The organism is Paraburkholderia sp. Cpub6 (assembly GCF_014201065.1).
Classification (GTDB): Bacteria; Pseudomonadota; Gammaproteobacteria; order Burkholderiales; family Burkholderiaceae; genus Paraburkholderia; species Paraburkholderia tuberum.
The window spans coordinates 1-56,838 of record NZ_JACHDM010000011.1 but is presented as its reverse complement, the minus strand read 5'-3'; the positions used below and the strand labels follow the sequence as shown (position 1 = coordinate 56,838).

Annotated in this window: 54 protein-coding genes and 1 pseudogene (1 of these 55 only partly in view); 22 read left to right on the top strand and 33 right to left on the bottom strand. The window is 62.1% G+C overall.

Features of this window, described 5'->3' with window-relative positions:
• From HDG33_RS19590 to HDG33_RS19520, 15 genes are all read right to left on the bottom strand, one after another.
• On the bottom strand, positions 1 to 1,193 hold the 5' portion of the coding sequence (locus HDG33_RS19590; protein WP_184032499.1) for a cytochrome P450. Its footprint begins 37 nt before the window's first position; 1,193 of the gene's 1,230 nt are visible here — the first part of the coding sequence; it begins with the start codon at positions 1,191 to 1,193; its stop codon lies beyond the left edge, outside the window.
• A 71-nt stretch (positions 1,194 to 1,264) separates the two neighbouring features.
• Positions 1,265 to 2,398 carry an acyl-CoA dehydrogenase family protein gene (locus tag HDG33_RS19585; RefSeq protein WP_184032214.1) on the bottom strand — a complete coding sequence of 378 codons (1,134 nt, stop codon included), beginning with the start codon at positions 2,396 to 2,398 and terminating at the stop codon, positions 1,265 to 1,267.
• 9 nt (positions 2,399 to 2,407) lie between these two features.
• Complete coding sequence (locus HDG33_RS19580) at positions 2,408 to 3,616, bottom strand: acyl-CoA dehydrogenase family protein (RefSeq protein WP_184032213.1); 1,209 nt, start codon at positions 3,614 to 3,616, stop codon at positions 2,408 to 2,410.
• A gap of 138 nt (positions 3,617 to 3,754) precedes the next feature.
• Positions 3,755 to 4,624: a MaoC/PaaZ C-terminal domain-containing protein gene (locus HDG33_RS19575; protein ID WP_184032212.1), complete on the bottom strand. Its 870-nt coding sequence runs from the start codon at positions 4,622 to 4,624 to the stop codon at positions 3,755 to 3,757.
• 22 nt (positions 4,625 to 4,646) lie between these two features.
• Positions 4,647 to 5,453 carry an enoyl-CoA hydratase gene (locus HDG33_RS19570; RefSeq protein ID WP_184032211.1) on the bottom strand — a complete coding sequence of 269 codons (807 nt, stop codon included), beginning with the start codon at positions 5,451 to 5,453 and terminating at the stop codon, positions 4,647 to 4,649.
• Between the two features lie 17 nt (positions 5,454 to 5,470).
• A complete protein-coding gene (locus tag HDG33_RS19565) occupies positions 5,471 to 6,637 on the bottom strand; it encodes an acyl-CoA dehydrogenase family protein (RefSeq protein WP_184032210.1) in 1,167 nt (388 codons plus the stop codon).
• 34 nt (positions 6,638 to 6,671) lie between these two features.
• On the bottom strand, positions 6,672 to 7,826 hold the full coding sequence (locus HDG33_RS19560; RefSeq protein ID WP_184032209.1) for an acyl-CoA dehydrogenase family protein: 1,155 nt from the start codon (positions 7,824 to 7,826) through the stop codon (positions 6,672 to 6,674).
• Between the two features lie 31 nt (positions 7,827 to 7,857).
• Positions 7,858 to 9,057, bottom strand: a complete 1,200-nt coding sequence (locus tag HDG33_RS19555) for an acyl-CoA dehydrogenase family protein (RefSeq protein ID WP_184032208.1) — start codon at positions 9,055 to 9,057, stop codon at positions 7,858 to 7,860.
• 43 nt (positions 9,058 to 9,100) lie between these two features.
• Positions 9,101 to 10,243, bottom strand: a complete 1,143-nt coding sequence (locus HDG33_RS19550; RefSeq protein ID WP_184032207.1) for a CaiB/BaiF CoA-transferase family protein — start codon at positions 10,241 to 10,243, stop codon at positions 9,101 to 9,103.
• Positions 10,244 to 10,246: 3 nt separating this feature from the next.
• Complete coding sequence (locus HDG33_RS19545; protein WP_184032206.1) at positions 10,247 to 11,101, bottom strand: SDR family oxidoreductase; 855 nt, start codon at positions 11,099 to 11,101, stop codon at positions 10,247 to 10,249.
• 44 nt (positions 11,102 to 11,145) lie between these two features.
• Positions 11,146 to 11,961 (bottom strand): enoyl-CoA hydratase/isomerase family protein, encoded by an 816-nt coding sequence (locus HDG33_RS19540; RefSeq protein ID WP_184032205.1) that lies wholly within the window; start codon positions 11,959 to 11,961, stop codon positions 11,146 to 11,148.
• 17 nt (positions 11,962 to 11,978) lie between these two features.
• Positions 11,979 to 12,785, bottom strand: a complete 807-nt coding sequence (locus HDG33_RS19535; RefSeq protein ID WP_184032204.1) for an enoyl-CoA hydratase/isomerase family protein — start codon at positions 12,783 to 12,785, stop codon at positions 11,979 to 11,981.
• Positions 12,786 to 12,796: 11 nt separating this feature from the next.
• A complete protein-coding gene (locus HDG33_RS19530; protein WP_184032203.1) occupies positions 12,797 to 13,597 on the bottom strand; it encodes an enoyl-CoA hydratase/isomerase family protein in 801 nt (266 codons plus the stop codon).
• A 105-nt stretch (positions 13,598 to 13,702) separates the two neighbouring features.
• Positions 13,703 to 14,854 carry a thiolase gene (locus HDG33_RS19525; RefSeq protein ID WP_184032202.1) on the bottom strand — a complete coding sequence of 384 codons (1,152 nt, stop codon included), beginning with the start codon at positions 14,852 to 14,854 and terminating at the stop codon, positions 13,703 to 13,705.
• 59 nt (positions 14,855 to 14,913) lie between these two features.
• On the bottom strand, positions 14,914 to 15,279 hold the full coding sequence (locus tag HDG33_RS19520; RefSeq protein ID WP_018425526.1) for a Zn-ribbon domain-containing OB-fold protein: 366 nt from the start codon (positions 15,277 to 15,279) through the stop codon (positions 14,914 to 14,916).
• Positions 15,280 to 15,668: 389 nt separating this feature from the next.
• On the opposite strand from HDG33_RS19520, the gene HDG33_RS19515 reads away from it, so the two are divergent.
• From HDG33_RS19515 to HDG33_RS19495, 5 genes are read left to right on the top strand one after another with little or no spacing between them, the layout of a single operon-like run.
• A complete protein-coding gene (locus HDG33_RS19515) occupies positions 15,669 to 16,832 on the top strand; it encodes an acyl-CoA dehydrogenase family protein (RefSeq protein WP_184032201.1) in 1,164 nt (387 codons plus the stop codon).
• 49 nt (positions 16,833 to 16,881) lie between these two features.
• Positions 16,882 to 17,358, top strand: a complete 477-nt coding sequence (locus tag HDG33_RS19510; protein ID WP_184032200.1) for a MaoC/PaaZ C-terminal domain-containing protein — start codon at positions 16,882 to 16,884, stop codon at positions 17,356 to 17,358.
• A gap of 2 nt (positions 17,359 to 17,360) precedes the next feature.
• Positions 17,361 to 18,614, top strand: coding sequence for a CaiB/BaiF CoA-transferase family protein (locus HDG33_RS19505; protein WP_184032199.1), 1,254 nt, complete (start codon positions 17,361 to 17,363; stop codon positions 18,612 to 18,614).
• Positions 18,615 to 18,652: 38 nt separating this feature from the next.
• Positions 18,653 to 19,417 (top strand): glucose 1-dehydrogenase, encoded by a 765-nt coding sequence (locus HDG33_RS19500; RefSeq protein ID WP_018425530.1) that lies wholly within the window; start codon positions 18,653 to 18,655, stop codon positions 19,415 to 19,417.
• Between the two features lie 43 nt (positions 19,418 to 19,460).
• Positions 19,461 to 20,237 carry an enoyl-CoA hydratase-related protein gene (locus tag HDG33_RS19495; RefSeq protein ID WP_184032198.1) on the top strand — a complete coding sequence of 259 codons (777 nt, stop codon included), beginning with the start codon at positions 19,461 to 19,463 and terminating at the stop codon, positions 20,235 to 20,237.
• 67 nt (positions 20,238 to 20,304) lie between these two features.
• Here HDG33_RS19495 and HDG33_RS19490 read toward each other — a convergent pair whose 3' ends face one another.
• The gene (locus HDG33_RS19490; RefSeq protein ID WP_184032197.1) at positions 20,305 to 21,414 is read right to left on the bottom strand and encodes a hypothetical protein; all 1,110 of its coding nucleotides are present in this window, start codon (positions 21,412 to 21,414) and stop codon (positions 20,305 to 20,307) included.
• Between the two features lie 224 nt (positions 21,415 to 21,638).
• Here HDG33_RS19490 and HDG33_RS19485 point away from each other — a divergent pair, with 224 nt between their 5' ends.
• The gene (locus tag HDG33_RS19485; protein WP_184032196.1) at positions 21,639 to 22,574 is read left to right on the top strand and encodes a FadR/GntR family transcriptional regulator; all 936 of its coding nucleotides are present in this window, start codon (positions 21,639 to 21,641) and stop codon (positions 22,572 to 22,574) included.
• A gap of 149 nt (positions 22,575 to 22,723) precedes the next feature.
• Here HDG33_RS19485 and HDG33_RS19480 read toward each other — a convergent pair whose 3' ends face one another.
• The 5 genes from HDG33_RS19480 to HDG33_RS19460 all read right to left on the bottom strand — a co-directional run bounded on the left by HDG33_RS19480 (position 22,724) and on the right by HDG33_RS19460 (position 28,446).
• Positions 22,724 to 23,218, bottom strand: coding sequence for an SDR family NAD(P)-dependent oxidoreductase (locus HDG33_RS19480; RefSeq protein WP_184032195.1), 495 nt, complete (start codon positions 23,216 to 23,218; stop codon positions 22,724 to 22,726).
• 69 nt (positions 23,219 to 23,287) lie between these two features.
• Positions 23,288 to 24,025 carry an enoyl-CoA hydratase gene (locus HDG33_RS19475; protein ID WP_184032194.1) on the bottom strand — a complete coding sequence of 246 codons (738 nt, stop codon included), beginning with the start codon at positions 24,023 to 24,025 and terminating at the stop codon, positions 23,288 to 23,290.
• A gap of 19 nt (positions 24,026 to 24,044) precedes the next feature.
• Complete coding sequence (locus HDG33_RS19470) at positions 24,045 to 25,205, bottom strand: acyl-CoA dehydrogenase family protein (protein WP_184032193.1); 1,161 nt, start codon at positions 25,203 to 25,205, stop codon at positions 24,045 to 24,047.
• 78 nt (positions 25,206 to 25,283) lie between these two features.
• Positions 25,284 to 26,495 carry an acyl-CoA dehydrogenase family protein gene (locus HDG33_RS19465; RefSeq protein ID WP_184032192.1) on the bottom strand — a complete coding sequence of 404 codons (1,212 nt, stop codon included), beginning with the start codon at positions 26,493 to 26,495 and terminating at the stop codon, positions 25,284 to 25,286.
• A gap of 19 nt (positions 26,496 to 26,514) precedes the next feature.
• A complete protein-coding gene (locus HDG33_RS19460) occupies positions 26,515 to 28,446 on the bottom strand; it encodes an AMP-binding protein (protein WP_260330507.1) in 1,932 nt (643 codons plus the stop codon).
• A 354-nt stretch (positions 28,447 to 28,800) separates the two neighbouring features.
• Between HDG33_RS19460 and bktB the strand changes: the two genes are divergently transcribed.
• Entirely contained in the window at positions 28,801 to 29,982 is a 1,182-nt protein-coding gene (bktB, locus tag HDG33_RS19455; protein ID WP_184032191.1) for a beta-ketothiolase BktB, read from the top strand.
• Between the two features lie 40 nt (positions 29,983 to 30,022).
• The gene (locus HDG33_RS19450) at positions 30,023 to 31,678 is read left to right on the top strand and encodes an MBL fold metallo-hydrolase (protein ID WP_184032190.1); all 1,656 of its coding nucleotides are present in this window, start codon (positions 30,023 to 30,025) and stop codon (positions 31,676 to 31,678) included.
• A gap of 87 nt (positions 31,679 to 31,765) precedes the next feature.
• On the opposite strand, the gene HDG33_RS19445 is transcribed toward HDG33_RS19450, so the two are convergent.
• Positions 31,766 to 32,743, bottom strand: coding sequence for a nitronate monooxygenase family protein (locus HDG33_RS19445; RefSeq protein WP_184032189.1), 978 nt, complete (start codon positions 32,741 to 32,743; stop codon positions 31,766 to 31,768).
• A 193-nt stretch (positions 32,744 to 32,936) separates the two neighbouring features.
• On the opposite strand from HDG33_RS19445, the gene folE reads away from it, so the two are divergent.
• Positions 32,937 to 33,572 carry a GTP cyclohydrolase I FolE gene (folE, locus tag HDG33_RS19440; RefSeq protein ID WP_184032188.1) on the top strand — a complete coding sequence of 212 codons (636 nt, stop codon included), beginning with the start codon at positions 32,937 to 32,939 and terminating at the stop codon, positions 33,570 to 33,572.
• Between the two features lie 91 nt (positions 33,573 to 33,663).
• Here folE and HDG33_RS19435 read toward each other — a convergent pair whose 3' ends face one another.
• From HDG33_RS19435 to HDG33_RS19415, 5 genes are all read right to left on the bottom strand, one after another.
• Positions 33,664 to 34,206 carry a nuclear transport factor 2 family protein gene (locus HDG33_RS19435; RefSeq protein WP_184032187.1) on the bottom strand — a complete coding sequence of 181 codons (543 nt, stop codon included), beginning with the start codon at positions 34,204 to 34,206 and terminating at the stop codon, positions 33,664 to 33,666.
• 11 nt (positions 34,207 to 34,217) lie between these two features.
• Positions 34,218 to 34,532: a hypothetical protein gene (locus HDG33_RS19430; protein ID WP_184032186.1), complete on the bottom strand. Its 315-nt coding sequence runs from the start codon at positions 34,530 to 34,532 to the stop codon at positions 34,218 to 34,220.
• Positions 34,529 to 34,726, bottom strand: coding sequence for a hypothetical protein (locus HDG33_RS19425; protein ID WP_090808729.1), 198 nt, complete (start codon positions 34,724 to 34,726; stop codon positions 34,529 to 34,531). The genes HDG33_RS19430 and HDG33_RS19425 overlap by 4 nt, the downstream gene beginning before the upstream one ends.
• 282 nt (positions 34,727 to 35,008) lie before the next feature.
• The gene (locus HDG33_RS19420) at positions 35,009 to 35,794 is read right to left on the bottom strand and encodes an SDR family NAD(P)-dependent oxidoreductase (protein WP_184032185.1); all 786 of its coding nucleotides are present in this window, start codon (positions 35,792 to 35,794) and stop codon (positions 35,009 to 35,011) included.
• A gap of 151 nt (positions 35,795 to 35,945) precedes the next feature.
• Positions 35,946 to 36,845, bottom strand: coding sequence for a LysR family transcriptional regulator (locus tag HDG33_RS19415; protein ID WP_184032496.1), 900 nt, complete (start codon positions 36,843 to 36,845; stop codon positions 35,946 to 35,948).
• Positions 36,846 to 37,074: 229 nt separating this feature from the next.
• On the opposite strand from HDG33_RS19415, the gene HDG33_RS19410 reads away from it, so the two are divergent.
• The 5 genes from HDG33_RS19410 (at position 37,075) to HDG33_RS19390 (ending at position 42,182) form a co-directional block, all read left to right on the top strand.
• Positions 37,075 to 37,503 (top strand): carboxymuconolactone decarboxylase family protein, encoded by a 429-nt coding sequence (locus HDG33_RS19410; protein ID WP_008917662.1) that lies wholly within the window; start codon positions 37,075 to 37,077, stop codon positions 37,501 to 37,503.
• Positions 37,454 to 38,527: a phytanoyl-CoA dioxygenase family protein gene (locus HDG33_RS19405; protein WP_260330506.1), complete on the top strand. Its 1,074-nt coding sequence runs from the start codon at positions 37,454 to 37,456 to the stop codon at positions 38,525 to 38,527. The genes HDG33_RS19410 and HDG33_RS19405 overlap by 50 nt, the downstream gene beginning before the upstream one ends.
• A 263-nt stretch (positions 38,528 to 38,790) precedes the next feature.
• The gene (locus HDG33_RS19400; RefSeq protein WP_184032184.1) at positions 38,791 to 39,708 is read left to right on the top strand and encodes an NmrA family NAD(P)-binding protein; all 918 of its coding nucleotides are present in this window, start codon (positions 38,791 to 38,793) and stop codon (positions 39,706 to 39,708) included.
• A gap of 48 nt (positions 39,709 to 39,756) precedes the next feature.
• Positions 39,757 to 40,605 (top strand): alpha/beta fold hydrolase, encoded by an 849-nt coding sequence (locus tag HDG33_RS19395; protein WP_184032183.1) that lies wholly within the window; start codon positions 39,757 to 39,759, stop codon positions 40,603 to 40,605.
• Positions 40,602 to 42,182, top strand: coding sequence for an AMP-binding protein (locus tag HDG33_RS19390; protein ID WP_184032182.1), 1,581 nt, complete (start codon positions 40,602 to 40,604; stop codon positions 42,180 to 42,182). Before HDG33_RS19395 ends, HDG33_RS19390 begins: the two co-directional genes overlap by 4 nt.
• Positions 42,183 to 42,200: 18 nt before the next feature.
• Here the strand turns inward: HDG33_RS19390 and HDG33_RS19385 are convergent, their stop codons facing one another.
• The 3 genes from HDG33_RS19385 to HDG33_RS19375 form a co-directional block, all read right to left on the bottom strand.
• The gene (locus tag HDG33_RS19385; RefSeq protein ID WP_184032181.1) at positions 42,201 to 43,076 is read right to left on the bottom strand and encodes an enoyl-CoA hydratase-related protein; all 876 of its coding nucleotides are present in this window, start codon (positions 43,074 to 43,076) and stop codon (positions 42,201 to 42,203) included.
• Positions 43,077 to 43,119: 43 nt separating this feature from the next.
• Positions 43,120 to 43,422: a hypothetical protein gene (locus HDG33_RS19380; protein ID WP_260330505.1), complete on the bottom strand. Its 303-nt coding sequence runs from the start codon at positions 43,420 to 43,422 to the stop codon at positions 43,120 to 43,122.
• A gap of 156 nt (positions 43,423 to 43,578) precedes the next feature.
• Complete coding sequence (locus tag HDG33_RS19375) at positions 43,579 to 44,721, bottom strand: phosphotransferase (protein WP_221311475.1); 1,143 nt, start codon at positions 44,719 to 44,721, stop codon at positions 43,579 to 43,581.
• Positions 44,722 to 44,976: 255 nt separating this feature from the next.
• Between HDG33_RS19375 and HDG33_RS19370 the strand changes: the two genes are divergently transcribed.
• On the top strand, positions 44,977 to 45,780 hold the full coding sequence (locus HDG33_RS19370) for an SDR family NAD(P)-dependent oxidoreductase (protein ID WP_184032180.1): 804 nt from the start codon (positions 44,977 to 44,979) through the stop codon (positions 45,778 to 45,780).
• A gap of 57 nt (positions 45,781 to 45,837) precedes the next feature.
• Complete coding sequence (locus HDG33_RS19365) at positions 45,838 to 46,713, top strand: SDR family NAD(P)-dependent oxidoreductase (RefSeq protein WP_260330504.1); 876 nt, start codon at positions 45,838 to 45,840, stop codon at positions 46,711 to 46,713.
• 104 nt (positions 46,714 to 46,817) lie between these two features.
• On the opposite strand, the gene HDG33_RS19360 is transcribed toward HDG33_RS19365, so the two are convergent.
• On the bottom strand, positions 46,818 to 47,606 hold the full coding sequence (locus HDG33_RS19360) for a DUF72 domain-containing protein (protein WP_184032179.1): 789 nt from the start codon (positions 47,604 to 47,606) through the stop codon (positions 46,818 to 46,820).
• Between the two features lie 174 nt (positions 47,607 to 47,780).
• On the opposite strand from HDG33_RS19360, the gene HDG33_RS19355 reads away from it, so the two are divergent.
• The gene (locus tag HDG33_RS19355) at positions 47,781 to 47,933 is read left to right on the top strand and encodes a hypothetical protein (protein WP_184032178.1); all 153 of its coding nucleotides are present in this window, start codon (positions 47,781 to 47,783) and stop codon (positions 47,931 to 47,933) included.
• A 75-nt stretch (positions 47,934 to 48,008) separates the two neighbouring features.
• Here HDG33_RS19355 and HDG33_RS19350 read toward each other — a convergent pair whose 3' ends face one another.
• Positions 48,009 to 50,480 (bottom strand): glucose/quinate/shikimate family membrane-bound PQQ-dependent dehydrogenase, encoded by a 2,472-nt coding sequence (locus tag HDG33_RS19350; RefSeq protein WP_184032177.1) that lies wholly within the window; start codon positions 50,478 to 50,480, stop codon positions 48,009 to 48,011.
• A gap of 442 nt (positions 50,481 to 50,922) precedes the next feature.
• Between HDG33_RS19350 and HDG33_RS19345 the strand changes: the two are divergent.
• Positions 50,923 to 51,892, top strand: a pseudogene (locus tag HDG33_RS19345) (MFS transporter); the annotation flags it as partial.
• Between the two features lie 307 nt (positions 51,893 to 52,199).
• Positions 52,200 to 52,388: a hypothetical protein gene (locus tag HDG33_RS19340; RefSeq protein ID WP_184032176.1), complete on the top strand. Its 189-nt coding sequence runs from the start codon at positions 52,200 to 52,202 to the stop codon at positions 52,386 to 52,388.
• 7 nt (positions 52,389 to 52,395) lie between these two features.
• Here the strand turns inward: HDG33_RS19340 and HDG33_RS19335 are convergent, their stop codons facing one another.
• Positions 52,396 to 52,704 carry a DUF4148 domain-containing protein gene (locus HDG33_RS19335; protein WP_184032175.1) on the bottom strand — a complete coding sequence of 103 codons (309 nt, stop codon included), beginning with the start codon at positions 52,702 to 52,704 and terminating at the stop codon, positions 52,396 to 52,398.
• A gap of 365 nt (positions 52,705 to 53,069) precedes the next feature.
• Here HDG33_RS19335 and HDG33_RS19330 point away from each other — a divergent pair, with 365 nt between their 5' ends.
• From HDG33_RS19330 to HDG33_RS19320, 3 genes are all read left to right on the top strand, one after another.
• Positions 53,070 to 54,797 (top strand): methyl-accepting chemotaxis protein, encoded by a 1,728-nt coding sequence (locus tag HDG33_RS19330; protein WP_184032174.1) that lies wholly within the window; start codon positions 53,070 to 53,072, stop codon positions 54,795 to 54,797.
• Positions 54,798 to 54,811: 14 nt separating this feature from the next.
• On the top strand, positions 54,812 to 55,108 hold the full coding sequence (locus HDG33_RS19325) for a hypothetical protein (protein ID WP_184032173.1): 297 nt from the start codon (positions 54,812 to 54,814) through the stop codon (positions 55,106 to 55,108).
• A 254-nt stretch (positions 55,109 to 55,362) separates the two neighbouring features.
• The gene (locus HDG33_RS19320) at positions 55,363 to 56,430 is read left to right on the top strand and encodes a GGDEF domain-containing protein (RefSeq protein WP_260330503.1); all 1,068 of its coding nucleotides are present in this window, start codon (positions 55,363 to 55,365) and stop codon (positions 56,428 to 56,430) included.
• Positions 56,431 to 56,838 lie beyond the last annotated feature (408 nt).

Genomic DNA, 56,838 nt, shown 5'->3' with positions numbered 1-56,838 from the left:
AGCGTGCCGTTCACACCTCCGTGGACACCCGCTTTCTCGCCAGGCTTGATCTGGAAATCGGGAATCCGCTTAAGCCATTCCTGAAGGAAAACCTTCAACTCCACGCGCGCAAGGAACGAGCCGGGACAACGATGCGCGCCATTGCCGAACGTCGAATGAATCGGCGTAGGCCGAGCGAAGTCGACGCTCAGCGGATCGTCGAACTTCCTCTCGTCCAGACCGTGCAGTGTGGTCGGCATGATGATCATGTCACCCGCCTTCATCTGCACGCCCTTGTACTCGAAATCGTGTGTGATCCGCCGCCCCTGATTGACCACAGGGAAGCGCCGCAGAAGCTCGTCCACGGCCTTCTGCGTCAGTTCGGGGTTGTCGATGAGCTGCTTGCGGTGGGCCGGGCTGCCGGCGAGGAATCGCGCGATAAAGCCCATCGCCGAGGCAACCGTGTCGAGGCCGCCAATCAGCACGAGACCACAGAGCCCCCGCACTTCTTCGTCGGTGAGCGCGCGCCCGTCGATCTTCGAATGGACAATCTTGCTGATGAGATCGTCACCCGGGTTCGCGCGGCGTTCCGCAATCTTCACCCCCAGGTACTGAAAAATCGCACCGAGCGCCTTGAGCTTCTCGTTGGCATCGACCGGGCGGACCATCTTGTCAGCGAGGCCGAGCAAGTACTCGCGATCCTCGGCGGGCAGCGCCACCATGTTCATGAAAATGCCGATCGGAAGATGCTGCGCAAACCCCGATACGAATTCCACCTCGCCCTTAAGATAAAAGCCGTCGATCAATTCGATCGCCATTTCGCGCGCCTTCTCCTCGAGCTTGCCGATTGCCTGCGGCATGAACGCGGGCGCGATCAGCGCGCGATAGGCGGTGTGCTGCGGAGGATCGAAGAAGATCGGCGGCAACGGTTGATGCTCGACGAGCGGCACTGTCAGCTGCTTCGACGAGAAATTCTCATAGTCCTTGAGGATGTGATAGATGTCATCGCCGCGCGTCGCGATCCAGTGTCCGCCGTTGCGGGGTGTCCAGAGAATGTCGGGAATGCCTTCGGCGTGCAACTGCTTGAGCGAGAGATGGTAGTCGTCTTCGGCACCCGGCGGATTGTAGATATCGATGTCGAACACTCGTTCAGGCAATACGTGCGCGGGAATTGGCGCCAGCTCCGGAGTCGCGCCATGAGCAGCTACTGACATCAGTTGTCTCCTTTCTTCAAATCGACCGGCATGTGCGGTCGGGGCCATACTTGTCGTCTGATTAACTGCAATTACAGGAACGCACCGTACAGCTCGATATGGTGTTCGGTGTTTCCCCAAGTCATGTCGATGCAGGTGAGCCGCTTCACGTACCACCCCACCGCCAGTTCGTCCGTCATGCCCATTCCGCCGTGCAGTTGCACCGCTTGCTGAGCGACGAAGCGTGCACTTCGGCCAATCAGCGCCTTTGCGGCAGTCACAGCACGATGGGCTTCCAGCTCGTCGTCATCGCCAAGTTTCGCCGCCGCAAAGTAGACCATCGATTTCGCCTGCTCTACGGCGGTCAAAATATCGGCGGCGCGATGCTGCAGCGCCTGGAATTTGCCGATCGGCGAACCAAACTGCTTTCGCGTGCGCAGGTATTCAAAGGTCAGATCGCTCAGCCGCGACATGGCGCCCACCGCTTCCGCACAGAGCGCGAAAATACCTTGATCGACGGTCCACTCGAGCAACGGATAGCCCTGATCGACGACGCCGATGACAGCACTTGCATCGACGCGCACGTCGTCCAGCACCACCTCGGCGACACGCTGCCCGTCGAGTGCCGGAAACCCTTTGAAGCTGACGCCTTGCGTTCGCGCATCGACGGCGAACAGCGTGATGCCGTGCTTGTCGGTCTGCTCGCCTGCGGTACGCGCCGAAACCAGCAGAATGTCCGCGCTGTCGCCGTGAAGTACAACGCCTTTGCGTCCATTCAGGATGAACCCGTCACGCGTTGGCTCGGCCCTCATCGCAACATCCCACAAATCGAAACGCGCGTCCGGTTCAAGCGTCGCCAGCGCGGTCTTCAGGCTGCCGTCCGCGATACCAGCCAGCCACTCCGCCTTGCGCGCCTCGTGTCCCGCGCGCCCGATCAGCTTCGCGCCGATTACGGCCGTCGAAACAAACGGCTCCAGTACGAGCCCACGGCCGAAGGCCTCCATCACGAGCATGGTCTCGACCGCCCCCGTGCCAAGGCCGCCATGATCCTGCGGCACGTTCAGCGCCAACACCCCCATTTCGGCGAGCGTAGTCCAGTGACCAGCCGACCAGCCCTCGGGAGTAGCGGCGAGACGGCGCCTCGCCTCGAAGTCGTATTCCTTTTCGACGAAACGGCCGACCACGTCGGCCAGCATCTGTTCCTCTTCAACCAGCGTGAAGTCCATGGCGTGTCCTCAGATGCCGAGCGCCTGCTTGGCGATGATGTTTTTCTGCACTTCAGTCGAACCGCCGTAGATCGAAATCTTGCGCCAGTCCAGGTAGTGCGCGGCCAGCGCGTTGAGCAGCTCGCCGTTCGCGGTTTCGCCGCGCCAGTCCGCCTCCAGCGCTTCGCTTACAAAAGGCACCGCATAGGGGCCTGCGCATTCCATGATCAGCTCCGTAAGCTCCTGCTGAATCTCCGAACCGCGGATTTTCAGAACCGAAGCCTCCGGTCCGATGGGACGTCCTGCAGTTTCCGCTGAGACGACGCGCAGCAGCGACCATTCGTGCGCGATCAAATCGATTTCCACCCTGGCGATGCGATCGCGAAAGCGAACGTCCTCGATGAGAGGCTTGCCGTGCTTACGCTCGGTGCTGGCAATCTCCTTCAGACGTCGCATGAAACGCTTGCAGTTGCCGAGGCCGGCGATGTTGGTCCGCTCGTGGCCGAGCAGATACTTGGCGATCGACCAGCCGCGATGCTCCTCACCGACGAGATTGCTCACTGGCACTGCCACATTGTCGAAGAACACTTCGTTGACGTCGTGGCCGCCGTCGAGCGTGCGGATGGGTCTGACCGTCATGCCGGGCGTCGAAATATCGATCAGCAGGAACGAGATGCCTTCCTGTGGGCGGCCGCTGCCATCCGTGCGAACCAGGCAGAAAATCCAGTTCGCCCATTGGGCAAACGAGGTCCAGATCTTCTGGCCGTTGACGACGTAGAACGGTTGACCGTCGCGCTCGACGCGGTCCGCACGCGTCTTGAGCGACGCCAGATCGGAACCCGCACCCGGCTCGGAGTAACCCTGACACCACCAGTCCTCCATCGAGATGATGCGCGGCAGGAACCGTTCGCGCTGCGCCTCGGTGCCGAACTTCTGGATTACAGGTCCGACCATCGAAAGGCCAAACGGCATCTGGCGCGGCGCGCCGGCGGTAAAGCATTCCTCGTCGAAAATGTTGCGCTGCGCGGCATTCCAGGCGGCGCCGCCGAATTGCGCGGGCCATGCAGGTGCGCCCCATCCCTTCCCGGCCAGAATGCGTTGCCAGCGCACGTAGTCTTCGCGCGGCACATGGCGGAAGTTCAGCACCCGTTCACGAATGTCGTCGGGCAAATGAGTCGCTACGAATTCGCGCACCGTGGCGCGAAATTCCTTGTCGGCGGGACTCTCTTTCAGGTCCATTTCAGCCTCCCGCCGGGCCGCCCCAAGGGAGGCTGAAGCCCCCCCGGGGGGCCGCGAACAACAGTGAGCATGGGGGTCGTTTCATTTCAGGCTCCAGTCGCGGCCCGGCAAAGCACGTCGGCGCTGCCGGGCGCGGTTTCAGGCAATTTCCACGATTCCGTTGTTCAGCACCACCACATCGCGTGCGTCGACGCGCGCCCGCAGATGCAGACGCGTGTCACTGTCCCGCCAGAACTGGAAGCGCACTTCTTCGCCGGGGTACACCGGCGCGGTCAGGCGCAAGGCGAGTCGCTTCAGACGCTTTGCGTCGTTGCCCGCGAAGGTGCGAATCGCGGCGTAACCCGCCATGCCATAGGTCGCGAGGCCGTGAAGAATGGGCCGGTTGAATCCGGCTTTCGACGCCACCTCCGGGTCCGCGTGCAGGGGGTTGGCGTCGCCCGAAAGGCGGTAGATCAACGCTGCATGCGCGCCGGTCGAAAACACGTATTCCGCGTCCGGCGCGCGCTCCGGCACAGCCGGAAGCGCTTCGGGCGGCGCGTCGCTCGCGCCCGACCCGGCGCTGAACCCTCCGTCGCCGCGCAGAAAGGACACCTGCCGGACTTCGGCAAGTTGTTCGCCCGTCGAGGCGTCGATGATGTCACGCTTGAGCTCGACGATCGCGCCCTTGCCCGCGCCCTTGTCCGAGATGCGGCTCACCCGCGTCTTGCTGACGATGGTCGCTGCAACCGGCATCGGGCGCATGAAGCGAACGTCCTGCTCACCGTGCACGAGCTTCAGGTAGTCGATGCCCGTACGCGAATCGCGCATCCACGATTTCGGCCACGCGAACGCGGCCGCGCAAGTCGGCATCGCTTGCAGGTTCTTTTCATAGACGTAACGCAGCTGTTCTGCGTCCAGCGGGTCTGCGCCCAACCCGAGACCCAGCGAATACAGCATCACGTCGCGCTCGCTATATGTCTGCGTGACATCTTCGATCGGCCAGTTCTTGACGACTTCGTAGTTCAGCATGAAGTGGTAGTCCTATGTGTGCTCAGTAGTCCGTGAAGTTGGGCTTGCGCTTCTCGAGAAAGCTCGCCATGCCTTCCTTGTAGTCATCGCACTGGTTGGCGATCGGCATGTCCAACCCGGCGTGTATCACCGCCTCGTGGGGCGTCTGGAACGGCACCTCCCAGACCTGCTCCTTCATGATGCGCATCGAGCGCGGCGAGCAGTACTCCGCCATTTCACGCGCGTACGCATAGGTCTCCTCGACCAGCTTGTCCGCCGGAATTGCCCGATTCACGAGTCCCATCCGTTCGGCTTCGCGCCCCTTGACCTTGCGTCCCGACAGCAGCAGGTCGAGCGCATGCGCCTGGCCCACGTGGCGTGCGAGTATCCAGGCCATGCCGTACTCCGCGCTCAGGCCGCGTCGGGCGAATGCTGTCGTAATGGTGGCGTCTTCCGACGCATACCGGATGTCGCAGAAGAGCGCGTGAATCAGCCCAATGCCGACGGTCGCACCGTTTAGCATCGCGATCACCGGCTTCGGTATGGCCGGGTAGTAAGAGCAGCGCGTCTGCCAGTCCGCGCGCTTGCGCATGTCGAACGGGCGCGGCAACTTCGTCATGAGCGCGGCGGGGTCGCCGCCGAAGCTGTGAATATCGCCGCCCGCGCAAAACGCCTTGCCCGCGCCGGTGAAAACGATGACGCGCACGCCATGGTCCGAGCCCGCCGCTTGCATCGCCTCGTACACTTCGGTCGCCACCTGGTCGTTCCAGGTGTTCATGTGTTCCGGCCGGTTTAGCGTGATCGTCGCTACACGGTCCTTGACGTCGTACAGAATGGTCTCGAAGCGCATGATCTCCTCCTCGAAGTTCAGAATGAACGCGGCAGGTCGAGCACGTGCTCGGCGACGTAGGACAGAATCAGGTTCGTCGAGATCGGCGCCACCTGATAGAGCCGGGTTTCGCGGAACTTGCGCTCGACATCGTATTCGCACGCGAAGCCGAAGCCGCCATGGGTCTGCAGACAGGCATTGGCGGCTTTCCACGAAGCCGTGGCCGCGAGATGCTTCGCCATGTTCGCTTCCGCGCCGCACGGTTGATGATTGTCGAACAGTTCGCAGGCCTTGTAGCGCATCAGATCCGCCGCGCGCACGTCGATGTAGGCCTCGGCGATCGGGAACTGGATGCCCTGGTTCATACCGATGGGCCGGTCGAACACGATACGCTCGCTGGCGTACTTCGACGCGCGCTCGACGAACCAGTAGCCGTCGCCGATGCACTCGGCCGCGATCAGTGCGCGCTCGGCGTTGAGTCCGTCGAGGATGTACCTGAAGCCCTTGCCTTCCTCGCCAATCAGGTTCTCTTCAGGAATCTCCAGATTGTCGAAGAACAGCTCGTTGGTCTCGTGATTGACCATGTTCGGAATCGGCCGCACGGTCAGGCCATTGCCGATAGCCTCGTGCAGGTCCACGAGAAAGCACGACAGCCCATCCGACTTCTTCTTCACGTCCGACAACGGCGTGGTGCGTGCGAGCAGGATCATCATGTCCGAATGCTGCACGCGTGATATCCACACCTTCTGGCCGTTCACCACATACCGGTCGTCTCTTTTTACAGCAGTGGTCTTCAGCTTCGTCGTGTCCGTTCCGGTGGTCGGTTCGGTCACAGCCATCGATTGCAGACGCAATTCTCCGCTCGCGATCTTCGGCAGGTATTTGCGCTTTTGCGCCTCCGAGCCGTTTCTGAGCAGCGTATTCATGTTGTACATCTGGCCATGACAAAAGCCAGAGTTGCCGCCGTTGCGGTTGATCTCCTCCATGATCACGGACGCCTCGGTCAACCCGAGACCTGAACCGCCATACTCCTGAGGGATCAGCGCGGCCATCCAGCCGGCCTTCGTCAGCGCGTCCACAAACGCCTCGGGATAGACGCGCTCGTGATCGATGCGGCGCCAGTACTCGTCCGGGTACGCCTTCGAGAGGTCGCGCAAGGCGTCGCGCAGTTCCTGATATTGATCGGGTGGGGAAATTCGGCTCATGAATGGTTTCCGTTTGCTTGGCTGGACGCGCGGTTCACGCTGCTGCATCGATCAGTCCGCCGGCATTGGCGAGCTGGGTCAGATGATGTTCGGTCGAACCGAACTGGATATCGATCACGCTCAGGCGTCTCAGGTAGTGACCGATCTTGCACTCCTCGGTCATCCCGATGCCGCCGTGCAATTGCACGCCTTGTTGACCGACGAAGCGGCCCGAGCGCCCGATCTGCACTTTCGCCGCCGACATACTGCGATCGCGTTCCGCCGCGTCCGGCTCCTCGCTCATCATGGTCGCGAAGAGCGCCATGCTGCGCGCCTGCTCCACCATGACGAGCATGTCGACTGCACGATGCTGGAGCGCCTGGAATGATCCGATAGGCACCCCGAACTGCTTGCGGACCTTCAGATACTCCACGGTTTCTTCGTGCGCAGCTGCCATTGCACCTACGGCTTCCGCGCTCACCGCCGCGATCGCGTACGCAACGACCGTTTCGATGAGCGGCAATGCAGCGCCCGCCACGCCCAGAACGTCGCTATCCGGAACGCGCACCCCCGACAACTCGACGTCGGCCGCACGCAGTCGGTCTTGCGTCGGATACGTGTGGCGCGTCACGCCCTGCGCGTCGGCCCTGACCACGAACAGCCCGATGCCGTCACGCTCGCGCCTACCACCGGAGACGCGCGCCGACACCACGAGAACGTCGGCGCTGCCGCCGTGGAGCACGACGCGCTTGGCGCCGTCGAGCACCCAGCCGGCGGCTTCGCGTCGTGCGGTGGTCGCAACGTCCGCGAGGTCGTACCGCGCCTGCGTCTCGCTGTGCGCGAACGCCGTCTGCAACTCGCCCTGCGCAATCTGCGGCAGAATCGCCGCGCGTTGCGCCGCGTTGCCGCCAAGCCGCACCAAGCCGCCGCCCAGCACGACCGTCGCAAGATACGGTTCGACCGCGAGAGCGCGGCCCAACGCCTCCATCACGATCATCGTTTCGACAGGGCCGCAATTACTGCCGCCGTATTCCTCGTCAAACGAAAGGCCCAGCAGACCCATGTCGGCGTAACGCGCCCAAAGCTCGCGGCTGAAACCGTCCGGCTCAGCGAGATACTTCGCGCGCTGCTCGAACCCGTACTCGTCTTTGACGAGCCGGTCGACGCTGTCCTTGAGCATGCGTTGCTCATCGGTGAAATCAAAGTCCATATCTGATGCTTCTCCGCAGTTCGCCCATCGCTCAAAGTCCGAGTACGGACTTGGCGAGAATGTTCTTCTGAATCTCGTTGGAGCCGCCCACGATCGAGACATGACGCGCGAAGTAGTGATTCGGCGCAACGGTGAGCGCCCATTCGGGTTCGCGAACCGGATCTGCAAGCCCACGCAGGAAGTCGAGGTCGAGCGGTAGAGCATCCGGCCCTGCCACCTCGAGGAGCAATTCAGCTGCGAGTTGCTGCAGCTCCGAACCCTTGATCTTCAGGATCGAAGTCTTCGGGTCGGGCACGTGGCTCTGCTGCGCGCTGCTCTCGGCGATCACGCGCATCTGCGTCATCTCCAAGGCCTTCAGTTCCACCTCGACGGCCGCGACACGTTCACGAAGACGCGAGTCGTCCCACAGCACACCGTCGCCGCAGGGCACGCGCTTCGCAAGATCCTTCGCGTGACGCACGCGCATCTTCGAAACGCCCACGCGCGCAATGCCGCTGCGCTCGTTGCCGAGCAGATACTTCGCGTAGTCCCAACCCTTGTTTTCCTCGCCAATGCGATTCGCAACCGGCACGCGCACGTTGTCGAAGAACACCTCGTTGGTTTCATGGTGGCCGTCGATCGTGACGATCGGGCGCACGGTCAGGCCCGGTGTCTTCATGTCGATCAGAAGGTACGTGATGCCCTGCTGCTTCTTGCCGCTCGAATCCGTGCGTACGAGACAGAACATCCAGTCCGCGTGATGCGCCGTCGAAGTCCAGAGCTTCTGGCCGTTGATGACATAGTGGTCCCCGTCGCGCACCGCCTGGGTCCGCAGCGCGGCCAGGTCCGAACCGGCGCCGGGCTCGGAGAATCCCTGGCAGAACCAGTATTCGAGGCTCGCGATGCGAGGCAGGAAATGGCGCTTCTGCTCCTCGCTGCCGAACGCGATCAAAACCGGACCGATCATGTTCACGTTGAATGACAGCGTCTCGGGCGCCGGGGCCATGTGCAGCTCTTCCTTGAAGATGTATTGCTGCACCGCGCTCCAGCCCGTCCCGCCCCACGCCTTGTCCCACGCTGGCGTCGCCCAGCCGCGCTCGTAGAGAATGCGTTGCCAGCGGCGCAGGTCGGCCGCCGAATAGCGCTGCCCCAAGGTAGCTTTGCGTCGGATGTCGGCCGGCAGCGCTTCCTTGAAGAAGGCTCTGACCTCATTGCGGAACGCCAGCTCTTCGTCGGTATATCGCAGATCCATGAGTGTCTCGTTTCGTCTTTATGGGTCGCCTGTCGGGCGCGGCTCAGGCCAGCGTTCCCGCTTCTTTCAACTCGCCAATGCGGCCCGGTTCGAGCCATGGCGCCAGCGCGGCGTCGATCGTGGTCGCGTCGGGCGCCTCGGGCGCCGTCGGCTTCGCGGGCACCGTGGCGGAGAAGCGCGGCGCCGGCGCGGGCTGCACGATGCCGTCCACTTCGATGAACGTGCCGCGCGCCTTCAGATGCGCATGCCCGGGTGCCTCGTTCCACGACAGAACCGGTGCGAAGCACGCGTCCGTGTGTTCGAGCAAGGTGGTCCATTGCTCGCGTGTGCGTCGCTTGAATTTCAGCGCGAACAGTGCGCGCGCGGCGGGCCAGTTGCTTGCGTCGAGCTGCGTACCCAGCGTTTGCGGATCGATGTCGAGCAGGCGGAGGAGTTCGAGATAGAACTTGTCCTCGATGGGGCCGACCGTAATCCACTTGCCGTCCGCGCATTCATAAACGTCGTAGAAGTGCGATCCCGAATCCGTGATATTCGTCCCGCGCCCGTCGCGCCAGATGCCGGCAGCCTGCATGCCGAAGAACGTGGTTGCAAGGTTGGCCGTGCCGTCGACGATCGCGGCATCCACGATCTGTCCCGCGCCGCCGTTGCGCGCATGCAGGATCGCCGACAGGAGCCCCATTGCAAGGTACAGCGAACCGCCCGCATAGTCGCCGATCAGATTCAGCGGTATCGACGGTGGCTGATCGCGGCGGCCAATTGCGTTGAGGACGCCGGTGATCGCGATGTAGTTCAGGTCATGCCCGGCGTACTGCGCGAGCGGACCTTCCTGGCCCCATCCCGTGATGCGTCCGTAAGCGAGCTTCGGATTGCGTTCGAGGCAGGCCTGCGGACCCAGCCCGAGTCGCTCGGTCACGCCGGGCCGGAAACCTTCTATCAGGGCATCGGCGCGCTCCACCAGCGTGAGCACGAGTTCGACGGCCTCCGGGTCTTTCAGGTCGAGCGCGATCGTCTTTCGGTTGCGCAGCAACAGGTTGTAGCGCAGCGGACGCTCGATACCGAGCTTGACCGGCTGGCGACGTTCGATGCGCAACACCGTCGCACCCAGATCGGCGAGCAGCATCGCCGCCATGGGCCCCGGGCCGATGCCGGCCAGCTCGATGATTCGAACTCCTGCAAGCGGACCCATGGTTCAACCCTTGCGAGCGTGGGCGCGCATGGCGTCCCATTGCTCGTCGGTCCAGTCCTGCATCGCGCGGAAGGTCGGGCCGCCCACCCCCTGCATCCAGCGGCCGCCGTCGATCACGATCATGTCGCCGGTAATGTAGCCGGAGCCATTGGACGCCAGATAAGCGTAGAGATTGGCAAGTTCCGCGTGATCGCCGAAGCGCCTCAGCGGCACCGAGCGCTCCTGCGGCTCGATCTGCGAGCCCGGCGGGTACAACTGCTCCCATGCGCCCGGCGTCGGGAACAGTCCGGGCGCCACCGCGTTCAGGCGAATGCCCTTCGGGCCCCACTCGACCGCAAGGCTGCGGGTCATGGCGAGAATACCCGCCTTCGCGGCCGCGGACGGCACGGTAAAGGCCGAGCCGGTCATCGTGGGCGTCGATACGGTACTGATCACGTTGCCCGGGTGACCCGCGTCGATCCAGCGCTTGCCCGCCGCGATCGTGCAATAGAAGCTGCCGTGCAGCACGATGTCGAGCACCGCATCCACCGCGCGCGCCGACAGGCTTTCCGTGCGCGCGATGAAGTTGGCCGCCGCGTTGTTCAGCAATACGTCGAGCGGACCATCCCGCCAGATGGTCTCCATCATCGACTCGACGGACTCGGCGCTGCGCACGTCCGCCTGCACCGTCGTGACACGCGCGCCAGGCACGACGCCGCGAAACTCGTCGGCCGTCGCATCCAGCACTTCCTTGCGGCGACCGCAGATGACGAGATCGGCGCCCAGTTCGAGGTAGCGCAGGCCGATACTCTTACCAAGGCCGGTGCCTCCCCCGGTGATGAGGATTCTTTTGTTCTTCAGCAGGTCAGGCGTAAACATATGCGTTGAACTTCCAGTAGGGACAGCAACGGAGAATGGCGGCGTCAGGCACCCGTAAAAACCGGCTTGCGTTTTTCCATGAAGGCCGTCACCGCCTCCGCGTGGTCGCTCGTTTGACGGGTCAGCGGATTAAGGTCAGTTTCGAGGCGGCATGCGTCTTCGATCGAATTGCCCGCATTGACGAGGCTCGCCTTCAGGAGCGCCAGCGTCACTGGCGGATAGTTCGCGAAGCGCGCCGCGGCCTCGATCGCCGCATCGAGCGCGCCGCCGCTCGCGACCACCTCGCTGACCAGGCCGATGCGGCGCGCCGCGGCCGCGTCGATGACATCGCCTTTCAGCATCAACTCACGCGCCTTGCTGCCGCCGACCTTTTGCGGCAGCGTCCATAGAATTCCAGTGTCGGGAAGCAGTCCGACCTTGCCGAACGCACATGAGTACTTCGCGGTATCGGCACCGACCACGACATCGCATGCAGCCGCCAGCGACAGCCCCGCTCCATAGCACGTGCCCTCCACCGCCGCGACGACCGGCTTCGTGCCCGTATAAATCAGCTTGAACAGACGCACACCCACCGCGATACGCTCACGAAGCGCCAGCAACTGTAGAGTGGTCGCGTGCATTTCGGACAGGTCGCCGCCCGCGCAAAAATGGCCGCCCGCGCCTGTCAGCACAATGGCGCGCGTTTTTGGATCGTCGTGCATCAGCCGGTGCAAGACCTCGGTCAGCGCAACGCGCATCCTCATGGAGAACGCGTTGCGGCGCTCGGGATAGTTCATCGTGACAATGGTCACGTCGCCTTGACGGCGCACCTGCACGATCTCGTCGGCGCTCGCGGCTTTTTCCTTCTGCTCCATACTCATCGCATTGCTCCCCGCGCTCACTCACCTGTGAAGACCGGTTTGGTCTTTTCCATAAACGCCTTGCAGGCAGCCTGATGGTCTTTCGACTGACGCAGGATGGGCTGATAGTCGATCTCGGCTCGCAGCGCGCCTTCCATGGTCGTCGCGGCGTTGGTCAGCGCGTCCTTCAGCAGCGCCACGCCGAGCGGCGGCAAGTCGGCAAGACCGAGCGCAACTTCGATTGCCTTTGCGCGCGCAGTACCCGGCCCGACGACTTCGTTGGCAAGGTGAATCGTTCCGGCCTTGTCGCCGTCGATTTCAGTGGCGAGCGAGAGCATCTCCCTCGCGCGAGCCATCCCGATGCGCTTCGGAAGCGTCCACAGAATACCGGTGTCCGCAATCAGGCCGACGCGCAGAAACGCCGCGCAAAAGCGTGCATTCGATGCAGCCACGACATAGTCGGTCGCGACCGCGAGCGACAGCCCGGCGCCGAAGGCTACGCCTTCCACGGCAGCCACGACCGGCTTCGGTCCCGCCTGCATTTCACGCACTACCACGCACGACTCCGCCAGAATCTCGCGGCTTTGCAGGATCGTGCGCTGCGTCATCTCGGAGATGTCGGCGCCGGCGCAAAAGTGCTCGCCCGCGCCCGTCAGGACGATTGCTCGCGAGTCCGGATCGTCCACCATCAGCCGATGCATCGTGTCGCGCAACAACTGACGCATCTGACGTCCCATCGCGTTGCGGCGTCGGGGATTGTTTAGCGTCACGATCGCGACCGGTCCCTCGCGGGTCACCTCGATCAGCGACGTCGTATCGTTTTCTGCCGTTTCTTTTTCGCTCATGTTGGCTTCCTTCAGTCGGCCACGAACACCGGCTTGCGCTTTTCGATGAAGGCGCTCACGGCCTCCTGGTGTTCGCGGCTGCGGCGCAGGATGGGCTGCAGGTTGACTTCCGCTTCGATGGCGTCGTCGAGCGTACGGATGCCCGTGGCGAGCGCGGCCTTCAGGTGCGCGGTGGCCACCGAGGGCAGTTCCGCGTACTGTTGCGCCACCGTCGAGGCCGCGTTCAGCGCCTCGCCAGGCTCGACGACCTGATTGGCAAAACCGCTCTCGCCCGCTTCGACGCCGTTGAACTCCCGGGCACTCAGCATGAGCTCGCGTGCAAGCCCGCCGCCCACGCGCTGCGACAACGACCAATAGAGCCCCGTATCGGGCAGCAGCCCGACCTTGACGAACGCGCTCGCATAGCGCGCGGCCGATGATGTGACGACATAATCGCAAGCGGCGGCGAGCGACAGACCAGCGCCAAACGCAAACCCTTCGACGGCGGCGACGATCGCTTTCGGGCCTTCCACCATCAGTCTGAAAATATCTAGCGGCAGTTCATTGCGCTGTCGATATTCGAGCACCTTGCGCGTCTGCATCTCCGAGATGTCCCCACCTGCGCAAAACGTATTGCCCGCGCCGGTCAGTACGATCGCACGGCAGGCTTCCTCATGATGCATCAGGCGGTAAAGCTGCGCGTACAACGTCTCGCGCATCTTTAGCGAAAACGCGTTTCGCCGTTGGGGATAGTTCAATGTGACGATCGCGATTGCACCGTCTTGCCGGACCTGTACGATCTCTGCTGCATCGTTGCTGGTCTCTTCGCTCATCTGTCCGTCTCCTGTCGATCGGGGTTGGCGCTTTAGCGCTTACTCCGATCCCATGCAAAGCTGTCGACAGTGACCCTGGCGGGCGGCGTGTCTCACAGCGTGTCTTTACAGGGTTTCCTGCGTCCCGAGAATCACCGTGGCCTGGCTCGAGAGCACACCACCGTTACCGTGCGCGATCGCCAGCCTCGCACCGGGTATCTGGCGCTCACCAGCGCGGCCCGTCAACTGCCGCATCGATTCTTCCATCAGGAACAGCCCATACATGCCGGGGTGAACGCACGACAAACCGCCGCCGTTCGTATTGACCGCGAGCCGGCCGCCCGGCGCGATGCCGCCGTCCGAAACGAAGCGGCCGCCTTCGCCTTTAGGGCAAAAGCCGAGGTCTTCGAGAAACAGAATGGTGTTGATCGTGAAGGCGTCGTACAGCATCGCGACGTCGATATCGTTCGCCTTCACGCCCGCCATTTGATACGCACGCCTGCCCGATTCCGCTGCGGCAGTCACCGTGAGATCCGGCATGCTCGCGATTTCGCGGTGCGAAGTGGCCGAAGCCGCGCCGAGCAGATACACCGGCTTGTCGGTGAGATCACGCGCTCGATCGGCGCGCACCATGACGATCGCTGCCGCGCCATCCGTCACGAGGCAGCAATCGCGCACGGAAAGCGGATCCGACACGAGGCGCGCGCCCATCACATCGTCGATCGACATGGGCGTGCGCATATACGCATCCGGATTCAGTTGCGCCCACTTGCGCGCGGCGACGGCCACCTCGGCCAGATGCTCACGCTTCGTGCCGTACTGATGCATATGACGCGCCGCCGCAAGCGCATACGACGACACCGGATTCATCGGCTTATACGGGCTCTCCCACGGCGAAGGACGCGACGACTGCACGAGCTTGCCCGCCGCGCTGCGCTGATTGCTCCCATATGCAATCAAGGCAACATCGATCTGTCCCGTACACAACGCCATGGCCGCCGTGTGCGCGTAGATTTCGAACGCCGATCCGCCGCTTCGGTTGTTGTCGGTGAACTTCGGGTTAATACCGAGGTATTCGGCAAACGTGAGACCCGACAGCATGTCGTCCGGCGTGCACACGAAAAGGCCGTCTACATCGCCAGGCGTAAGTCCCACCTGGGCGAGCGCGTCAACGGACGCACGCGCAGCAAGGTCCAGCGACGACAAGCCAGGTGCTTCCCCCATCCCATAGGTGGCGCCTGCCACCAGTGCGGTACGCCCGCGCAAGTTGAATTCCATTCGATCTACCTTTCATCGGTGTGACCGGCTGTTGACGGCCGGCTGCGGGTTAGCGGGCGTCAGGCTGGTTCGAACACAAGCAATGCCGCATCCCCTCGGTACACGATCTTCGCCTGCACCGGCATGCCAATGCGCACGGCCTCCGGCTCGATGCCCTCCACACAACTCAGCATGCGCACACCTTCTTCCAGATCGATCACTGCGACGTTGTAGCTGGGCGTGGGCGATTTCTGGCGCACCACGGTAGTGGAATAAACCGTGCCCTTCCCGCAGGCTTCGACCCACTCCAGATCGCGCATCCCGGTAACCGGCTCAGCCACCCGCGGGTAGAAGACATAGCGGCCGCTGCCGCGGCTGCGCTGGATCATCAAGCGGCCCTCGGCCAGGAATTTCTGATAATCGACTTCAGGACAAAGAGAGTCCATTCCCCGCTCCTCCAAATCGTTTTGCCATGGGCTCGCGCCGAATCGAGCCGCTCTGTCGGGCCAAAATGGAACAAATAACCGAACACTGTTCCAAATCTTAAACGCACAGGGAGCGCGCTGTCAACGGCGGGAAAGCCCTGCCGTGCCCCGCCGCGCAAGGCTGAAACTACATCCCGACCAAATTCCCGACGCACCTCGGACAAACCCGCGGGAGCCGGTTTCAGCGCTTGACGATCACCTGGCCCTTCGTTTACTTTATCGAACATTGTTCATAAACGTGAAGACTACTTCGGATGTGATCAGGAAGTGGCCGGCGGGGGCGACGTATCCCCACTCCGGAGACGAATCCGGGGGCCGGCCCGAAAAAACCGTTAGCAAGAGAGCTCGAAGTGACATACGAACTAACAGACGACCAGCTTCAGATCCGCGACCTCATCCGTCGCGTCGCACGGGAGCGCGTGGCGCCGCGGGCCGACGAGATCGACCGTACGGCCGGGTATCCGCACGACATGTACGCACTTCTTAAGGAACTGGGCCTCTTCACGTTGCCGTTTCCCGAAGCGTATGGCGGCGCCGGCAGCGTGATGTCGGCCTGCATCGCCGTCGAGGAGTTCGGGCGGGTTTGCTACAACACGGGCTATCTGCTGGTCGTGCAATGGACACCCTTCGGAGCCATTCTTGAAGGCGGCACGGAAGAGCAGAAGGCCCGCCTTCTGCCAGGGCTCGCCTCCGGTGACTTACGCGGTGCTCTCTCCATTACCGAAGCGCAAAGCGGCTCCGACGTTTCGGGCATTCGCACGACAGCGCGCCGCAAGAACGGCGGCTATGTGCTCAACGGCTCAAAGATCTGGTGCACGAATTCGCATATCGCCGACTTCATTCTCGTCGCCGCCAGGACGCTCGACGAGGAAGGACAGGCGCTGGGGATCAATCTTTTCATCGTCGATCGCAACACGCCGGGCCTGACGATCGGCAACGAAGAAGACAAGATGGGCGCGCGCGGCGTGGCGTCGTGCCCCCTTTATTTCGACGATGCCTTGATCCGCGCGGAAGACCGTCTCGGGCCGGAAGGCGGCCAGGGGTTCAAGGTGGCAATGGAGGCGCTCAACACGAGCCGTCCCATCGTGGCCGCGCGCGCGGTTGGCATCGCGCAGGGCGCGATCGATCACACCGTCAAATTCATTCAGGACCGCGTTGCATTCGGCCAGAGCATCAGCAACTTTCAGGGTGTGCGCTGGATGATCGCTGACATGGTCACCCAGACCGAGGCCGCGCGCCAACTCGTCTATCGCACGGCGTCGCTCGTCGATGCGGGCGTTAGCGGCCGTGAACTCGCCCCAATGGCGGCGATGGCGAAGATGTTCGCGTCGGATGTCGCCATGAAGGTCGCGACCGATGCCGTGCAGCTATTCGGCGCCGCAGGCATCTCCAACGAGTACCCGATCAACCGTTATTTCCGCGACGCGAAGGTGGTGCAGATCATCGAAGGCACCAACCAGATCCAACGCAACATCGTCGCGGACAGCGTGCTGGGCCGCATCAAGAAGGACTGACAACGACAGCTCAGCTAACAGCCGAGCCGACAACGACAGAGGACAGGCAATGGAAGAAATCGAAACGGTTGGTCTGGGAATTCACTGGGAGGACCTGCCGGTTGGACGCAAGTTCAAGACCGTGGGCCGCACGGTGACCGAAACGGATGTCGTGAATTTTGTTTCGGTGACCGGCATGCTGGAAGTTCTGTTCACCAACACCGAGTTTCTTCGCGAGCAGTCGGCCATCAAGGGACGCGTCGCGCCGGGTGCGCTGGTCTTCACGCTGATGGAAGGACTGCTCACGCAGGCCACCATGCAGGGCGTCGGCTTCGCGTTCCTCAACATGGAACTCGACATCAAAGGCCCGACCTATGTGGGCGACACGGTTCACGTGGCATGCGAGGTGATCGAATGCAGGCCTAGCAAGGGGCGCCCCGGACTTGGGCTGGTGCGCACCCGTAACCGCGTGATCAAGCAGGACGGCACGGAAGTGATGGTGTACACGCCGCTCAGACTCGTTAAAGGCAAGGGATACAAGGCCTGAGCATGGAAAATCCCCAACAACCCCTCGAACCGGCGACCGGCCCGTTAGCCGGTGTCCGCGTGATCGACCTGACCATCAACGTGCTCGGTCCTGTCGCCACGCAGCTACTCGGCGACATGGGCGCGGACGTCATCAAGATCGAACCGCCCGAAGGCGACCAGAACCGCAAGAATGGCCCTGGCCGCAACCCCGACATGGCCGTGTTCTATACGATCATGAACCGCAACAAGCGCAGCGTGATCCTGAACCTGAAGCAGGCCGAATGCCGCGAAGCGCTGCTCAAGCTCGTCGAGACCGCCGACGTCATCGTGCACAGCATGCGCCCGAGTGCCGCCGAGCGCCTCGGCATCGACTATGAAACCGTGCGGGCGCGCAACCCACGCATCGTGTACGCGTCGGGTGCCGGCTATCGAATCGACGGACCCTACAAGGACCGCCCCGCTTTCGACGACGTGATTCAGGGCGAAACCGGCATTGCCGCGATGAACCGCGACGCGGACGGCTCGCCGCGGTACTTCCCCACCGTGATCGTCGACAAGTTCTGCGGCTACGTGCTGGCGTCGTCGATCGGCATGGCGCTCTATCACCGCGAGCGGACCGGTGTCGGCCAGCTCGTCCATGTGCCGATGTTCGAAACGATGCTGCAATTCAATCTTTTCGAGCATCTTTGGGAAGGTGCGCTGGGCTCCAATGACGGAACCGGCCTGGGCTATCCGCGCATGTTCTCGCCGCACCGCCGGCCCTACGCGACAAAAGACGGGCATATCTGCCTGCTCGCCGTGAATAACGAGCAATGGCGCCGCGTGCTGTGCGCAATCGATGCAGCGCATCTGCTCGACGACCCGCGCTTCCACCACATGGCCGAGCGTATGCGCAACATCAGCGAGCTGTATCGCATCGTCGGCGACGCCATCCGCAACAAGACAACTGCGGAATGGAATGCGATCTTCGCCTCGGCGGACGTGCCGCACGGTCCCGTGCGCGACCTGAAAGACCTGATGCACGACGCGTACATCAAGGAGACCGGGTTCTTCCAGCGCTTCGAGCACCCGACCGAAGGCGACATGGTCATGACCTCGATACCGGTGCACTTCTCCGAGTCGCCCGGCAACGTTCGCTATCTGCCGCCGAATCTCGGCGAGCACAGCATCCAGGTTCTGGTCGAAGCGGGATATAGCGCGGACGAAGCGAGCGCGCTCCTCGCCCGGGCCACAGGAAGGGGCGAAGCCGTATCGGAAGCGCTGAGCAAGGATTAACTGGCGCGACAGCGCCTCGCACATCACGGAGGGAATCAATGAAGGGGCTCAAGGAGAAGGTCGTCGTCGTCACTGGCGCGGCAGGTGGGATCGGAACCGCCATCAGCAGACGATTCGGCGACGAAGGTTCGACCGTCGCGCTGTTCGACCTGAACGAAGAAGGCGCCGTGCGTGTCGCGGCGGAAATCGAGGCGGCGGGCGGCAAGGCGCGAGCCTATCGCGTCGACATCACGGATCACGAAGGTGTGCATGCCGCGGTGGCGAGAGTCGAGGAAGAACTGGGACCGATCGAGGTTCTCGTGAACAACGCCGGCTGGGACATGGGTGCGTTCTTCCTGCAAACCGAGAAACCGTTCTGGGACAAGGTGGTGGCAATCAATCTGTACGGACCGCTGAACATGCACCATGCCGTGCTGCGACGGATGGCCGAACGCGGCCGTGGCCGCGTCGTCAACATCTCGTCGGATGCGGGACGCGTGGGCTCCTCGATGGAAGCGGTGTACTCGTTCTGCAAAGGCGGCCTCATCGCCTTCACGAAGACGATGGCACGCGAAATGGCCCGCCAGATGATTCCCGTCAACGTCGTTTGCCCCGGCCCGACCGCGACCCCGCTTCTCGACAACCTCGCGCAGGGCGAGAAAGGCGAGCGCATCAAGGCCGCCCTCGTGAAGGCCGTGCCGTTCGGCCGCATGGGCGAACCTGGCGACATCCCGGGGGTGGTGGCCTTTCTCGCGAGTGACGACGCCGCGTTCATCAGCGGTCAGGTCATCAGCGTGTCGGGCGGTCTGACGATGGCTGGATAAACGGCAGCGCGAACGCAATCAATCAACAACATTGGAATACGACATGGAATTCAAGGACATCGGCTATCAGGAGGCGGACGGGGTCGCGACGATCACCATCAATCGCCCGAAGGTGTACAACGCATTCAGCGCCAACACCGTTGAGGAGCTCATCAAGGCCTTCGGCCTCGCGGGATGGAACAAGGATATCGGCGTCGTGGTGCTCACGGGCGCAGGCGACAAGGCGTTCTGCACGGGCGGCGACCAGTCCGGCGACGGCTACAACGGGCGGGGCACCGTCGGCCTGCCGATCGAGGAACTGCAAAGCATCATCCGCGACATTCCGAAGCCCGTGATCGCACGCGTGAACGGCTATGCAATCGGCGGCGGCAACGTGCTGGTGACGCTCTGCGATCTCGCCATCGCTGCCGAGACCGCGGTCTTCGGTCAGGTCGGCCCGAAGGTCGGGTCGGTCGATCCGGGCTTCGGCACCGCCTACCTCGCGCGCATCGTCGGCGAGAAGCGCGCGCGGGAAATCTGGTACCTGTGCCGCAAATACAGCGCGAAACAGGCGCTCGACTGGGGTCTCATCAACGCCGTCGTGCCTGCGGAACAACTCGACGCCGAAACGAAGAAGTGGTGCGACGAGATTCTGCAGATGAGCCCCACCGCTATTGCGCTCGCAAAGCGCTCGTTCAATATCGATACCGAGAACATCCGCGGCATCGGCGCGTTCGCGATGCAGGCGCTGGCGATGTACTACGACACCGACGAATCGAAGGAAGGCGGCAATGCGTTCCGCGAAAAGCGCAAGCCTGAGTTTCGCAAGTACGTGAAGTGACCGGCGGAATTGCCGGCGGGCGACGCTCAGCTTCGGCGTCGCCCTTTGCGCATACGCGCGCCGAAGTTCAGTATTTGCGGAAGTTCACGCCGACACGCGTGCCAAGCCCCGGGAGCCGGTTGATGGGGCGGCTGCCATGCTCCGGGGCGGCTTCGCCCCATGCGAACCACACGTCAGGCTCGCGCGCGTCGCCCACGCGCCGCCAGCGGCCGTCCACCTGCGGATTCTTGAGCGTCCCGAGACCGACCAGACGCCCGCGCGGATCGGGCATGAACTCCCATTCTTCGCCGAACGCCGAGTAACGGATGTCTTCCTGCCAATACCCATTCGCACCGAAATCGATGGTGCCCGTCACGTCATAGGTAAAGCGCACCTCGCCCTTCTCGTTGCCGAGAATCGCGAAGCCGAACATGTCGTTACCGAGCGTGAAGTGCCCGAAGTCGATGCTGCCATCCTTATAACGCGTCGCCCACGTGTACCAGACGAGTTCCAGCTTCTCCTGCACCAGCGCATCTTTCGTCTTGTAGATCTCGCCGCCCTCGTACATATGGATCGGATCGAAGCCGATCATGCCGCGTACCTTCTTTCCGAGTATCGTCCCTTCCATCTCGAAGATGTTCGCGACGTAGTACATGCCCGCGTCGCGGCCCGGCAGATACCAGTGCATGCCGGGCTTGACGAGCTTGCCCTTGATATCCATGCCGTTCTCTTCGTACCAACTGCAATCCTCGGGCGTCCAGGTGACGTGAAATCGATTGCCGGGCGCCTGCGGATGGCTTCGCCAGTGGATGCGCTCCTCTTCGAGCGTTCTTGCGAATCCATCGTTCGGCACCGATTCCTTGCCTACCGGATGCATATGCATGCCGTCGTCGTGGCCGAGCGTCGTGCACAGGTAGAAACGCCGCCGCGTGTCCTTCGCGTCGGTCTGCAGGCCAGCGGGAATCCGCCGCATCGGGCAATAGATCTCGCCATCCTCGTCGCGCAGCGTTCCCCACAGGTAGAGCGCTTCGGGCGGCATGCCGAAGTAGGCGCGGTTGGACAGCATGTCCTCGATGGTGGGCTCGAAGGTGCTGACGAGAGGCTGCCAGCCAAAGTCGCCGCGGCGCGGCATGGATAGTTTGGTGTCGCTCATGGTCGTTACACCCGTCACGATGGTGAAGTGGTTGGAGCGGCTCACTATAGGTATCCTCGCGCGTGGCTGAAAACCGGTCGATCCGCTCGTCTGGCCACGAGCACGCCCGGCGCGCGATCAGCCCGGGGGCACAGGAGCTAACGTATTGATTTACCGGCTTTCTCTGCGGTCCGGAAACGCGCGCTGCCTGCGCGCACGAAAGCTTCGTTACACGTAACGATCATGTGCGATATATTGAACGACGTTCGCATTTAATACTGAACCCGGACATGCCAAAGTCGTCTGCCGAACGCGTCGCCGCTTATCGCACCCGCAAGAAGGCCGAAGGCATGGTGAGCCTGACACTGGTCGTCCCGGCAGCCGACGTCGCCCTCTTCAGCCAGTTCGCCGCGCAACGCCGCGAAAAGCTGCGCGACAACAGACATCCTGCCCAAGCCCCGCGCCAGCAGTGGCTCTCGATGCTGGCCGCGATGACGCCTGCGCTGCCCCAAACTGCCGAGTCGCGCCGCAAGCGCAATGCGATCGGCGCACCGATCACGCGCGCGCAGACGCTCTTCATGGCGCTGCTGAAGCACGTCATCGATCTGGGATGGCCGGCAGGACTACCGCTCGGCTCCGAGCAGGAATTGATGAAGGTCCATGGAGTAAGTCGCGCTGCGTTGCGCGGAGCGATCCGCTTGCTCGAGCACCACTGCATCGTGAGGGTGCAGCGCGGCACCGGAGGCGGCGTGATCGTCGCCCAGCCGGACCTGAGCGCGACGATGCAGGCAGTCAGCGTCTATCTGGAGTATGCGGGCATCGCGCCGCGCGATATTCTCGCGACGCGCCGCACGCTCGAACTGGCCGTCCTGGATCTCGTCATCGAACGGCTCGACCATGAAGGTGAGCGACGCGTGCACGACCAGGTTCAGGCCGAGGCGCAACTCGACGGTCGTGCCGGCGCCGATGAGTTGCTGCGATTTCATTTCCTGCTCGCTGAACTTTGCGGCGATCCCGCACTGTGTCTCTTCGACGGCATCGTCCTGCAACTTGCCGATGCGCATTCCACGTTTCATCGGCGCAGCCGAACGGACCGCGACCGCGTCGTGGCGAGGATCAAGGAATACCATCGCGAGATCGCGCGCGCGATGATTGCCCGCGATAAAGAGCAGGCTCGCAGGCAAATGGCCGACTACATCGCGGGGATCAGGACGTGGCTGGAGTAGCGGCCGCGCTGCACTTGCCTGCCCGCCTCAAAGGTCACCGGTCTCCACGCAGGCAACGTTCTCTTCGGTAACGGGTGACGAATGCCGAGCAGATCGGTGATTCGCGTCCTGAACATCTGGGGGCGCACGATGTCCTTCCCTCCTGCAGGTCAGCGAAACGAGATCGTGTGGCCGCCATCCACCGCGATCGTCTGGCCGTTGATATAGCCGCCCGAACGCGATGCGAGCATCACGGCTAGCCCAGCGATCTCGTCGACCTCGCCGAAGCGCTGTGATGGATTGCGACCACGGTACCATTCGACCATCGCCTCGTTCTCCCATTCGAGTGCCGAGCCTATCCACGGATGAATCGCGGCATTGGCCATCACGATGTCGACCCTGCCCCACTCGCCGTTCGCCGCAACCACGAGACCTTGCAATTCCGCTTTTCGGCCGATGTTGCAGGCGAACGGCAAGGCCACCCGAGTCCCGATCTTTTCGTTGATGGCTTGCGCGGCAGTTTCGCAGGCGTCGGCGTTACGGCCGGAAACGACGACTTTGGCGCCATGTTCCGCCATGCCGAGCGCACTGGCATAGCCAATGCCGCGACTCGATCCGGTGACGATTGCGACCTTGTCCGTGAGGTGAAAAAGCGATGAAGGCATACGTACTCCACAAAAATGGAGGCTTGTCGATGAAAGCCCTCGCGTCGCGCGCTTCGCTCAGCCAAGCGATTATTTCCCCACCTGCCACGCCATGCCGCCGCTTTGCTTTCTTTGCGCCAATGCAGCCTTTTCGATCCGCAACGCCTCTTCCAGCGAAGCTAGCGCACCCTGATCGATCACGCGCTTGACCGTCGCGACGAGCTCGGGGCGGCGGCTCGCAATCGTCTTCGCTATTGACGCTGCGCGCTCCATCAGTTGATCGTGGCTGACCACCTCGTTCACGAGGCCGATGCGCAACGCGGTGGCCGCGTCAATCGGATCGCTCGTCAAGCTGAACTGCTTCGCCCACCGCGGACCCACGATATACGGCAACCTCGCGGTCATGCCGCCCCCCGCGAGCGCGCCGATTTTCGTGTGCGTGTCGGCAAAGCGCGCACGCTCGGACGCGATGATGAAATCGCACCCCATTGCAAGTTCCAGCCCGCCTGTAACGGCAGCGCCGTTGACCGCCGCGATTACCGGCTTGGTGAGGCGCGGCCACATATCGATCATGTCCGCGACCCGCGTGCGCGGCGCATCGGGCGCGGAAAAATCATTCAGGTCGAGCCCAGCACAAAAGGCCGGATCGGCGCCCGTCACGATCAGGACGCGCAGGCTTTGGTCCGCTTCGAAACGATGCAATGCGTCGACCAGCGCTTCGGTCAATGCAAGGTTCAGTGCGTTGCGGGCCGCGGGCCGGTTCAGTGTCAACGTGAGAACCGTTCCGTCACTCTGCACGCCGAGCAGATCGGTTGCTTTCGCGTTCATGGCAATGCCTCGAAAGGGTTCACGCCGCCGCGACCATTGCCTCGTGCTGAATCTGGCGTGCGTAGCGATTCAGGTGATAGTCCGCGTTGCCGAACAATGCGTCGAGCACCAGATGACGGCGATAGTGATGGCCCACCTTGTATTCATCCGTGATGCCGTAGCCACCGTGCAACTGGATACCCTGTTGCGTGACGAACTTCGCGCTACGAGTGGTCTGTGCCTTGCAGCCCGAGATTTCGACGCTCCGGTTCTCCCTGTCCTCGCTGATAGAGAGCAACGCACGGTGCAGTGTTGCGCGCGCCTGCATCGCTTCGATCGCCATGTCGGCCATCCGGTGTTGCAGCGCCTGGAAGCTGCCAATCGCCACCCCGAACTGCTTGCGCGTTTTCAAGTATTCCGACGCGAGCTCGATAGCGTCTTCCATATCGCCCACCAGTTCGGCACAGATCGCAACGACCGCTTCGTCAACGGCGGCCTGCAGTCCTTCGAACGCTCGCCCAGCCTCACCCAGAACATTCGATTCTGCGACGATCACACCATCGAGCAGCAAGTCCGCAGATGGCGTGCCGTCGAGCAACGCGCAAGTCTTCAGCGTCACGCCTGCCTGCTTCGGATCGACGACGAAAACCCCGATGCCGTCCGTGGCATCGGCTGCACCCGCCGCGCGAGCGACGACGAGCAGACGGTCTGCAACGGGCGCTCCAACCACGAGCGTCTTATAGCCGTCCAGCCGCCACGACCCGTCCTCTGTCTTCTTCGCGGCGGCCGTCACGTAATGCACCTGACCCCGCGCTTCACGTTCACTTTGCGCGACTGCATAGACAGTCTCGCCCGAAACGATCTCGCCAAGTATCGCCTCGCGCTGCCCGTCTCGCCCGCAGCGCGTGACAAGTGACGCAGGAAACACACCACACATCACGTATGGCTCCAGCACCAGCGCGCGCCCGATCTGCTCGGCCACGATGGCGCTTTCGACTGACGAGAAACCGAGCCCGCCCAATTCATCCGGCACCGCGACACCGAGCCAACCCATTTCGCCGAACGTACGCCACGTCTCGCGCGAAAATCCGCCTCCTTGCGAAGCAAGATTGCGACGATGTTCGAACGTATAACTCTTTTGCAAGAAGCGTTGCGCGCTTTCCTGCAACATCCGCTGTTCGTCGCTCAGCTCGAAGTCCATGCTGCACCCTTTTTATGCCGGCAATTGATGCGATCCCACGTCTCGGGGATCGAAGACCGTTCGTGACTCGATATCGCGTCAAAGATCGAACAGTGCTTTGGCGATGATGTTTCTCTGAATTTCGGCCGTCCCGCCATAGATCGAGCAAGCCCGCCGATAGAAGACCTCTGCCGCCAGGCCTGGCGCGTATTCAGGTCCGATGAACTGGGTCTCGCGCAGCTCTTGCTCTTCATTCGGATCGGGATAGAACACGGCGCCATAATCGCCGATCACCTCCAGCAGCATCTCCGTGAGCTTCTGATGGAGTTCAGATCCGCGCACTTTGAGCATGGATCCGATCGCCATACCGCCGCTGCGCTCGTCTATCCCTTGATGCAGGATTTTCTGCACCGCCATGTCGATAGCGCGAACCTCCAATTCGTGCTGCGCCAAACGTGCCGCAAACGTCGGATCCTGGATCAATGGCTTGCCGGCCATCCGTTCGCGCGAGGCGTAGTGCCGGATCTTGCGCAGATAGCGCTTGAGGGCAGGCGCTTCAGCGCCAAGAAACGCCCGCTCGTTAAAGAGCAGAAACTTGGTGTATCCCCACCCCTTGTTGACCTCGCCGATCAGGTTTTCAGCAGGCACACGCACGTTGTCGTAGAAGACTTCCGCCAGGTGATGGCAGCCATCGAGCGACGCGATCGGCCGTACGGTAACGCCCGGCGACGACATGTCGAGCAGCAGGAAGGAAATGCCCTTTTGTGGCTTCGCTTCGCTATCCGTGCGGACCAGCACGAAATTCCATTGACCGTAGGCGCCGAAGCTGGTCCAGATCTTCTGTCCATTGACGATGTAGTGGTCTCCATCGCGAACCGCCGTCGTACGTAGCGATGCAAGATCGGAACCCGAGCCCGGCTCTGAAAAACCCTGTACCCAGAACACTTCACCACGCTGGATAGGAGGAAGAAAGCGCCGCATCTGCTCTTCGTTGCCAAACTCGCAAATCACGGGTCCGACGAGCGACACGCCCGCCTGATTCTGTATCGGTGCGCCTGCCAGATAGCATTCTTCCTCGAAGATGTAACGCTGCATCGCGGTCCACCCCGTGCCGCCGTCAGCAACCGGCCAATGCGGCACTGACCAGCCGTGCGTTTCGTGCAAGATGCGAGTCCAGCGCTGTGAATCGTCGTCACCTGCCAGAAAGCCCTGCTGCCCGCGAAAGGCCAGGTCGGCCGGCAAATGCTCGTTGAGGAACGCACGAACTTCTTTGCGGAACGCGATGTCCGCGGGATCTACGCGAAAATCCATGGTTTAACTTCCAGCGTTTTCAGTACGTTGAACCGCGGCGCGCGCCTCGATCTGCGCCCGCTGCTGCGCCAGCGTTGCCGACCAATGTGCGCGGCGTGGGCGGCACGCAATAAAGCTCGTCCACGACACCGCGCCGTCGCTCGAGCACATTGCGTTGGCTGATTGCGCTCTTTGCACTCAATTCGCCGTTATCGAGCGTCGGCTGCTCGCTTTCGAGCACGATGCGCGCAATGCGCGTAGAGCTGCCGCCAGGACGCGCGGCGAGCTGGTCGAGTCCGGTCTGGAAGAACGCGCGCACGCCGCGGCTGTTGATGATCTGGTCGGCGCCCGGCATCGGATCGTGAAGGTCATCGCAAAGCGCACGGCACGCTTCGATGTCAGGGAAGACGAGCGCGCTCAGGTAGTCGCGGTCGTGCCCGGCAATCACGATATCCCGCGCATACGGGCCCAACACGTTCAGCGCGTACAGTCGCAACTCGGCGACGTTGACCCAAGTGCCCGAGGACAGCTTGAAATTTTCCGCAATGCGTCCGTCGAAGCGCAGTCCCAGTTCGAGGCGCTGCGGGTCGATGAACGTTGCCGCGTCACCGGAGCGGAAATAGCCTTCCTCGTCGAACGCGGCGGCGGTGCGCTCGGGATCTTTCCAATAGCCGGGCGTCACACAGTCGCCGAGGAAACGGATTTCCAGCTTCGCGCCGACCGGCGCCACCTTCACTTTGACGCCGGGCACGGGCAACCCCGCAATCGCTTCCCGTCGCGGATCCCAGGCCGCCGATAGCGGCGTTGGGCCTGCTTCTGTGCTGCCGATGCCCGACATGATGAGCACACGCTGGCCGATGGTACGCACCGCGAGCTCGTCGAGTTGAGCCCAGATGTATTTCGGCAGACTTGCGCCGCCGTAGTAGATGAGCGCGAGTTTGCTAAAGAATTTCTCGCGCAGTGCCTTGTCCGCCTGCAGATGCGGAATGAGCGAGGCCAACCCTTGCGGCGTATTGAGGTAGACCGCCGGCGCGATTTCACGCAATGCCTGCACCGTCGGGCCAATTTCCTCCGGCGTTGGCTTGCCTGGGTCCAGGTAGTAAGTCCCCCCGCCGTACAGCACCATGCCGAAGTTATGCGTGCCGCCAAAAGTGTGATGCCAAGGCAGCCAGTCGACGAGATCCGATGGCCCGTCCTGAAGAAACGCGAACACCTGGGCGACTTGCTGTCGATTGCTGCACAACATGCGCTGCGAATAGATCACGCCTTTCGGTGCGCCTGTCGTTCCCGAAGTAAACATGATCTTGCCCACCGTATCCGGGCCGACTGCCTTGAACGCCTTGTCGACGTCGGCTGCAATCGGCGTCTTCAGCCACTGCGCGACGCGCGAACCGCCACGACCCGCCGGCAACGGACCGACGACGACACATTCCACGTCGCCGAACACCTCACGCAATGCGCGGCCATACTGCGCGCCGTCATCTGCGAAGACGAGGCCGGGCGTGCATACGGCCGCGAGTTGCCTGAGCTTCGAAAAGTCCTGCGATAACAGCGAATACGCGGGCGTCACCGGAATATAGGGAATCCCGACGTGCAATGCGGCGAGCGCGAAGAGCGCGTGTTCAAAGCTTCGATCGGAAAGAATCATCAACGGACGAGACGGCGACAATCCTCGATCGAGCAGCGCCTGCCCCAGCGCACGCGCACCGTCGAACGCCTGCCGGTAGGTCAGAGACTCCCATGACTTGCCGTCCGGCGTCCGCCGCGCAAGCAAAGCGCGCTCGGGCGTGACGCTCGCCCAGTGTTCGAGCCGCTCCGTCAAGCGGACGGGATACGCCTGGAGCGGTTCCTTCAGTTCATACACCACGCTTCCGTCTGGCCTTCGCTCGACGATGGCATCCATGCTGCCGACGCGAATCGGGCGAAACGGCACATCCATCAGGGCATCGTGCGAAGCCGTACCTGCATCCATCTGAGTCGTCCTGTTGTTATCTGGCGAGTCATGTCCCGCGAGCGCTCGCATCGCCTTCCGATACCTGGAAATGTTGCGGGCCAAGTTCAACCAATAATTGAACGTCGATCATCTTGCTGAACCAGAATAACGCGAAATCCCAGCCACGTCTATCCGTTGTCACCCACAAGAAAGGCCTGATAGCACACACGCAATCTGGCGCGAATGACGCGCGCAATGTCCGGCACGATCGCAGCCTTGCGCATCGCACAACAACGTGGACAGAAAACAAGAAATACGCTACGTTCTGAACGCCATTCGTATTGTTAAACATGACACCGGATCGTAACCGATTGCCGGAACCAAGGAGCCATCATGTCGGAAGAGGTTGTCGTCACCGCTGCCGTTCGCACCGCTATTGGAGACTTCGATGGCGCGCTATCGAGCATTCCACCCACGGCGCTAGGCGCAACGGTCGTTCGCGCGCTGCTCGAGCGCTCGAATCTGCCGGGTGAAGATGTGGGTCACGTGGTGTTCGGCAACGTGATCCATGCCGAGCCTCGCGACATATATCTCGCGCGCGTCGCCGCGATGGAAGGCGGCGTCAGCGCGGACGCACCGGCGCTGACGCTCAACAGGCTATGCGGCTCCGGCCTTCAGGCAATCATCTCCGCTGCGCAAGCCATCGCGCACGGCGACACGGAAATTGCGATCGGCGCTGGTGCAGAAAGCATGTCGCGCGCAGCATACGTTGCGAGCGGCGCGCGTTGGGGTTCGCGCATGGGCGACATCCGCCTGATCGACATGATGGTCGGCGCGTTGACCGATCCGTTCAGCGCTTGCCATATGGGCGTAACCGCAGAGAACGTCGCAAAGAAGTACGGCATTTCGCGCGACGATCAGGACCTGCTCGCCGTCGAATCGCACCGGCGCGCTGCGCAAGCTATTCATGACGGCAACTTCCGCGAGCAGATCGTGCCCGTAGCACTGCGCACGAAAAAGGGCGAAACCGTTTTTGACACCGATGAGCATGTGCGGTCGGGGACGACCATCGCCGATCTCGCCAAATTGCGCCCGGCGTTCCAGAAAGACGGTACGGTCACGGCCGGCAATGCGTCGGGTCTCAACGACGGCGCGGCTGCAGTCCTGCTGATGGCCCGTCGCAGCGCCGAACAACGGGGCCTTCGTCCACTTGCGCGACTCGTTTGCTGGGCTCACGCGGGCGTCGATCCGCAATACATGGGCATCGGCCCGGTCCCTGCGACACGCAAGGCCCTGCAGCGCGCGGGTTTGACCGTCGCGGATCTGGATGTGATCGAAGCGAACGAGGCGTTTGCCGCTCAAGCTTGCGCCGTGGCGAAGGAGCTGGAATTCGACAGCGCAAAGGTCAACCCGAACGGATCGGGCATCGCGCTCGGCCATCCGATCGGCGCAACCGGCGCCGTCATTGCGGTCAAGGCCATTCACGAGTTGCATCGTTGCGGTGGGCGCTATGCGCTCGTGACAATGTGCATCGGCGGAGGTCAAGGCATCGCGGCCATCTTCGAGCGCATTTAGGGCTTCGCACAGCGTTATCCATTCAACCAGAGGGACAAACGTGGTACGCCCCGAACAACGACTCCACCCGCAACGGCAGCCGGTGGCGCCACGCCCCGCTGCGACGATGCTCTTGCTACGCGACGCGCAATACGAGGGTTCCCGCGCCATTGAAGTGCTGATGACACGACGTTCGGCGCAAGCGAGCTTCGCGCCGGGCGCGTTCGTCTTTCCTGGTGGCGCAATCGACCCGGCCGATGGACGAATCGCCGGCGGCGTACGACGGCGCCCCACGCAAGACGATACTCAAGCGGTTCAGGCCGTGGCCGCCATTCGGGAAACATTCGAAGAGCTCGGTGTGCTACTGGCATGGCGACACGACGGCGGTTTCGTCGACGACCACGATATTGCGAGGCTAGGCCGGGCGACAGCGATCGAAGACCATTGTTCGCATCACGGCCTCTCACTCGCCGCGGATCGGGTCTATCCGTTTGCGCATTGGATCACCGATCGCGACCTGCCGCGGCGCTTTGACGTGCAGTTTTTCGTGGCGCGCATGCCCGTCGGTCAAACCGCTGTCGCGGACGGCGCCGAGCAGTTCGAACCCGTGTGGCTCCGTCCCGACGAGGCACTGGCGCGCCATGCTTCGGGCGACTTCACGATGATCTTCCCGACCGTGCGAACACTCGAACGCCTTCGCTCGTTCAACTCGGTTGATGCACTGCTCACGGCGTGCAGGTCTGAAAGATCGCTGTGGAGCAGTTGTCCGCGCGGTGGGTTGAGCTCAGGCAGCGTCGTGCGCTGCATGGAAGGTGACCCCTCATACGGGGAACTGCGTCTCGTGTGCCCCGACGGTCAGGTGCTCCACTCTCTGGATTGGCGATCGACGCAAACCGCCCCGCTTCTGAGAAACGTGATGCGGTTGACCGCCAGCAACAGCGGCTTGATGACGGGCCCAGGCACGAATAGCTACATCGTCGGCTCGGTGGCGACCGGCTTCATCGTGATCGATCCGGGGCCGGACGACCAGGCGCATCTTCAACGCATCTTCGCAGCTACGGGCGGCGCTATTCGAATGATCGTCTGCACGCACTCCCACGTGGACCACGCACCCGGGGCGAGGCCACTGCAGTCCATGTGTCCGCACAAGCCACCAGTCCTCGGCCGGCCGGCCGGGCCGGCCGACAGGGCAAGCCATCACTTCGTTCCGGACCGCGAATTGCTCGATGGCGATTTGCTGACACTTGCGCATGACGGCGAGACGCATCGATTGCTGGTCGTCTCGACACCGGGGCACGCAAGCAACCACGTGTGCCTGGTCCTTCTGGAAGACGGACTGCTATTCAGCGGCGATCACATTCTGAATGGCAGCACGACCATCATCGATCCTCCCGACGGCAACATGACGGCGTACCTTACGTCACTCGACCGGTTGAACGCGATCTGCACCGAACGTGACATCGACTTCATTCTGCCCGCCCATGGGTACGTGCTGGACCGACCGCATGACCAGATCGCCCGCCTCAAGGCACACCGTCTCGCCCGGGAAGCAAAGATCGCCGGCGCGGTAAAGGCACTGCCGACCGGTTCGATCGACGACTGGCTGCGTCTTGCTTATACCGATGTTCCCGAAAGGCTCTGGCCAGCGGCATCCCGGTCGCTGCTGGCGCATCTCGAACGACTCGACGAACAAGGTCGTCCGACTTCGCAGGCCTGATTGCGATCGTCATGCATGCATCGGCTGCCACGACCGCTAAAACCGGGGGCGCGGGCAGCCTGGTTCGACGGCCGTCTTGTTGCGGACTCAGTTCTCTTCTACAAGCGCGGCCAGCCGGCCATGAATGAGTGCGCGCGCCTCGGCGACCATCCGACTCACGAGTTCCGCGCAGGTGGGAATGTCCTCGATAAGCCCGATTGCGAGGCCAGCCGGAAACGTTCCGTCTTCGGTGTCACCCGTCTCGTACACTCGCTTACCGCGCTCACCACTCACCAGCGGCTTGAGATCCGCAAACGTCACCCCCTCTTTTTGCTCGAGTTCCAACACCTGTTCCGCTACCGAATTCCTGAAGATACGCGACGTGTTCTTCAGCGTGCGGAAGATCAACGCCGTATTGCGCTCGTCATGCTCTACGAGCCTGCGCTTGACGTTCTCGTGAATCGGCGCCTCCCGCGTTGCCATGAAGCGCGTACCCATATTGATCCCATCCGCGCCGAGCGCGAGCGCGGCGACCATACCGCGCGCATCGGCAATGCCGCCTGACGCAAGCATCGGAATATGCAGTTTCGCGGCCGCGGCCGGCAACAGGATCAGATTGGGCACGTCGTCCTCGCCCGGATGTCCGGCGCACTCGAATCCGTCCACGCTCACGGCGTCGCAGCCCAACGCCTCCGCTTTCAGCGCGTGACGCACCGACGTGCACTTGTGGATGACCTTGATTCCCGCAGCCCTGAATGCAGGCATATAGGGCTCGGGATTGCGTCCCGCCGTCTCGACGATCTTCACACCGTTCTCCACGACCGCTTGCACGTACTCGTCATACGGCACTGGCTTGATCGTCGGCAGAATGGTCAGGTTGACGGCGAACGGCTGATCCGTCATTGAGCGAACCCGAGCGATCTCGTTGCGCAGCGCCTCGGGCGTGGGCTGCGTCAGAGCAGTGATGGTGCCGAGCGCACCGGCGTTCGAGACGGCGGCGGCAAGTTCAGCGCGACCCACCCACATCATGCCCCCTTGAACAATGGGGTATCGAATCCCAAGCAGCTCTGTAATGCGCGTTTTCATGTGCTGATTCCTGTGTAAGTGCAACCTGATCTTTCGACCGGCAATGGTCGAACGCCGCGTGCAAGATGCGCCGGTAGTTTGTATTTACGAACACCGTGCAATTATATACACTTCCTCCACATCGCCGACACTCGTGTGCCGCACTCGCGGACGCCGATGCGATTGCACGAGGCATGAATGATCAGGAAAGTTGATGAATAAACGAGACAATCAGATTGGCGCCGAGGAAGTGTCGATTCGCCCCACGCGGGACCAGGCGGAAGAAGCCGTGCGTACGCTGATCCGATGGGCCGGTGACGATCCCGAAAGGGAAGGTCTCATTCAAACACCCGCACGGGTCGCGCGCGCATACCGCGAGTTCTTCTCGGGCTATGACTCCGATCCGATGCAGATTCTCGCCACCACGTTTTCCGAAGTGGATGGCTACGACGAGATGGTGGTGCTTAAGGACATCCGTTTCGAGAGCTACTGCGAACACCATATGGTGCCTATCATCGGACGTGCGCACGTTGCCTACTTGCCCGAGCATCGCGTGGTCGGCATCTCCAAACTCGCGCGCCTCGTCGATGTCTATGCCAAGCGCCTACAGATTCAGGAGAAGATGACCGTTCAGATCGCCGATGCGCTGAACACCGTGCTCCAGCCGAAGGGAGTCGCTGTCATTCTCGAAGCTGCGCATCAGTGCATGAGTACGCGAGGCGTGCACAAGCCCGGCGCATCGCTGGTGACGAGCCGAATGCTGGGCGCGTTCCGTGACGATCCTTCCACCCGCCGCGAGTTTCTGTCGATTGTCGGTCACAGCACGATTGCGCCATTACCCAATAGCTGAAAGCCAACGTCGGCTTGCTGCCGACGTTGGCTTTCATGGCAAAGCGATGCTGGTATCCGTGGCAAGCGTCGTTGCCGGCTTGCGTCTGGCCTTAAACCTCGCTGGGTTGGCGCGTCTTTAAAGGCCGTTCGTAAGAGACGTCTTCACGATTTCGTGCACTGACGCCATTGCCCATCAGGATTTCACGCCACGCAGTAGGCACTTCCGCAGGGGTCAGTTCGTTGATCGCTTCGGAGATGCAGACGCGGGCGGCAATCGCCCATACGCCATCACGCTTTTCGAAGCGGTCGATATAGCGCCCCACCGCTAGCGTGTCTGGCTTGACGCGATTTTCTCCGAAGAAGAGCCAGTACGTCTCCCCGTGCGCCTCGTCGCCCTGCAATTCGACGCTGTGATTGAACACCATATGGTGGTGCGACAACTGATGCTCGGTATGGTACGCAAAGGCCCAGTCGACGAATTCCTCTGCATCCCCCACGAATGCGCCGTGGTCGTCGATTGCGTCCGGATGGTACGCCGACAGCGTCAACTTCCGGTCCATGCGATCGACCCCGCGGCAATAGCGGTGCACGCATTCGAGTATGTCCTGCTTATCCAACAGTGCTTCGACGCGTGCGCTCAGTTCTTCATTCATGGCTTCTACCGTTAGATAGTCATGGCGACAAAAAAGACGACCGCACCGATCACGGCGCCAATGAAGCAACAACCCTCGCCTGTCGACAAATCGGCTTCCTGCGCTCGCGCACGGCTCGCAATCGCACATCCGACAATGCCCGCCAATGCCGTCGCCCCGAGCACGGCAAACATCATCACGACGTCGAAGAGTGCGGACCGGCCTAGCTCTTCCATGCGCAGATCGCGTTGCAGCAGCCAGACCGCGGCCGCCGAAATCGACAGGAGAATGAGTGGGAGCCATACTCTACGCGCTTCCCGAGCGCTCTCGCGAGTCAGCGTTTTCATCGCGCCCGGCCCTCCGTCCGCAGCTTGCCCAGAGCACGAGGCGCCACCGCGCCCAACACGCGCGCCGCCCAATTCGATTGTTTTGCGCGAGCCGATTCGTCCGACGACGGAGCGCCCTTTTCAGCGCGCTGGCGACGATAGTCGTACGTATAGTCCGCAAGAGGACCACGTAAATCGCTGTCGAGAAAGTACATCGCATGTCTCCGCTCAGGCTTATGCCTCTCGGGCGCTTGCATGGCGCCTCTTGATGGACATCCTAGGTCATGGAATATGGTTATGCAACAAGTCGTTCAATTAATGGCATCGGTGTTTTCACTACCCGACAAGGCACAGACCGACGCGCATGCCCGAGCGCCCGCTGCACACATGGACGTGTGTGCGAACGAGTCGGCAATCAATGGGGAAAAGGGAATTGCAGCGCCAAGCCGCGTTCTCGACGCAGCTTGGCGATTCGAACATGACACGCAAACGAGTAATCAGGAGACCTGGAAGCCGCCGTCGACAGCGAGAAGCTGACCGGTGACATAGTCCGATGCCGGCGACGCGAAAAACAACACTGCCCTGGCGATATCGGAGGCGACGCCGATGCGGCCCAGCGGCATGCGACCAGGTTGGGTGATCGGCCCGTGAGCCTGATGAACCTTCGTCGATGCGGCCGCGCCCTCGGTTGCCACGCCGCCGGGCAGCACTGCGTTCACGCGAATTCCGTCTGCTGCGAATTCGAGCGCTGCCACCTTGGTGAGGTTGTTGACACCCGCCTTCGACGCCCCGTAGTCACCGTTGTCGAAAATCACCGGCTGCAGCGAAGCCACCGACGAAATATTGATAATGGAACCGCCGTTTTTGGCACCTTGCATTCGCTTGATCGCTTCGCGCATGCAGAGGAAGGTGCCGCGCAAGTTGATGCCGAGCACCTTGTCCCACTTTTCTGCCGACGTTTCGACGAATTGCGTCTTCGGATAGATGCCCGCGTTGTTCACGAGAATGTCGAGGCGCCCAAGCTTCGCCTGCACCGTTTCGTACATCGCAAGAATCGACGATTCATCGCCGATGTCCACCTTGATCGCGATAGCCTTGCCAGACGCACTTTCGATTTGCCTGGCCGTCTGCTGCGCCGCTTCCTCATTCAGGTCCGCCGCGACCACCGCCGCGCCGGCCGACGCCAGCAGCAAAGCCGTCTCGCGGCCGATGCCTGAGCCCGCCCCTGTTACCACCGCCACTTTCTGATCGAGATTGAAAAGACTCGCCACATTCGTGCTCATTGTTCCTCCTTTGGCTCGCCGCGCGAGCGGGTTATTTTCTGAACGTCATTCGCAAAGATAAACACACCACTTTGGCGTGTCAAGATGAACGAGAAGCGGATGACGAAAGGAGCAGCATGGACGAAGCTGTCGAGCAGTGCGATTGCGCGTATCACCCCGCCGCCGGCGACGCGATATCGCGCATGATGTCGAGCATCGAACGGTGGTAGGGCTTGTGAGGTCTATCGGCCCACACCAGCGACACCTCAGTTTCGCCTGCAGCCGGAACATCCTCGATGTCGACGAAGGCGACACCCTCCACAGGCAGGTATCGCGCCGAGTCCAGCATCAGACCGATGCCCAGTTCATGAGACACGAGGTTGAGCATCGTGTATGGATGGCGCGCCTGCTGGGTCACCCGCGGCGACAACCCCGCCTCGCGGCGCGCTGTCTCGAACGCGGCGAACAGCGGCTGCGACATCTGCTGAGGGAACATGATGAGCGGGTATCGCGCGAGATCCGCGATACGAATTGAAGGCTGCGCCGCCACGGGCCACTTCGCCGGAACCGCGGCCACCACACGCAGACGCTCGATGACCACGCTTTCCAAACCGGAGACGTCCGCCGAGCTGGTGACTACCACGCCCAGGTCGATGCTGCCGTTTTTCACGCTGGCGACGGTCAAAGCACTGCCGCGCTCGATCAACCGGACGTCAACGCCCGGCCATTGCTTGCGAAGCCCCTGAATGGCTAGCGGCATGATTCGCAGCGCACACATTGGCACGAACGCTACGCTCAGGCTCGCCAGTTCGTCGGCGGCTTGCCGCACGCGCCGCTCGGCCAGCTCCGCTTGCGCGATCAGTGGCTTCGCTTCCGCGAGCAACGCGGCTCCGGCGGCTGTGAGCGAAACGCCTCGCGGTGTACGTTCGAGCAGCTTGATACCGAGCTGCTCCTCCAGCCGCATGATCGACTGGCTGAGCGGCGGCTGCGCCATGCCTAGGCGCGCAGCCGCACGGCCAAAGTGCTGGGTCTCCGCAACCGCAACGAAGTGTCTGAGATGCCGCAATTCCATGACGTGATATGGCTTTGATATCGGGTGTCCCCAGCATATCGCCTTTGTCCCGTTGCGGTGCACTACGGACGAACCCTGGTCATATCGGGTGCGCACTATCTTGACGTCCAGCACCGTTCAACATACATTTTAGAATGTCGTTCTACAATACGAACAATGACCAAGGCGGCTCGGGTGAGTCGCATCCGCTATCAATAGCCGCGCCGCCGCGGTTAAACAGGAGACACAAGTGAAGAGCCTCGAAGAAAAACTCGCCTATGGCTTAAAGGTATTCGGCGAAATCATGGGTGAAGACAAGGCAGCCGGCTTACGTGCCGCAAGCGAGTCCACCGGCTTCGGATCCGACATTTCACGCCTTGCCATCAACTACGCGTTCGCGGATGTCTGGGGCGACGACAAACTCGAGCGCAAGCAGCGCAGCCTCGTCACGCTGGGCATTCTCATCGCCAGCCGGCAGACGCTCGAACTGAAGAACCACGTCCGCATTGCCGTGCGCAACGGTCTGAGCGCACGCGAACTCGAAGGGGTGCTGATTCAGGCGCTTCCATATGCCGGCTTCCCGGCCGTCGCCTCCGCTACCACGGCCGTTCTGGAGACACTGCGGGAACTTGGCATCGACACCACGACCCGCACTTCGGAAGAACGCGGATTGCTGTGAGCCGACATCAGAGCGCCCCCGCGACCAAAGGAGACAATTTATGAGCACACCAAGCGTGGATATCGTGCCGACGATGCGGGAATTCAACGTTTCCAATGGCCTGCTCGGCAATCACGCCGAGTTGCAAGAACGCTGGAACGAAGACGGCTACCTGTTCTTTCGCGACGTTCTCGACCACGAGCCGCTGGAGCGCATGCGCGGTCTGCTTGTTGATCACCTCGACAGCAACGGCTTCGCGGACCGCAACGACCGAGACGTGCGATGGACTGGCAAAGACCGCGAAAATTTCAGCTTTTTCCCCGTGAAGGCGATGAACGAGCAGCGTGCGGCACGCACCGTGATGGAAGACCCCGCGGTTCGTGCATTCTTTCAGCGGCTGTTCGGCGTACCGCTTTATTGGGTACCTTTCACCGAATACCGCGCGTCGCCGCCCGCTATCGACAAAAGCCGCACACGGTTCGACTTCATTCATGAAGACGCTATCTACAGCGACCGCCTCGATTTCATCATCTGCTGGATTCCGCTCAGCGATATCGATGCGCAAGTCGGCGGACTGGCCGTCGCGGAAGGATTGCATAAGCTTCCGTGCCTGCACAGGAAGGACGGCGACAAGATCGTTCCCATCGATCTCGCGAGCGTGCCAGAAGACGCATGGCGCCGCACGAACTACCGCTTGGGCGACGTCCTGTTGATGAGCCGACGCACGCCGCACTCTGGTCTCAGCAATCATTCGGACCGTTTTCGTCTGTCACTCGACACGCGCATCCTGCCGCACGGCGGAAGTTTCCCGTTTGAGCCCCGGCTGCCCTATGTGGGCACGCTGACGTCGATCGAATCGGACCAGATCGTCGTGCGCGACGCGCATGGTGAACATGTGTTGCGACTCGACGACACGAGTTATCTGCGCGGCCTCCAGGGCAACCGCCTGCGCGGAGACGAAATTGCCGGGGTTTATCAGCCGGGATCCGAGGTGATCGTTGCACATGAAGGCGGCCTCGTTCAAACGCTGCGCCCGCAGCATTGATCGTGGTGTCAGGCGCAAAGACGAAGCTTCGTCTTTGCGCCTCGCGCCATTCGCCTTGCCCTTCGGCCTGGCAATTCTGAAGCATCGGTCACGGGGAGCCTTTGCTCGCTGTTTTATGAACATCGTGCTAATATCAGAACGAATGCTTGTGAGCACCAGGCCGCGAGCCTGCAATGGCTGTCACAGGGTTAGCGGCATCGCGCGCAAGCCGCCCAGGCGTGATACGCCTGGCCAACGTCTAACGTTCGACCTCGGGACAAGTCATGATCGATTCATCCGCCGCGGTACTCGTCATCGGCGCCACTGGCGCACAAGGAGGCGCCGCGGCTCGCCATCTTCTTGCGGCTGGACGCAAGGTACGCTTCCTGACACGAAATCCAGACTCGCCGGCTGCGCGGGCACTCGTCGAAATGGATGCGCAGGCGCTACGGGGAGATCTGGACGACCGCGACTTGCTCGCAAAAGCGATGGAGGGCGTCGGTTCCGTCTTCTCCGTTCTCCTGCCTGATTTTGATCGCAGCGACAGGGAACGCCGCCAGGGTTTTGCGCTCGTCAACGCAGCGCGCAACGCGGAGGTCCCGCAGTTCGTTCACACCTCCGTGGCGCAGGCCGGCAATCATGAGACGTTTCCTGGCTGGAGCGAGAAACGTTGGAACCGAAAATACTGGACGGACAAATGGGAAGTGGAAGAGGCCGTTCGCGCCGCGGGCTTCGAATCGTGGACGGTCTTGCAACCGGCATTCATGATGGACAATCTCGCTGAGCCGAAAACGGGCGCGTTGTTTCCGCACCTTCGCGAAAGCTTGCTGCTCAGCGCGTTGCTACCCGACGCACGAGTCGACTGGATTGCCGCCGACGACGTGGGCGCGCTCGCGGCCAGCGCGCTAAACGATCCGCAACGCTGGCACGGTGAGACCGTGCCGCTGGCGTCGGAAAGACTCACGATGTCTGAAGTTGCGAATCGCCTCGGCAACGTTCTGGGCGCACAGATCAACGTTTCGCACGTGTCACCGGATGAAGCCCGAGCAAAAGGTCTCGCACCCGGATGGGTGAATGCACAGGAATGGATCAACGCGGTCGGATACCGCGTCGATATCGATTCGCTTTCCAAACGTGGTATCCAGCTCACTCCGATGGTGGACTGGATCGATGCGAATCGACAGCACATCGTACTCGCATAGCTGGTCGATGGACCGCGTGTGCAAGCCTCAGGTAATGGAAAATCCGCAATGAATGATCGTGTCCCCTCATGGTTCGACCACGCCATGGCTCAACCGCGTCGATCTCACTTCACCGAAGGCGGCGGGGTGACTGTCCATTATGTCTCGTGGAACGCCGCAGACACCGGTAAGCCGCCACTTGTCTTCGCACACGGTTTTCTCGGGCACACGCACTGGTGGGACTTCATTGCGCCCTTCTTCACCGATCGCTTTCGCGTCTTTGCTCTGGATTTCCGCGGCATGGGCGACAGCGCCTACAGGCAGGAATACAGCGCCGACGTTTTCGTGCGCGACCTCGTCGCTGTCGTGGATGCAATCGGCTCTGGACCTTGCGTCGCGGTGGGCCACAGTTTCGGCGGATCGCGCCTGCTCCAGGCGTGCGCGACCTTTCCCGATCGTCTCTCGCATGCAGTCGTGCTCGATTCGTATTTCATGCTACGCGGCGAAACCTTGCCTGCAGTGGAACGACGCCCGCCGCCCCGCCCCTATCCGGACTGGCATACTGCACTCAGTCGCTTTCGACTCATCCCGGAACAAGATTGCGAGCCGTGGCTGCTCGAGCATCTCGCGCGGACATCACTTCGTCAAACCGCCGACGGATGGGTATGGCGCTTCGACCCGAAGTTGCGGAATCTCCAGCCGGTCGAAGGCGAAGAAGACCTGCTGACCCGCATCGCGGTTCCCGTCAGCTACGTGCACGCCGAGTGCAGCAGCGTGGTCAGCGCCGATCGCGCGCGCCGCATCGTAGCTGCGATTCCCGGCGCGAAGGGTCCGATCACGATGCCACGCGCAGGCCATCACATGATGCTTGACCAGCCACTCGCGCTGGTGAGTCTCTTGCGAGCCTTGCTAGCATGAATTCCAATCCGGGCGAATCGAAAACTGCGCCGTGGTCGAGCGGTTTGCCTCTTGCGGCCCTGATTGCGCGCGCCGTCGAAAAGCACGGCGCGACGCCACTCCATTTTCATACCCAGGCCGGCGCCTACACTTGCACCACCGCGTCCCTGCTGCACGACGCGAAAGAGATTCGCAAGGCACTCACAGCCCTCGGTCTGCGTCGAGGCGATGTGATCGCGATACAGCTTCCCACACAGCGCGAGACTGCGCTTCTGTATCTGGCTGCACTGGAGATCGGTGCGGTACTCGTGCCGATCGTACACATCTACGGTCCCGCCGAAGTCGGCTTCATCCTTCGACAATCCCGCGCCCGCGTTCTGTGCGTGCCCGATTTCTGGTCCCGAACCGACTACCTGGAGCGTGTCGCCGCGCTCGGCGACACGCCCGACCTCGAGCGCGTGATCGTCGTTGGCGATCGGGCGCCCTCGAACGGCATCACGTTTGGCGCGCTGCAACGACTCGCCGCGACAACGCATGAACAACGCCCTTCTGACCCGCCAACGTCGGAAGACATCTGCCTGCTGCTGTACACGTCAGGAACGACAGCTTCGCCCAAAGGCGTGCAGCACTCTCATCGCACAGTAGGCGCAGAGTGGCAGATTCCGTTCATCGACGGGCCTGGGCCGTATCTCACGCCCTTCCCTGCTGGCCATATTGCAGGCTTCAATTTCCTGTTGCGCCCATTCATTACAGGCACCGAGATGGTGTTCATGGACCGATGGGACGCCTCGCTTGCCGCGCGACTGGTCGATGAGTATCGCGTGCGCCTCTCGGGCGGCACACCGTTTCATCTCCAGGGGCTCCTCGAAGCCGCCCGCCGCGACGGGCGCAGCCTGGCGTCCCTCGCTTCTTACGGTCTCGGCGGCACGGGTGTCACGCCCGAGCACGTCGCCATGGCCGATCGGGCCGGCTTCGCGGGAACCCGCGCGTACGGGCTGACCGAGCATTCGACAGTGAGTGTCGGCTGGGCCGATTCGCCTTTTGATATCCGGGCCTGCACGGACGGTCGCATTCAACCCGGCTCGCAGGTGCGCGTTGTCGATGAGTTGGACAGCGACCTGCCTGCCGGACGCGACGGCGAGATTCTGATCAAGGGACCGGAGCTGTTTGTCGGCTACACCGACCCGGCGCTCAATGCGGCCGCGTTCACTCACGACGGATGGTTCCGGACCGGCGATATCGGCCGTCTCGACGAAAACGGCTGCCTGACCATCACGGACCGAAAGAAGGACATCGTGATTCGCGGAGGAGAAAATATATCGTCGCTCGAAGTCGAGCGAGTACTTGCCACTCACCCGGCCGTGCGCGATGTCGCCGTCGTGGCGCAGCCAGACGCACGATATGGCGAAAGAGTCTGTGCGGTCGTCGTCTTGCACGAACGCATGTCGCTCGACCTGATCGCAGTCCAGACCCACTTTGCCGGCGCGGGCGTGGCGAAGCAAAAGACGCCCGAGCAACTTTGCATCGTTGCAGAGCTGCCGCGCACGCCTTCGGGAAAGGTGCGCAAAGGCGATCTGCGCAAGCAACTTTCCGCGTAGTAGCAAATCAGCGGGTGCTTATCGAGCGGAGCCGTCCCGGCGCGACTTGAAAAACCGATCTCGTTGCATTGACACCTGATCGGACGAAACGAGCCGATCGTAGATCGCACGCGCTGCGGCCATGCCGGCATCGAAATCGGGCGACTCGGCTGCGGCGGCGATGGCATCCAGACACTGGCTTTCTATTGCATCGCTACAGCTCAGGCGTGAGCGCGCTTTAGCGACAATGGAAACCGGATCGCCATCAGGCAATGGCAACCGGCGAATCAATGGCAACGATGTACCGCCTATCTTCTGACGCGCAAGCTCGATCGCAAGGCGCGACATTTCATGCTCATCGCCATCGACGATCCGGTCAAATAACGCGCTGCCCCGGAAGGTTCCCGCGCACACGATTTGAGCACCAAGAATGAATTCGATCGACTTCGCGAAGCCCAGCACACGCGGCAAGCGCTGCGTGCCGGACAAAGGGATCACGCCGAGCTTGCATTCGGGCAGACCGATCTGCGCGTTGTCCGCGACCACACGGTAGTGGCACACCAACGCGGTTTCCAGACCACCGCCAATGGCAAACCCGTGGATAGCGGCTACAACCGGCTTGTCGCTCGCCTCGATCACCGGATGAACGTGCAGCGACAATGCTGGCCAAGCTGTGGCAGCGGAAGTGCCGAACTCGCGAATATCACCTCCCGCGGAAAAGCCGCGTCCACTGCCATTGAGTACGATCGCGCGAACCCGCGCGTCGCACCGGGCTGCTTCAAACGCGGCAACGAGTCCGCGACGGGTTCCCAGACCTAATCCGTTGACTGGCGGATGGCTCATCGTGACGATAGCGATTTCGTCTTCTACACGATACTCGACGTCGGCGAAGCGATGCGGCTTGCAATGCGTCATCGGTTATCCGCTGTGGCGTTTGACGTTGGCGGGCACTGTGCGCCTAACGGTTGTTAGCGAGCCAGCTCGGCATATCCGCCGGCCACGGATCGGCATACACCGCGTGCACACCCATCGCGGTCGTGTAGGCCAGATTCAGTATGTTGCAAAACGCGATGAAAGCCAGCACCCGAAGCGCCGTGCGCACCGCTGGATGGCAACCGACACGATCGACACCTCGCTCGATGGCCGTATATCCGTCTTCGTCGACGTTCAGAAGGAAGGCCGACGCCACGAAAGCAGACGGAAACAGCGTAGGTGCGGATTTGTGCAAAAGCGAAAAGCGCACCGAGCCCTGCCCACGCATACACGCTGGGCCAGGTTGTGCTGCGTCGAGCGACCAGTTCCGACATGCTTTGCCTCCTACATTATTCCCGGAATTCACATTTTTGAATAACGATCGTAAAAATGTACTCCCGCGGAAGTGGCGACGTCAAGTGCATGTCGCTCAGCGCCTGGTGGGTTATCGGCCCATGAGGTCATGAATCTCGTGATCGAGTGCCGCCATCGCGAACCGGGGCGCAACTGCACAATTGTTGACTTCGACCTGCCACTCCACCGGATTCACGAGCCAGAAGAACAGCCCATAGACGATGTGGCGCCGGTAGGCATCTAGCGCGCTTTCAAATGACGGCGGGTTGTTGACGCCGTGAAAGGCGAGCCGCTCAAGATAGTATTCGAGCAACGCGCGCTCCCATCTCGGCCGATCCGCGATATCCAGAGCCGATATCAGGAAGTACGTGACGTCATGAGCCCACGGTCCGCGTCGATACGACTGCCAGTCGAGAAAGCCGGGCGTGCCGTCGCGGTCGAAATACAGGTTTCCGAGGTGAACATCGCCATGGAGAAACGTCATCGGCCCGATGCGGTCGAAAGCGCGCAGATCGAGGAGCGCCCGCTCCATCCAGCCACGATCGTGAAACCGCTTTGGCACGGCGGCCCCGCGCGGCAACTGTGTATAGCTGGCGAACACCTCGGGTTTCAACTGGCCCCAGTGATAGGTGCCGGACTCGCCATCGGGCAGTGGGTCTTGCGACGCGAGCCACGCCAGTTCGCCATCGCTTTCGAGCGCAGGCGATTGCCAGAACTGCGCGTGCCACCGCGCTTGCGCGTCCAAATTTGCCGCCGCCTGCGCAAACGTCAGCGTCCGCTGCACGCGACAGAATTCCACTTCCCGTGAACGTAGATCCTCGAGGATCACGATCGACTGCCCGCTTCGACTGTCGGTCTCTGCATAGAAGCAGGCAGGCACATTTGCACGCAAGCAGGGATGGACTTCCTTGAAGAACTTCGCCTCGTATTCGTATATGTAGGCGTTCAGGTTCCGGTACTCGGGAACGAAACCGCCCTTGACGATCAGAGACTCCGGCAAGCCAAGCTCGCGCCCTGTTGCGTTGTAAGCAAGACGCACCCTGACTTTGGTAGCCGTGCCGTACATCACCTCGTCGACGGCCAGTGATTCGACGGCTACCCCTTCATGGCTGCGCGCGAGCGCCGACGTCAGCCACGAAGAGGTGATGTCCTCAACCTGCAAAGGAAGCGTGCCGGTATCTGGCTGCGGTCGGTGCGATTCCATCTGGGCGGGGCTTCTTTTCGCAACATTCATCTTGGCGCCTTCCTGTGAGATTGTATGTGCGTTCGTGCCGACATCATCATTGCCGGATCGACGTTCTCCACGCGCATGTTGCGCGGCACGTCCGAAAACCCGCAACGAGGGAAATCCCGGCTGGTATTATCGTTGCGTTTTTAGAACGATGTGCGTATTTTCGCTCACCGTTTCGACGAGGCCCGCTAGCACCGCGCTGAGTCGCGTCATTCCTGCCGCTCAAAAAACGACACACAGCCCCCTGGAGACAACTCGATGACCACATCCTTGCTTGAGCGGCTATTCGGCATCAGCGGAAAAATCGCTGTCGTGACTGACAAGGGATGCAATTCCAGCATCGATGTCGCCCCTGTGCTGGCCGAGGCTGGCGCACGGGTCGTAGTCGCCGATCACAGCGCAGCGCACATGCAATCGGTCGTCGACAAGATCGTTTCGGCGGGCGGCGAAGCAATCGCTATCGAGGCAGACGTGGAACGTGAAGCCTCCGTGATTGCGTTATTCAATCAGGTCAGCGCAGCCTGGGGTAGCCCGGACATCGTGGTCAATTGCGCGGCCATGACCAATAACGGGCCACTTACGGAGTTCTCCGAAGCCGCCTGGGACGAAGTGATGGCGATCGACCTGAAGTCTGTGTTCTTTTGCATGCGAGAAGCGATCAAGCACATGCTCGCCGCAGGCCGGGGTGGACGCATCGTGAACGTGACTACCATGGGAGCCACGCATGCCGTACTGAATGGCAATGGCGCCTACGGTGCCGCGCGAGCGGGCGTAGCGGGTTTAGTGCGCTCCGCAGCGCTGGACTATGCCCGCGACCAGATTCTCGTCAACTGCGTGCTTCCCGGTGCAGTGCCCGGCAAGGTTCAGTTTCATCCGGATATGCAGGCTCGCCTGAAAACAGGAAAGCTCACGGGACCCGGTACGGATGCGGAGCGACGTCTGCCGCTTGGATGGGGCGATCCCGCCGATATTGCCGCCGCGGTGCTGTACCTCGCAGGGCCGTCAGGCCGCTACATGACGGGCCAATCGATTACGCTCGACGGCGGATTTCTGATTAGCTGAAGACGTCCGCACCCAATCATCTTCACTGTCTGGTGAATTCCGATGAACTACAAACGATTGGGCCACAACGGCAAGACTGAAGCGAACCGAACAGCGCGACCTTCATCGACACTCAAAACGGAGCATTCCATGTTTAGTGAAACACAGATCGGCGCGCACCTCGCGCAGAGGTTCAATCTCACGGGCAAGACCGCCGTTGTTACCGGCTCTGCGCAAGGTCTCGGTCGCGAGACTGCGCGACTGCTCGCCGAGGCCGGCGCCAAGGTCGTGATTGCCGACTTGAACCCCGATGCGGCGTCTGCAACAGCGTCGGATATCGATGCGGACGGCGGCATTGCGATGCCATGCAAAGTCGACGTGGCCGACGAAGCATCCGTCAAGGCACTATTCGCAGCCGTCGATACGAAGTTTGGCGGTGTCGACATTCTGATCAACAACGCGGCGCACCGTTCGAAGGCCGAATTCTTTGAAATGTCCGTCGAACAATGGGACCAGATGCAAGACGTCACGCTGCGGGGCACGTTCCTGTGTTGCCGAGAGGCTATCAAGCGCATGAAGGCGAACGGCGGCGGCTCGATCGTCAACATCTCCTCCGTTGGCGCGCTTCGACCCACGCTGTGGGGCGTCAACGCCCATTACGACGCCGCCAAGGCCGGCGTGGACAGCATCACGCGATCACTGGCCAGCGAGTTCGCGGCCGACGGAATCCGCGTCAATTCAATCCTTCCAGGCGGCATGGCCAGCGAGGGCGGCAAGAACATCAGCGCGACGTTCAAGATTCGAGGGCCGATCGTAGGCGCAGGACGGATTCCGATGGGACGAATGGCCGCCTCGATCGAGGTTGCACAGAGCGTATTCTTTCTCGCAAGCCCTGCCGCAAGCTATGTCACCGGGCAGATCATCGCCGTGGACGGCGGCTTCACGGTCAGCTAGGCGGACTCCACGACCATGTTCGCTCGCGATCGACTGCTACCGATACAGATTGCTATTCGTGCGCAAAGACACGCGCTTGTCACGATCTCTTCGAAAGGCTTATCTCAGCAAGGGGTCTTCTCTAATTTTTCCATCAGTGTCAGAGCGTTAGGTACCGCCTCACCGCGCGCGGTATTGTCGAAAATACACCAGACCTCGGAGTTAGAGTTTCGAGCGTCCAAAATCCGCGCAGCCACCGCTTCGATGAACGGCTCGTCGTATGCCGAATAATAGGTTTCCGGCGAGCCATGCAAACGGATGTACAGCGTACCCGGATCACCCACCGGTTCGACGCCGGCGATCGGCGACGGATGCGCGCGCACGCAAGCGATCCCCGCATTTTTCAGCGTTTGCGCGCCCTCCTCGGTAAACCACGTTGTGTGGCGCGGTTCGCAGACGATAGGCGCTGCCGTGAGGCCGCGCAGTAGCGAAAAAAAATCTCGCGCCGGGACCGTATCCAACGCCAGGCGGGGCGGCAACTGAAGCAACAGGCACCCCAGTTTTTCACCCAACGGCGTGACCTCACGCACGAATTCTTTAACGGCGGCATCCGCGTCGCGCAACCTGAGCTCGTGCGAAATCCTCCGCGGAACCTTGACAGAGAACCGGAATGCATCGGGCACGCTTGCAGCCCACCGAGCATACGTCTTCGGCTGGTGCGAACGATAGAACGACGAATTGATTTCAACCGCAGAAAAGATCTGGGCATACCGCTCGAGATGGCTTCCGTGCGCAGGAAACCGCGCCGCTACCTTGGTCGACAGTCCCCATCCTGCACAACCGATTCGTATCGGCGATGCCGTGCAACGGCTCTCGCGAGGCGTCGCATGATTCGGGGGGGTTTTATCCGGCAAGGTCGGAGTCCATATTGGGTTTCTCAGTACGCGGAGTGACCGACAGATTCTCGCACTGACGTGAATTCAAGGTAGCGGGAACAGGAGATGCGTAGCTCTGCAGGATAGCCCGACGAGCGCTGTCTGATTGCGTCGCAAGTATTGATCGGATGCCACCCAACCACAGGAGATGTCATGAAACCAATCCTCTACCGCCGGCTTCTCGCGAGCGCGATCACAATCGCTATCGCCGCGATGTGCGTGGGCTGCAAGCCCGCCGATAAGGCGGGTGGACCAGCCAACGCGGATTCGGCGGCGAGCAGTTCGCCGTCCGCCGCAAGTCAGTGACAAACAGATGACCGCATTGCCGTGCGTGGACGTGGCAGTCCTGTCCACGCACGTCCACCCTGCTTCACCGCTTTGCTATTGCGGCAACGCATAGGCAATCACGTAGTCGCCGAGCTTCGTACCGAATGAGCCGTGACCGCCTGCCGCAATCACCACGAACTGACGTCCGTTGACCGAATAGCTCATCGGCGTTGCCTGCCCGCCGGCGGGCAGACGCGCCTGCCAGAGCTGCCTGCCGTTGTTCACGTCGAAGCCGCGAATGTAGTTGTCGGCCGTCGCGCCGATGAACGCCACGCCGCCCGCCGTGATGATCGGGCCGCCGAGCATCGGCATCCCCATCTTGAACGGCAACGGAATCGGTGAGCTGTCCCGCACCGTTCCGATCCGCTTCTTCCATACGATCTGGTTGGTCTTCAGATCGATCGCCGAAATGAAGCCCCAGGCAGGTTGCTTGCAAGGAAGACCGACCGGCGACATGAACGCATTCAGTGTCACGCCGAACGGAACGCCGTATTGCGGCTGAATTCCGGTCTCCGTCCCCGAACCTTTCGCGCCCGGTACCGGCTGAATCGGATTGCCCGGGCCACGCGGAATCAGCCGCGAAACGAACGGCAGCGCAATCGGATTGGCGACCGCAATCTGGCGATCCGTATCGACCGCCATGCCGCCCCACTCGAACATGCCGAGATTGCCCGGAAAGACCAGCGTCCCCTGCACCGACGGAGGTGTGAAGGTGCCTTCATAGCGCAGCTTGTGGAACATGATCCGGCATACCAGCTGGTCGTACATCGTGGCGCCCCACATGTCGGCATCGGTGAGATCCTTCGATGGCCGGAATGTCAGTCCGGAGAACGGCTGGGTAGGCGATACATGGTCGCCGGGCGCCGCACCCTGCGGCACCGGACGCTCCGGAGCCGGCACCACCGGCACGCCCGTGCGCCGGTCGAGCACGAACAGGTTGCCGGTTTTGGCCGGCGCATACACGACAGGCACGGTATTGCCCTTGACGTCGGTAATGTCCGCGAGCGTGGGCTGCGATGGCAGGTCCATGTCCCACAAGTCGTGGTGGACCGTCTGATAGAACCACGCGAGCTTGCCCGTCGACGCGTGCAGCGCGAGCAGGCCGCTCGCGAAACGCTCCTGCTCCGCCGTCCGGTTGCCGCCCCAGATGTCCGGCGTGGTCACGCCCATCGGCAGATAGACGATGTCCAGCTTGGGATCGTATGCAGCGGGCGCCCACGAGTTCGGGGACGTGAGCGTGTAGTGACCGCCGGCGGGAGGATTCTGATTCGGGTCCTTCGCGCCCGGGTCGAACACCCACAGCAGTTCGCCGGAACGCACATCGAAGCCGCGGATCACGCCCGACGGCTCGCGCGTCGAATAGTTGTCCTCGACCGCGCCCGCGACGACGATCACGTCGTTCGTGATGACCGGCGGCGAGGTCGGCTCATACATGCCGGGGGTCGTCACCGGCTGGTTGTGCTGGAGATCGAGATCGCCGCCGTTGGCAAAGGTTTTGCACAGCGCCCCTGTCTCCGCGTCGAGCGCATACAGGTGGCCATCGTTGACGGGCAGATAGATGCGGCGCATGCAGGCCCCGGCGGTCGCGGCAGTCGCAGCGGGCGCAGACGCTGGTTGCTGCTGAGCGGGCGCCGCGGCCGATGCTGCCTGCTGATCCGGCGCAGCGGCCGATGCGCCCGAGGGCTGATCAGCCGTCGGCGTGGGACCGGCCGCGGAAAGATCGACGTAAGACACACCACGGCAGGTCACGTGCTGGAACGACGGATCGGCCTTCAGCTGCGGATCGAACTTCCATTTCAACTTGCCGGTCCGCGCATCCAACGCCCATAGGATCTGATGCGGCGAGCATAGAAACAAGGTCTCGCCGATCTTGATCGGCGTGACTTCGTCCGTAATCTCGACGGGGTCGTTGGGGCCTTTGCTATCCCCGGTCCGGAAGGTCCACGCGACCTGTAAGTCCTTGACGTTTGCAGGCGTGATTTGAGTCAGTGGGGAATAGCGGGTACCGGCCTGGGTGCGCGCGTAGGCCGGCCAGTCGGCGGCGCTATCACCGGTCTCTGCGGGGGCCGCCGATGCCGCACTGAAGCTCCCGTTGACCGTTTGCGGGTCGTTGAAGTTCGCGTAGATGAGCACGCCCGCCCAGACAGCCAATGCAACGACGAGCGAACCAATGCCGAGCCCGCGTGCGCCCTCCATCCGCCAGCTCACGAGCAGCAATAGCCACACGCCGAAAATGACCAGCACCCCGGAGCGCGGAGCCAATGCCCAGAAGTCCGTGCCGGACTCCCACAGTGCCCAGACCGCCGTCGCAATCATCACGAGCGCATAGAGAACGAGCGCAGCGGGCTTGCGCCGGTAAAGCAACCACGTCACTACTGCGAGCAGCAGGCCCGTGATCAGGTAGTACCACGACCCGCCTACGGCAATCAGCCATGCTCCGCCGATCACGAGGTAAAGCGAAGTGAGCGCGAGAAACACAAGTGTGATTGCACCGATGACGACTGACCAACCGGGCTGTCTCGACATGATGATCTTCCACCCTAATCAAGAACGACGTACGCGCGCAGACCGCAAAAGATGGGCCTGGTCTGTCCTGTTGTTCGATGCAGGCGCCTGACTTCTCGCGGGTTATCGCGCGTGCAGCGATGAGATCGAACCTGCCGCGGACATGCAACCGATACCTCGCTATCTGACCTGTTGGCCCAGGTGGTCGAGAGCGTAGCGTCGGCAATGCTCAAGATATGCCGCTTCGTTGGCGACGGTCAATTGAATCATGCTGCGCCACAGCGATGATGACGCATCGAGCGATCTGGGCCCCTTGCCTGTCAGTCCCGCATAAAAGCCCTTGGCGCCCGCTGGGCAGGAGGCGGGAGATCTTTTGAGGGCGCCTTTTTCACAACTGTGTTCCTTCCTGCAACGGCCATCTTCTCCAGTTGCCTAGTCACCATGGACCGGCACGGGAGCAAGCTTGGCCAACCCGGATCTTCTCGATAGCGACCCGAAGACCGCGCACATCGTCGCTGTGCAAGCGAGCCCGTGCGACGAGCTCGTTATCCGCACGCAGCCAACCGCGGTCGATCGCCCGTGCCGGCGCCAAGCGTCTTGCGCTTGCCGCGACGATCCCCGGCTCGAGCATGGCGTTTATCGACGGCTCCGTCGTCAATGTAGCGCTGCCTGCCATTCAGAGCGAGCTCCACGCGAGCGTTGCGGCGATGCAGTGGATCGTCAACACCTACCTGCTCTTTCTCGGGTCCTTTGTGCTGGTGGGCGGATCGATGGGCGACAAGCTCGGCCACCGCTCGGTATTCATCGTGGGCATCGGGGTCTTCACGCTGGCGTCGGCCGCTTGCGGGCTAGCGCCGAACGCGGGTTCGCTGATCGCCGCCCGCGCGGTGCAGGGCATTGGCGCGGCGCTCTTCGTGCCCAGCAGTCTGGCGATCATCGGCGCCGTATTCGAAGGCGAAGCGCGCGGACCGGCAATCGGTACCTGGGCGGGCCTCGGCGCGATCACGTCGGCGGTAGGACCGGTGGCGGGCGGCTCGCTCGTCAACGCGCTGTCGTGGCGCGCGATCTTCTTCCTCAACGTCCCGCTTGCAGCGGTGACGATTGCGCTCGCGATTTTGTCGGTGCCGAACAGCCACAAGCTCGATGCGCCTCAACAGTCGGACTGGCCCGGCGCGCTGAGCGCGGCAGCGGGGCTCGCCGCTCTCACCTATGGCCTGACCCAGGCGTTGACGCATGGCTTCGGGCATCCGCTCGTACTGTGCGCGATCGGCGTCGGCGTGTTTGTGCTGGCCGCATTCGTGATGATCGAAGCGAACAGCCGTCACCCCATGATGCCGCTCGACGTGTTCCGCTCGCGCGATTTCACCAGCGCCAACCTGGTGACGTTGCTGCTCCACTTCGGTCTGGGCGGCGTACTGTTCTTCCTGCCGTTCTGGCGCGCTCCGTTAGTCTCGGCCGGAACCCGAATTTGTGGGTTCGGCCGCAAGCGGTCCTCTGCAAACGCATGACGAACGTCTCTTGATGAGACGCGACCCGCCATTCGGCCAAGGGACCTCGAAAAACGATTCCTAAGTCGAGGCAGTTTATTTTTCAAGCGCCGTGTTAGGCGGCTTAGACTTCGATTGCCATGCTGATCTATGACGCCTTCGGGCAATTCGTCCCCTGTGCTGCTCGCCCAATTTCTGGCGCATGCGTTCGATGTAGTCGTTAGCACCGCTGAAACCCTCGGCGTTCAGTGCGTTGGTCGACGCCATCAACGATGAAGCCGCCAGCTTCTACAAAAAGTACGGCTTCGTGCCGCTTACCGATGAACCGCTCGCGCTGTTCCTGCCGGTAACGGGCCGCATCAGCGAACCCGCAAGCCGCGACGATGCCGCTCGCCGTGTGTCACCGGGCCGGGCGGTTGAAAGCGCCCGGCCACCCGGCTGATCGCCAATCAACTTCCTTTGTAGATCGAATGATCCGAGGCCCACTGGGTCGGTCGCCCCGAAGCGGCCGAACCCGATTTCACGCCACCGTAGCCACTGGACGCCTGCTGCTGGGCCGCCACGCTCGCCAGCGCTGCCTGGATGTTTGCCGGGTAGTGCGCGTCACTGTGGTTGCGGTCGTAGCCCGCTTTCTGCAGCTGGACGAGTTCCGCGCGCACCTGCTCGCGCGTCAGGGGACCGTTGTTGTGAGCGGACGCAACCGTGGGCAGAGCGAGGACCGACACGAGCGCGAGAACGGGGATGAGTGCTTTAGCCATGATGAAATCTCCAATTGTGAGCGTCAGAAACAGAAAGAAAAGACTGGTTAGCGAAACAACGGACCGCCGGGGCGGAAGCCTGTGCTAAGTCGTTGAAGCCAGTTTATCTGTTTACTATTTCATTACAATCGCCTTTCACCCAACAGAGCGTTTCCGCGTCTGCAACGTCGCTAGGCGTCTATCCGCACAAAAACGCTTGAACGGAATGGCGGTTAGCAGTTCGACATCAAGTTTGACGGCTTAATGCCGTATACAAACATCATGTGTGATTTCTTTATCAATCGTGTGTTGGCGCTTGCGCTGCCCGCTTCCTTCTTCTTGCGCCTTGCGCACGCCTCGTCATCGGCTTCCCTTTTAATTTATCCATGTTCAAGAATCTAAGTATCCGTGCCCGCCTGGCGCTGGTAATGGCTTTTCTCGCCGTGCTGCTGGTCCTTGGCGGCGTCATGGGCATCGTCAGCGTGTCGATGTGCAACAACGATTTGAAGGATCTGTATTCCAGCCGGCTGGCTTCTTCCGAGGCGCTCGGTCGGGCAAACGTCGCACTATCGAGGACGCGCCTCTGGCTGCTTCTCATCGCGCTTGATCCGGCCAGTCCGGACGTACCCCAACGAGTGCAGATCGCCCGGGATCTGCTCGCTGAGTCGAAGCAGGCGTGGGACGCGTATCGCGCGCTGCCGTTCTCCGGACCCGAGGAGGCGAGCCGCGCGGCCGACGTGAACGCGAAGCGCGACGCGTACGTCGCAAATGGCCTGGAACCGATGTTCAGCGCGATCGCCACCCACGATACGGCGAAGCTCACCGATGTCGCCGTGCACACACCGCAGTCGCTGTTCAGCGATTTCACCGGCGGCACATATTCACTGGGCCAGATGCAGATCACGGCTGCCCGCGCGACGTTTGAGACCTCGCAGGCCCGCTTCCACGGGTTCATCGGCGTAGCCCTCGCCGGTATGCTGATCGCGCTCGGTGCGGCGGCACTGGCCTGGTGGTCGCTGCAGCGCGCGATCGGCACGCCCCTTGCGCAGGCACTGGGCCATTTCAGGGCGATTGCCGACGGCGACCTGACGACGCAGGTCGAGGTCCGCACGCGCGACGAGATGGGGCAGTTGATGAGCGGCCTGCAGGCGATGCAAGGCAAGCTGGTGCAGACCATCAGTGTCGTGCGGGACGGCTCCCGGTCGATCGACACCGCCGCGCAGGAAATCTCGGCCGGCAACCTGGACCTGTCGCAACGGACCGAAGAGCAGGCCGCGTCGCTGGAGGAAACCGCCTCGTCCATGGAGGAACTGACCTCGACTGTGCGCCAGAACGCCGACAACGCGAGGCAGGCGACCACGCTGGCCAGTACGGCTTCGGGCGTCGCGCAACGCGGCGGGGAAGTGATCGGACGCGTGGTCGAGACGATGCACGGAATCTCCGATAGCTCAGCCAGGGTGGCCGAGATCATCAGCGTGATTGAAGGCATCGCGTTCCAGACCAACATCCTCGCGCTCAATGCCGCGGTCGAGGCGGCCCGCGCTGGTGAACAGGGTCGCGGCTTCGCGGTCGTGGCGGGCGAGGTCCGCACGCTCGCCCAGCGCAGCGCCACGGCGGCCAAAGAGATCAAGGACCTGATTGGCGAGTCGGTGACCCGGGTTGACGCCGGCTCGAAGCTGGTCGAGGAAGCCGGCAGCACGATTAACGAAATTGTCCAGTCGGTGAAACGCGTGACCGACATCATGAGCGAGATCGCTGCAGCATCGCAAGAGCAGAGCATCGGCATCGGACAGGTCAACACGGCCGTCACCCAGATGGACGAGGTGACCCAGCAGAATGCGGCGCTGGTCGAGCAAGCCTCGGCGGCAGCACAGTCGCTGGCCCAGCAGGCCCAGGGATTGCGTGACGCGCTGGCCGTCTTCAAGGTCGACAACAGGGGCACTTCCCCGTCACGGGTGATTGCCCCGGGGAGCGAACCGCAGCGGCCTGCACCGAAAGCCCGCACGTCCCGTCCCGCCACGTTGACAAGGCTAGAGACGGCGCCCCTGGTTACTCCGGACAGGCCTACAGTGGTTGCGGCCGGCACCGGTGCTGCAGACTGGCAGTCATTCTGAGCGGAACTGAAAAATTGAACCAAACCAACGACGCACTTGAACAGATGGCCAAGCTCGTGACCGCCAACACGAAGGCAATGAGCGCGCTTGGCGCGCAGGCGATGGTGCTGGGCAAGTTTCGTGATGCCGCCTTGCCCCACCTGACGGCGTTACAGCGCGCCGGGATTGCCAGAGCATTCCGGCAGGGCATTGAAGAAACCATGTCACTGATGGACGACGTGCCCCTGCCCGCGGAATATCATTCGGCGATGCTCGAACTCACCAATGTCATCCTCGCCACACTCGGCCCAAGCCGGGCCTCGCCCCTTTGAGCGAGCCGGAACGGCCGCTTTTGAATGGGATGAAGAGGTTCTCAAAAATTCGCCGAAGGGCTAGAGCGGGTCGCGTGCTGCCGATCGCCGTCAGGCAGTGACCGGCCACTTTCGGACGTTCACCCGTTCGCTCAGACAAACGTTCGAACGGCGGCTTTTACCGGCGGACGGAGAGAGCGGCAAGAAGCATTGGTCGCCGGCAAAAGCGATAGAATGCCCGCTCTGCAAAAGACAATATTGACGGGGTACACGGCATGGAGCGGCCGGGCGCGCAGCGTTGGCATGAGCAAACGTTTCTAGGTGTCTTTCGCGGACAACCTGAGAAGGAGCAGGCGCTCCTCCGGATATGCCTGGGCATGGTCGTGTTGATCGGCTATATCGCCGTCGCCGCGCTCCAACGCACGGCCGCCGCGTATGACACTCTGGGCGTGGTTTTCGCATACGTTGTATTCGGCGTGGTGACATACATAGCAGCGACCGCCGCGACAGTTCGGCCGCGCCTTCGATTGACGGTCACCACCATTGCAGACCAGGCCCTTGTCATGACTGCCTTGGCGCTCGGCGGGCGCGTGGCGCTGCCCTTGCTCTGGGTCGTGTTCTGGTTTCTTGTGGGTGCCGGTTGCCGCCACGGCAAGCGGCCGTTGCTACTTTCATGTGCAGTTGCGCTTGCAGGCGTCGTGATTTTGATGCACGTCGAGCCGTGGTGGAGAGAAAACCTCGCGGTGGGATTGGGCATCATGCTCAGCATCGCGGCGACTTCCGTGTACTTGATGGCCCTCGTGCATCGGCTCGAACGGCAGGCTGCGACGGACCCTCTGACAGGACTCAGCAACCGCACTCGCCTCGAGCAGGCGATCGCTAAAGCGACTGCGGCGCGAGACGACGATAAAGGACAGTCTGTCTTGCTGTTCATCGATCTCGACGGCTTCAAGTACGTCAATGACGCTTATGGGCATGCGGTGGGTGATGAACTGTTGCAGTGCTTCGCCAACGGTCTGCAGACACGCATTCGCCGCGGCGATACGGTTGCCCGCCTGGGAGGCGACGAGTTCGCGGTGCTCGCCCGCCACGTGCATGGCGACGCCGGCGCGCGCGCGATTGCCGACGGTATTCACGACATCCTTCATGGGCTTCGAGAGATCGGCGGTCATCCCGTCGCCGTATCGGCCAGCATTGGCGTGCGCATGCTCGGTGCCAATAGCGCGGACGGACGTCTTGATGTACACGCCCTGATGCGCCAGGCCGATAGCGCGATGTATCGCGCCAAAGCGAACGGGACGGACAAAACCTCATTCTTCGATGAGACGGGTGCCGGCGTGTAAGCGGACAGGGCTCCCGGCGGTGTCCTGCTCGTGTTGGCGAGCGCATTTGACGCAGGTGCCGGGCCGCGGCCGCTCGTATCTGGGAGCATGTGCGCGTCGTCTCGCTGCGGAAGGTAGTTTCGTTTCGCGGCTCGAGTTTGGCCCGGAGTGGGGCGAACTGAGACGGTCGCCATCCGCCGCCAGGAGCAGCCATTCCTGCGCATCCTTGATACGACGTTTCAATGGCCGATCCACACCGGCGGATTCAACCGGTGGATGCAATAGTTTGCTGGAATCGGTCGCGGGCAGCAACTGCGCTGTCGCGCAGTGTTGATCCGGGAAGGATCAACAGCGAAACACGCCCGCGAAAATCAACAGGATGGATCGCTAAAGGCGAGCTCGACTAATGGTGCGAGCATCATGGCAGCC

Bases quoted from the DNA above. Each gene is read 5' to 3' on its own strand.
- HDG33_RS19460 (WP_260330507.1), bottom strand. From the start codon at position 28,446: ATGGATGCAGGTACGGCTTCGCACGATGCCCTGATGGATGTGCCGTTT.
- HDG33_RS19385 (WP_184032181.1), bottom strand. From the start codon at position 43,076: ATGACGCATTGCAAGCCGCATCGCTTCGCCGACGTCGAGTATCGTGTA.
- bktB (WP_184032191.1), top strand. From the start codon at position 28,801: ATGTCGGAAGAGGTTGTCGTCACCGCTGCCGTTCGCACCGCTATTGGA.
- HDG33_RS19475 (WP_184032194.1), bottom strand. From the start codon at position 24,025: ATGAACGCGAAAGCAACCGATCTGCTCGGCGTGCAGAGTGACGGAACG.
- HDG33_RS19420 (WP_184032185.1), bottom strand. From the start codon at position 35,794: ATGAGCACGAATGTGGCGAGTCTTTTCAATCTCGATCAGAAAGTGGCG.
- HDG33_RS19370 (WP_184032180.1), top strand. From the start codon at position 44,977: ATGACCACATCCTTGCTTGAGCGGCTATTCGGCATCAGCGGAAAAATC.
- HDG33_RS19470 (WP_184032193.1), bottom strand. From the start codon at position 25,205: ATGGACTTCGAGCTGAGCGACGAACAGCGGATGTTGCAGGAAAGCGCG.
- HDG33_RS19415 (WP_184032496.1), bottom strand. From the start codon at position 36,845: ATGGAATTGCGGCATCTCAGACACTTCGTTGCGGTTGCGGAGACCCAG.
- HDG33_RS19580 (WP_184032213.1), bottom strand. From the start codon at position 3,616: ATGGACCTGAAAGAGAGTCCCGCCGACAAGGAATTTCGCGCCACGGTG.
- HDG33_RS19570 (WP_184032211.1), bottom strand. From the start codon at position 5,453: ATGCGCTTCGAGACCATTCTGTACGACGTCAAGGACCGTGTAGCGACG.
- HDG33_RS19560 (WP_184032209.1), bottom strand. From the start codon at position 7,826: ATGGACTTTGATTTCACCGATGAGCAACGCATGCTCAAGGACAGCGTC.
- HDG33_RS19540 (WP_184032205.1), bottom strand. From the start codon at position 11,961: ATGAGTATGGAGCAGAAGGAAAAAGCCGCGAGCGCCGACGAGATCGTG.
- HDG33_RS19335 (WP_184032175.1), bottom strand. From the start codon at position 52,704: ATGGCTAAAGCACTCATCCCCGTTCTCGCGCTCGTGTCGGTCCTCGCT.
- HDG33_RS19525 (WP_184032202.1), bottom strand. From the start codon at position 14,854: ATGGAATTCAACTTGCGCGGGCGTACCGCACTGGTGGCAGGCGCCACC.
- HDG33_RS19395 (WP_184032183.1), top strand. From the start codon at position 39,757: ATGAATGATCGTGTCCCCTCATGGTTCGACCACGCCATGGCTCAACCG.
- HDG33_RS19435 (WP_184032187.1), bottom strand. From the start codon at position 34,206: ATGAATGAAGAACTGAGCGCACGCGTCGAAGCACTGTTGGATAAGCAG.
- HDG33_RS19480 (WP_184032195.1), bottom strand. From the start codon at position 23,218: ATGCCTTCATCGCTTTTTCACCTCACGGACAAGGTCGCAATCGTCACC.
- HDG33_RS19390 (WP_184032182.1), top strand. From the start codon at position 40,602: ATGAATTCCAATCCGGGCGAATCGAAAACTGCGCCGTGGTCGAGCGGT.
- HDG33_RS19330 (WP_184032174.1), top strand. From the start codon at position 53,070: ATGTTCAAGAATCTAAGTATCCGTGCCCGCCTGGCGCTGGTAATGGCT.
- HDG33_RS19400 (WP_184032184.1), top strand. From the start codon at position 38,791: ATGATCGATTCATCCGCCGCGGTACTCGTCATCGGCGCCACTGGCGCA.
- HDG33_RS19465 (WP_184032192.1), bottom strand. From the start codon at position 26,495: ATGGATTTTCGCGTAGATCCCGCGGACATCGCGTTCCGCAAAGAAGTT.
- HDG33_RS19550 (WP_184032207.1), bottom strand. From the start codon at position 10,243: ATGGGTCCGCTTGCAGGAGTTCGAATCATCGAGCTGGCCGGCATCGGC.
- HDG33_RS19530 (WP_184032203.1), bottom strand. From the start codon at position 13,597: ATGAGCGAAGAGACCAGCAACGATGCAGCAGAGATCGTACAGGTCCGG.
- HDG33_RS19350 (WP_184032177.1), bottom strand. From the start codon at position 50,480: ATGTCGAGACAGCCCGGTTGGTCAGTCGTCATCGGTGCAATCACACTT.
- HDG33_RS19355 (WP_184032178.1), top strand. From the start codon at position 47,781: ATGAAACCAATCCTCTACCGCCGGCTTCTCGCGAGCGCGATCACAATC.
- HDG33_RS19585 (WP_184032214.1), bottom strand. From the start codon at position 2,398: ATGGACTTCACGCTGGTTGAAGAGGAACAGATGCTGGCCGACGTGGTC.
- HDG33_RS19505 (WP_184032199.1), top strand. From the start codon at position 17,361: ATGGAAAATCCCCAACAACCCCTCGAACCGGCGACCGGCCCGTTAGCC.
- HDG33_RS19425 (WP_090808729.1), bottom strand. From the start codon at position 34,726: ATGTACTTTCTCGACAGCGATTTACGTGGTCCTCTTGCGGACTATACG.
- HDG33_RS19495 (WP_184032198.1), top strand. From the start codon at position 19,461: ATGGAATTCAAGGACATCGGCTATCAGGAGGCGGACGGGGTCGCGACG.
- HDG33_RS19520 (WP_018425526.1), bottom strand. From the start codon at position 15,279: ATGGACTCTCTTTGTCCTGAAGTCGATTATCAGAAATTCCTGGCCGAG.
- HDG33_RS19485 (WP_184032196.1), top strand. From the start codon at position 21,639: ATGCCAAAGTCGTCTGCCGAACGCGTCGCCGCTTATCGCACCCGCAAG.
- HDG33_RS19565 (WP_184032210.1), bottom strand. From the start codon at position 6,637: ATGAGCCGAATTTCCCCACCCGATCAATATCAGGAACTGCGCGACGCC.
- HDG33_RS19575 (WP_184032212.1), bottom strand. From the start codon at position 4,624: ATGCTGAACTACGAAGTCGTCAAGAACTGGCCGATCGAAGATGTCACG.
- HDG33_RS19375 (WP_221311475.1), bottom strand. From the start codon at position 44,721: ATGAATGTTGCGAAAAGAAGCCCCGCCCAGATGGAATCGCACCGACCG.
- HDG33_RS19430 (WP_184032186.1), bottom strand. From the start codon at position 34,532: ATGAAAACGCTGACTCGCGAGAGCGCTCGGGAAGCGCGTAGAGTATGG.
- HDG33_RS19510 (WP_184032200.1), top strand. From the start codon at position 16,882: ATGGAAGAAATCGAAACGGTTGGTCTGGGAATTCACTGGGAGGACCTG.
- HDG33_RS19320 (WP_260330503.1), top strand. From the start codon at position 55,363: ATGGAGCGGCCGGGCGCGCAGCGTTGGCATGAGCAAACGTTTCTAGGT.
- HDG33_RS19445 (WP_184032189.1), bottom strand. From the start codon at position 32,743: ATGAAAACGCGCATTACAGAGCTGCTTGGGATTCGATACCCCATTGTT.
- HDG33_RS19545 (WP_184032206.1), bottom strand. From the start codon at position 11,101: ATGTTTACGCCTGACCTGCTGAAGAACAAAAGAATCCTCATCACCGGG.
- folE (WP_184032188.1), top strand. From the start codon at position 32,937: ATGAATAAACGAGACAATCAGATTGGCGCCGAGGAAGTGTCGATTCGC.
- HDG33_RS19555 (WP_184032208.1), bottom strand. From the start codon at position 9,057: ATGGATCTGCGATATACCGACGAAGAGCTGGCGTTCCGCAATGAGGTC.
- HDG33_RS19380 (WP_260330505.1), bottom strand. From the start codon at position 43,422: ATGCGTGGGCAGGGCTCGGTGCGCTTTTCGCTTTTGCACAAATCCGCA.
- HDG33_RS19535 (WP_184032204.1), bottom strand. From the start codon at position 12,785: ATGAGCGAAAAAGAAACGGCAGAAAACGATACGACGTCGCTGATCGAG.
- HDG33_RS19500 (WP_018425530.1), top strand. From the start codon at position 18,653: ATGAAGGGGCTCAAGGAGAAGGTCGTCGTCGTCACTGGCGCGGCAGGT.